At 56.0% G+C, this 57,671-nt stretch carries 49 protein-coding genes; 21 read left to right on the plus strand and 28 right to left on the minus strand.

Annotation, left to right across the window (positions count from 1 at the left end; all coding sequences use genetic code 11):
- The 3 genes from GSQ94_RS18475 to GSQ94_RS18485 all read right to left on the minus strand — a co-directional run.
- On the minus strand, positions 1-2,302 hold a 2,302-nt coding region (locus GSQ94_RS18475), incomplete at its 3' end, for an exodeoxyribonuclease V subunit beta (protein WP_158945332.1).
- Positions 2,299-4,995: a PD-(D/E)XK nuclease family protein gene (locus tag GSQ94_RS18480; protein ID WP_216843139.1), complete on the minus strand. Its 2,697-nt coding sequence runs from the start codon at positions 4,993-4,995 to the stop codon at positions 2,299-2,301. The genes GSQ94_RS18475 and GSQ94_RS18480, both read right to left, overlap by 4 nt.
- A gap of 862 nt (positions 4,996-5,857) precedes the next feature.
- Positions 5,858-9,274: a vitamin B12-dependent ribonucleotide reductase gene (locus GSQ94_RS18485; protein WP_158945334.1), complete on the minus strand. Its 3,417-nt coding sequence runs from the start codon at positions 9,272-9,274 to the stop codon at positions 5,858-5,860.
- 722 nt (positions 9,275-9,996) lie between these two features.
- On the opposite strand from GSQ94_RS18485, the gene GSQ94_RS18490 reads away from it, so the two are divergent.
- Positions 9,997-10,872: a CPBP family intramembrane glutamic endopeptidase gene (locus GSQ94_RS18490; protein ID WP_158945335.1), complete on the plus strand. Its 876-nt coding sequence runs from the start codon at positions 9,997-9,999 to the stop codon at positions 10,870-10,872.
- Positions 10,873-11,290: 418 nt separating this feature from the next.
- Here GSQ94_RS18490 and GSQ94_RS18495 read toward each other — a convergent pair whose 3' ends face one another.
- From GSQ94_RS18495 to GSQ94_RS18510, 4 genes are all read right to left on the minus strand, one after another.
- Positions 11,291-12,376, minus strand: a complete 1,086-nt coding sequence (locus GSQ94_RS18495) for an IS110 family transposase (protein ID WP_158945336.1) — start codon at positions 12,374-12,376, stop codon at positions 11,291-11,293.
- Between the two features lie 85 nt (positions 12,377-12,461).
- Complete coding sequence (locus GSQ94_RS18500; protein WP_158945337.1) at positions 12,462-12,878, minus strand: SgcJ/EcaC family oxidoreductase; 417 nt, start codon at positions 12,876-12,878, stop codon at positions 12,462-12,464.
- Between the two features lie 113 nt (positions 12,879-12,991).
- Positions 12,992-13,582: an NADPH-dependent F420 reductase gene (locus tag GSQ94_RS18505; RefSeq protein WP_216843140.1), complete on the minus strand. Its 591-nt coding sequence runs from the start codon at positions 13,580-13,582 to the stop codon at positions 12,992-12,994.
- Between the two features lie 121 nt (positions 13,583-13,703).
- Positions 13,704-14,171 carry an Rrf2 family transcriptional regulator gene (locus tag GSQ94_RS18510; RefSeq protein ID WP_158945338.1) on the minus strand — a complete coding sequence of 156 codons (468 nt, stop codon included), beginning with the start codon at positions 14,169-14,171 and terminating at the stop codon, positions 13,704-13,706.
- 228 nt (positions 14,172-14,399) lie between these two features.
- On the opposite strand from GSQ94_RS18510, the gene GSQ94_RS18515 reads away from it, so the two are divergent.
- Positions 14,400-15,299, plus strand: a complete 900-nt coding sequence (locus GSQ94_RS18515) for an alpha/beta fold hydrolase (protein ID WP_158945339.1) — start codon at positions 14,400-14,402, stop codon at positions 15,297-15,299.
- A gap of 78 nt (positions 15,300-15,377) precedes the next feature.
- Here the strand turns inward: GSQ94_RS18515 and GSQ94_RS18520 are convergent, their stop codons facing one another.
- The 4 genes from GSQ94_RS18520 to GSQ94_RS18535 all read right to left on the minus strand — a co-directional run bounded on the left by GSQ94_RS18520 (position 15,378) and on the right by GSQ94_RS18535 (position 18,557).
- Positions 15,378-16,298, minus strand: a complete 921-nt coding sequence (locus tag GSQ94_RS18520) for an alpha/beta fold hydrolase (RefSeq protein WP_158945340.1) — start codon at positions 16,296-16,298, stop codon at positions 15,378-15,380.
- A 138-nt stretch (positions 16,299-16,436) separates the two neighbouring features.
- On the minus strand, positions 16,437-17,384 hold the full coding sequence (locus GSQ94_RS18525) for a zinc-binding dehydrogenase (RefSeq protein ID WP_254063979.1): 948 nt from the start codon (positions 17,382-17,384) through the stop codon (positions 16,437-16,439).
- Between the two features lie 108 nt (positions 17,385-17,492).
- Entirely contained in the window at positions 17,493-18,005 is a 513-nt protein-coding gene (locus GSQ94_RS18530) for a DUF302 domain-containing protein (protein WP_216843141.1), read from the minus strand.
- 54 nt (positions 18,006-18,059) lie between these two features.
- Entirely contained in the window at positions 18,060-18,557 is a 498-nt protein-coding gene (locus GSQ94_RS18535) for a DUF302 domain-containing protein (RefSeq protein ID WP_158945342.1), read from the minus strand.
- 203 nt (positions 18,558-18,760) lie between these two features.
- Between GSQ94_RS18535 and GSQ94_RS18540 the strand changes: the two genes are divergently transcribed.
- Entirely contained in the window at positions 18,761-19,132 is a 372-nt protein-coding gene (locus tag GSQ94_RS18540; protein ID WP_158945343.1) for a MarR family winged helix-turn-helix transcriptional regulator, read from the plus strand.
- A gap of 63 nt (positions 19,133-19,195) precedes the next feature.
- On the opposite strand, the gene GSQ94_RS18545 is transcribed toward GSQ94_RS18540, so the two are convergent.
- The 8 genes from GSQ94_RS18545 to GSQ94_RS21950 all read right to left on the minus strand — a co-directional run bounded on the left by GSQ94_RS18545 (position 19,196) and on the right by GSQ94_RS21950 (position 27,971).
- Positions 19,196-19,489, minus strand: coding sequence for a YciI family protein (locus GSQ94_RS18545; RefSeq protein ID WP_158945344.1), 294 nt, complete (start codon positions 19,487-19,489; stop codon positions 19,196-19,198).
- An 89-nt stretch (positions 19,490-19,578) separates the two neighbouring features.
- On the minus strand, positions 19,579-20,199 hold the full coding sequence (locus GSQ94_RS18550; RefSeq protein ID WP_158945345.1) for an SDR family oxidoreductase: 621 nt from the start codon (positions 20,197-20,199) through the stop codon (positions 19,579-19,581).
- 60 nt (positions 20,200-20,259) lie between these two features.
- On the minus strand, positions 20,260-21,888 hold the full coding sequence (locus GSQ94_RS18555) for a S41 family peptidase (RefSeq protein WP_158945346.1): 1,629 nt from the start codon (positions 21,886-21,888) through the stop codon (positions 20,260-20,262).
- Between the two features lie 375 nt (positions 21,889-22,263).
- Positions 22,264-22,707 carry a hypothetical protein gene (locus tag GSQ94_RS18560; protein ID WP_158945347.1) on the minus strand — a complete coding sequence of 148 codons (444 nt, stop codon included), beginning with the start codon at positions 22,705-22,707 and terminating at the stop codon, positions 22,264-22,266.
- A gap of 95 nt (positions 22,708-22,802) precedes the next feature.
- Positions 22,803-24,632 carry a DUF885 family protein gene (locus tag GSQ94_RS18565; RefSeq protein ID WP_158945348.1) on the minus strand — a complete coding sequence of 610 codons (1,830 nt, stop codon included), beginning with the start codon at positions 24,630-24,632 and terminating at the stop codon, positions 22,803-22,805.
- A 59-nt stretch (positions 24,633-24,691) separates the two neighbouring features.
- Complete coding sequence (locus GSQ94_RS18570) at positions 24,692-26,332, minus strand: amidohydrolase family protein (protein ID WP_254063980.1); 1,641 nt, start codon at positions 26,330-26,332, stop codon at positions 24,692-24,694.
- Between the two features lie 440 nt (positions 26,333-26,772).
- A complete protein-coding gene (locus tag GSQ94_RS18575) occupies positions 26,773-27,552 on the minus strand; it encodes an SDR family oxidoreductase (protein WP_158945349.1) in 780 nt (259 codons plus the stop codon).
- The gene (locus GSQ94_RS21950; protein WP_158945350.1) at positions 27,549-27,971 is read right to left on the minus strand and encodes a helix-turn-helix domain-containing protein; all 423 of its coding nucleotides are present in this window, start codon (positions 27,969-27,971) and stop codon (positions 27,549-27,551) included. Before GSQ94_RS21950 ends, GSQ94_RS18575 begins: the two co-directional genes overlap by 4 nt.
- A 525-nt stretch (positions 27,972-28,496) precedes the next feature.
- Between GSQ94_RS21950 and GSQ94_RS18585 the strand changes: the two genes are divergently transcribed.
- From GSQ94_RS18585 to GSQ94_RS18600, 4 genes are all read left to right on the plus strand, one after another.
- Complete coding sequence (locus tag GSQ94_RS18585; RefSeq protein ID WP_158945351.1) at positions 28,497-29,591, plus strand: hypothetical protein; 1,095 nt, start codon at positions 28,497-28,499, stop codon at positions 29,589-29,591.
- A gap of 331 nt (positions 29,592-29,922) precedes the next feature.
- Positions 29,923-31,758, plus strand: coding sequence for a hypothetical protein (locus GSQ94_RS18590; protein WP_254063990.1), 1,836 nt, complete (start codon positions 29,923-29,925; stop codon positions 31,756-31,758).
- 826 nt (positions 31,759-32,584) lie between these two features.
- On the plus strand, positions 32,585-33,112 hold the full coding sequence (locus GSQ94_RS18595) for a nuclear transport factor 2 family protein (RefSeq protein ID WP_158945353.1): 528 nt from the start codon (positions 32,585-32,587) through the stop codon (positions 33,110-33,112).
- Between the two features lie 334 nt (positions 33,113-33,446).
- Positions 33,447-33,890 carry a heme-binding protein gene (locus GSQ94_RS18600; protein WP_158945354.1) on the plus strand — a complete coding sequence of 148 codons (444 nt, stop codon included), beginning with the start codon at positions 33,447-33,449 and terminating at the stop codon, positions 33,888-33,890.
- 136 nt (positions 33,891-34,026) lie between these two features.
- Here GSQ94_RS18600 and GSQ94_RS18605 read toward each other — a convergent pair whose 3' ends face one another.
- Entirely contained in the window at positions 34,027-34,917 is an 891-nt protein-coding gene (locus GSQ94_RS18605) for an SDR family oxidoreductase (protein ID WP_158945355.1), read from the minus strand.
- A 155-nt stretch (positions 34,918-35,072) separates the two neighbouring features.
- Here GSQ94_RS18605 and GSQ94_RS18610 point away from each other — a divergent pair, with 155 nt between their 5' ends.
- The gene (locus tag GSQ94_RS18610) at positions 35,073-35,699 is read left to right on the plus strand and encodes a TetR/AcrR family transcriptional regulator (RefSeq protein ID WP_158945356.1); all 627 of its coding nucleotides are present in this window, start codon (positions 35,073-35,075) and stop codon (positions 35,697-35,699) included.
- Between the two features lie 295 nt (positions 35,700-35,994).
- Here the strand turns inward: GSQ94_RS18610 and GSQ94_RS18615 are convergent, their stop codons facing one another.
- Positions 35,995-36,675 (minus strand): TetR/AcrR family transcriptional regulator, encoded by a 681-nt coding sequence (locus tag GSQ94_RS18615; RefSeq protein WP_256369985.1) that lies wholly within the window; start codon positions 36,673-36,675, stop codon positions 35,995-35,997.
- Between the two features lie 165 nt (positions 36,676-36,840).
- On the opposite strand from GSQ94_RS18615, the gene GSQ94_RS18620 reads away from it, so the two are divergent.
- The 7 genes from GSQ94_RS18620 (at position 36,841) to GSQ94_RS18650 (ending at position 42,878) form a co-directional block, all read left to right on the plus strand.
- Positions 36,841-37,302, plus strand: a complete 462-nt coding sequence (locus GSQ94_RS18620) for a DUF2141 domain-containing protein (RefSeq protein ID WP_158945358.1) — start codon at positions 36,841-36,843, stop codon at positions 37,300-37,302.
- Between the two features lie 375 nt (positions 37,303-37,677).
- Positions 37,678-38,304, plus strand: a complete 627-nt coding sequence (locus GSQ94_RS18625; RefSeq protein WP_158945359.1) for an NAD(P)-dependent oxidoreductase — start codon at positions 37,678-37,680, stop codon at positions 38,302-38,304.
- 157 nt (positions 38,305-38,461) lie between these two features.
- A complete protein-coding gene (locus GSQ94_RS18630; protein ID WP_158945360.1) occupies positions 38,462-38,983 on the plus strand; it encodes a cupin domain-containing protein in 522 nt (173 codons plus the stop codon).
- 110 nt (positions 38,984-39,093) lie between these two features.
- Positions 39,094-39,966: an NmrA family NAD(P)-binding protein gene (locus tag GSQ94_RS18635; RefSeq protein ID WP_158945361.1), complete on the plus strand. Its 873-nt coding sequence runs from the start codon at positions 39,094-39,096 to the stop codon at positions 39,964-39,966.
- Positions 39,967-40,170: 204 nt separating this feature from the next.
- Positions 40,171-40,527: a DoxX family protein gene (locus tag GSQ94_RS18640; RefSeq protein WP_158945362.1), complete on the plus strand. Its 357-nt coding sequence runs from the start codon at positions 40,171-40,173 to the stop codon at positions 40,525-40,527.
- A gap of 355 nt (positions 40,528-40,882) precedes the next feature.
- The gene (locus tag GSQ94_RS18645; RefSeq protein ID WP_158945363.1) at positions 40,883-41,599 is read left to right on the plus strand and encodes a nuclear transport factor 2 family protein; all 717 of its coding nucleotides are present in this window, start codon (positions 40,883-40,885) and stop codon (positions 41,597-41,599) included.
- Positions 41,600-42,326: 727 nt separating this feature from the next.
- Positions 42,327-42,878: a TetR/AcrR family transcriptional regulator gene (locus tag GSQ94_RS18650; protein WP_158945364.1), complete on the plus strand. Its 552-nt coding sequence runs from the start codon at positions 42,327-42,329 to the stop codon at positions 42,876-42,878.
- Between the two features lie 124 nt (positions 42,879-43,002).
- On the opposite strand, the gene GSQ94_RS18655 is transcribed toward GSQ94_RS18650, so the two are convergent.
- The 6 genes from GSQ94_RS18655 to GSQ94_RS18680 form a co-directional block, all read right to left on the minus strand.
- Positions 43,003-44,880, minus strand: coding sequence for a M61 family peptidase (locus GSQ94_RS18655; protein ID WP_158945365.1), 1,878 nt, complete (start codon positions 44,878-44,880; stop codon positions 43,003-43,005).
- A gap of 201 nt (positions 44,881-45,081) precedes the next feature.
- Complete coding sequence (locus GSQ94_RS18660) at positions 45,082-46,299, minus strand: MBL fold metallo-hydrolase (RefSeq protein ID WP_158945366.1); 1,218 nt, start codon at positions 46,297-46,299, stop codon at positions 45,082-45,084.
- A gap of 1,020 nt (positions 46,300-47,319) precedes the next feature.
- Positions 47,320-48,231, minus strand: coding sequence for a nucleotidyl transferase AbiEii/AbiGii toxin family protein (locus GSQ94_RS18665; RefSeq protein ID WP_158945367.1), 912 nt, complete (start codon positions 48,229-48,231; stop codon positions 47,320-47,322).
- Complete coding sequence (locus tag GSQ94_RS18670) at positions 48,221-49,084, minus strand: type IV toxin-antitoxin system AbiEi family antitoxin domain-containing protein (protein WP_371417565.1); 864 nt, start codon at positions 49,082-49,084, stop codon at positions 48,221-48,223. Before GSQ94_RS18670 ends, GSQ94_RS18665 begins: the two co-directional genes overlap by 11 nt.
- A 473-nt stretch (positions 49,085-49,557) precedes the next feature.
- Positions 49,558-49,695, minus strand: coding sequence for a hypothetical protein (locus GSQ94_RS21545; RefSeq protein WP_371417571.1), 138 nt, complete (start codon positions 49,693-49,695; stop codon positions 49,558-49,560).
- Between the two features lie 559 nt (positions 49,696-50,254).
- Positions 50,255-51,250: an AraC family transcriptional regulator gene (locus tag GSQ94_RS18680; RefSeq protein WP_216843143.1), complete on the minus strand. Its 996-nt coding sequence runs from the start codon at positions 51,248-51,250 to the stop codon at positions 50,255-50,257.
- Between the two features lie 319 nt (positions 51,251-51,569).
- Between GSQ94_RS18680 and GSQ94_RS18685 the strand changes: the two genes are divergently transcribed.
- The 4 genes from GSQ94_RS18685 to GSQ94_RS18700 all read left to right on the plus strand — a co-directional run bounded on the left by GSQ94_RS18685 (position 51,570) and on the right by GSQ94_RS18700 (position 54,335).
- Positions 51,570-52,301, plus strand: coding sequence for an SDR family NAD(P)-dependent oxidoreductase (locus GSQ94_RS18685; protein ID WP_158945370.1), 732 nt, complete (start codon positions 51,570-51,572; stop codon positions 52,299-52,301).
- 112 nt (positions 52,302-52,413) lie between these two features.
- The gene (locus GSQ94_RS18690; RefSeq protein WP_158945371.1) at positions 52,414-53,148 is read left to right on the plus strand and encodes an SDR family NAD(P)-dependent oxidoreductase; all 735 of its coding nucleotides are present in this window, start codon (positions 52,414-52,416) and stop codon (positions 53,146-53,148) included.
- Between the two features lie 71 nt (positions 53,149-53,219).
- Positions 53,220-53,822, plus strand: a complete 603-nt coding sequence (locus GSQ94_RS18695; protein WP_158945372.1) for an NADPH-dependent F420 reductase — start codon at positions 53,220-53,222, stop codon at positions 53,820-53,822.
- 96 nt (positions 53,823-53,918) lie between these two features.
- A complete protein-coding gene (locus GSQ94_RS18700) occupies positions 53,919-54,335 on the plus strand; it encodes a nuclear transport factor 2 family protein (protein WP_158945373.1) in 417 nt (138 codons plus the stop codon).
- A gap of 184 nt (positions 54,336-54,519) precedes the next feature.
- On the opposite strand, the gene GSQ94_RS18705 is transcribed toward GSQ94_RS18700, so the two are convergent.
- Positions 54,520-55,476, minus strand: a complete 957-nt coding sequence (locus GSQ94_RS18705; protein ID WP_158945374.1) for a LysR family transcriptional regulator — start codon at positions 55,474-55,476, stop codon at positions 54,520-54,522.
- Between the two features lie 305 nt (positions 55,477-55,781).
- On the opposite strand from GSQ94_RS18705, the gene GSQ94_RS18710 reads away from it, so the two are divergent.
- Positions 55,782-56,645 carry an SDR family oxidoreductase gene (locus GSQ94_RS18710; protein ID WP_158945375.1) on the plus strand — a complete coding sequence of 288 codons (864 nt, stop codon included), beginning with the start codon at positions 55,782-55,784 and terminating at the stop codon, positions 56,643-56,645.
- 26 nt (positions 56,646-56,671) lie between these two features.
- A complete protein-coding gene (locus tag GSQ94_RS18715; protein WP_158945376.1) occupies positions 56,672-57,589 on the plus strand; it encodes an alpha/beta fold hydrolase in 918 nt (305 codons plus the stop codon).
- The last annotated feature ends 82 nt before the right edge of the window (positions 57,590-57,671 follow it).

A 57,671-nucleotide genomic window follows, 5' to 3' on the forward strand; every position in this document is an offset into this window, starting at 1 on the left:
CCCACGTACATAGCTTCTGGGCACAAAGGAGGCGCGTGGGATCGACGTAGCGGTCGCAGCCTCCGCGCTGTGTGGCGTGGGTCGTCATGTCAGCGAGGATCACAACGGGAAACTCGAGGCCTTTCGCTTTGTGCACCGTCATCAATTGCACGCCGCCGGCCTGTTGCTCAAGCACTGCGGCTTCTGACTGCTCTCCCAGTTCGTATTCATTCTCCAGAAATTCGACGAAGGACCGGAAGGACCCTGGGCGCGACGCTTCGAAACTGCGGGCAAGATCGCAGAGACGATAGACGTTCGCGAGCCGTCGTTCGCCGCCAGTGTGAAAGGCAAGGCCGATGTGCGCGCGGGCCGCGTCGAGGAGCCGACGGATAATTTCGGCGGGAGGCTTGTAGTTGCGGCAGCGATGGAGATCCTTGAGAAGGGCGAGAACCTCCGCTATGGGTGCGAAGTTGACATGTAGATCGTCGGGAATTTTGAAGAATGGGGTGAAGTGCCCATGCTGTTGCCGAAATCTGAACAGGTCGCTATCGGAAATGAAGAAGAGCGCACCTCGCAGGACGGCGTAAACGCTGAGTTCGTCGTCTGGCCACTCAATGGCTCGCAAAGCGGCCCGAATAGTGCCGATTTCTTCGCGACGGTGGAAGGATTTTGACCCAACGAGCACATGCTCGATGCCTCGGGATTCAAGAGCTCGAACGTACGCCTGCGTGAGGTCTTCGCCATAGCTGACAGTTTTGCGAAAAAGGATGCAAATGTCTTCCGCGCGTATGGGACGGCGCGTGTTGTTATGTTCGTCCCGAACAGTCCACTTGCTGGTGTGGAGTAGCCAATCCACGAAAGCGGCGGTGGTGTCGGGTGCGTGTTGGGCCGCTACCTTCGGTGATTTGTTGCGTTTGCCATGCAAATAAGGAACGGGTAGAGCGACTACGGCGGGTTGAGTTTCGGGAGACGGGGCACCCCCGGTGAGAGGTAGTGCGTCGGGCATATCCGCAAACGCCTCATTGACAAAAGCGTGCAGAGGTTCTGTCGAACGATGTCCCTCCTGAAGGTGGCGGTTGCCGAGGCCGCCCAGTAGCAGTTCTTCGCGGATGCGGCGGTACTGGCGGGCGTCTGCTCGACGAAATCGGTAGATGGATTGCTTGGGATCGCCGACAACGAACAGTTTGCCCGTCTCAGCGGCGTTGTAGCCCTCTTTGTTACCGCAGAGCGAGAGCAGGATTTCAGCCTGCAACGGGTCAGTGTCTTGGAACTCGTCGATGAAGATGCGATCGTAGCGGGCCTGCAAATCGCGGCGGGCTTCAGGGTGACGCAGGAGGTCGCGAGCGCAGATGAGTAGATCCTGAAAATCAAGGCTGCCGGAGCGGCGTTTGGCATCCTGATAGCGCTCGACCACTTGCCATAGTTCGTCGCGCAAACGGCAGGCTAGATCGGCATCGGCGTCTACGCGAAAGGTTTCAATGGCATCGTTTAGATCGCGCCAAGCGGCAATGACATGACTTCGTGGAACACCGCCGCCCCAATCACCCGACCCTTGGTTCGTGTCGAAATACTTGACTCGAAACTTGAGGGAGAGGAGTTCATTCTCTACTTCGTCGGGGTTGGCCGCTTCGGCTTCCTTCGCGATGCGAATCCGGTGACGAGATTCCTGCACCGGTTTCAGGCAGCGAGCCAACGGGTCTGTATCGCGCCTTGCAACACGCAGCATGGCTTCGAGCTTTTTAACGCGCTCGAATAGGGCAAATATACTTGCGCGGCGGTCGAACGCGCGGATTTCCCACGCGGAATCGTGATCACGCCACTCGGCCAGCCGCCACGCAGCATCGCGGAGTTTCTCCACCGGACCTTCGGCGGAACGTTCTTCGCTCCAGGCGAGCCGCGAGAGCGCTCGCCACAATACGGGGCTTGGATCGTTGAGTTTCTCCGCCAGCCATGTGCGGAACTCACCATCGAAGAGTGCACGGGCATTAAGCTCATCGAGTTCGCTGAAGTCCGGGTCGACACAAGCTTCGACGGGGCGCTGACGGAGCAGATGTGCACAGAAGGAGTGAATGGTGCCGATGAACGCCCGGTCCAGCGACCGGAGTGCTTCGCCCTGGTTCTTCCGGCGCTCCAGTTCCTGGCGGACCCGCACCTTCATCGATCCGGCGGCGGCGTGGGTGAAGGTGACAGCGGCAATGCGGTCTACCGAGACTCCGCTCTCGATCGCCCCTGCGATCTCGGAGACCAGCATGTGGGTCTTGCCGGTTCCCGCCGACGCTTCCACGAAGCATCCGCGCGAGGTCGTTTGGATCGGAGGCGTCATGGTTGCTCCCGGAGTTCCGTCAGGTTCCGGAGCTTAACCTGGTTCTTGCGGACGGCGCGTTCCTCTTCGTACGGCCCGCAGATTGGCAGGAAGTCGCAGTATGCGCAGCCATCCTTGCGTGGTGCCGCTGGGAGATCCCCGCTGCGCAGAGCTTTGTCGATTTGGTGCAGAACGCTCTCGGCGCCCTTGCGCGCTTCGGGGGTAAGCCGGATAGGGAACTCAACGAAATTGCCCCGCAGCGTGGAGTAGAAGAGGCGTGCTTCTTGGACGGGCCGCTGTAGCGATCGAGAAGCGGCTATCGCGTAGAGAACAGGCTGCAGGAATTCACCTCCGCCGATCTCGGAAGGAACGCGCTCGGGCACCTTCCCGGTCTTGTGGTCAGTAACGCGGAGCAGACCGCTGATGTGTTGCTCGATCAGGTCGATGCGGCCTTGCAAAAGCAGATCGCGATCTATGGCTATGTTCTCAAAGCCATACTCAAAGTGAATCGGCGTCCATTCGGTTTCGTTCGCGGCAACATGCCGGAGCCACGCGCGAAGATCACCGCGGATGCGCTCCATGTCAGTCTTCCAGACGATGGGGATAGCAGGCATGTAACGCTCGGCAAACTCGGCTTCGACATCATGCAAAATGACTTCGAGTCGCATCAAAGCGGACTCGACGTCCCGGACGGGCAGTAGATCTCCCACCTGCATCGCCAAGTAAAACCGCGATTGTACCGCATGATAGAACTCCCCTCGGATGCCGGGGTCCATGCGTTGGATCGCGGCGGGGCGTTCAGCGGTACGCAGGCCGAGGATGGACTCCAGGTGGAATCGATATGGGCAGCGAGCGTACTGTTCCAGACGGGTCGGCGAGTAGGAGCGCATGGAAAGTCCGAAGTGTTTCTCCATTTCGAGACCGGCGTGACCAGGGGGACTAGCAAGACCGTCGGCCCATGTCCACGCGGCCCCCCAGCGAAGACGGCGAGCGTCAAGAGCCCGGTGGACGTGCGCGTTTACAAGTTCTAGCCAAGCCGCATTCCCCGACTGTGGCTGATCCCAGCCAGGGCGAAGGGTGGAGAGGTCGTACTCAGCGGCGTCAATTGCGTCACGTGAGTTGGTGGGTGCCGGCCAGCCCAGATGTGCCTCACTGCGGTCGCGCGCTTCTTTCTCAAAAGCCCGGACGTCAAGTTCGCCGGAGCCTGCCGACTCGGCCACTTCGAAGGCGTAAAAGGAAGGAACGCGCTCGCGGCCAGTAGCCAGATCTATGCGCGACCAAGAGCAAACGAAATGTTGCTTGGCGGTGGCGGCGGCAGTCCGCAGGAGTAGGGTGTCATCTTTACTGCCTTCGATTCCGAGGACGGTACGCTGGGAATCGAGGAGTAGCGGGTCCTCACGCACCGGCTTTGGGAAGACACCTTCATTCAAACCTGGCACAAAGACGGCTTCGAAGCACATGCCCGCGGACTCGGCAAGCGAACCGACAAATACCGCGCCATATCGGGTTCCGTCCTCCTCAATGCGGTGGCTGGACAGTTCGGATTCCAGCGTCGCAACAACATCCGCGAGCGTCACAGGGCCGGTGGCTCTCATCGGCTGAAGTTCTTCCAGCACGGCGTACACGGAAGCAGGCTGATCGAGGGTGCGCTGCGCCATGTCACTTATAAGGTCGAGCCATCGGTCCCAGTAGGCTTCCGTCGGCAGGGTCGCGAGTTCGCGAACGATTGGAAGGGCGAAATCTCGCAGGCTCTTAAGGGCTTCGAGTTCGCCGGCCTGATCATCTTTCAGTTCGTTGCCATAGGCATGCAAACGGCGATCCCACCGTTGCAGTCCGCTGATAACGCTGGCCCTCGACAGGATTCGTTCCCACCGGGACGCCGGACGGGGCGCTCCTTCTTTGGTGGGCATTTGACCGAGAGAAAGGTACTCAGCAAATCGCGCTGCACTCAAATCTTCGGCAGCGCAGCGGAGAAGCGCGAGAAAAGCTCGCCCGCTAACGTCAGGACGGTGGATCCCCCGGCTGTACCAAGCAGGTATGGCAGCTCGGGCGAACGCTTCTTCCAAGAGAGGCTGATGGCGCGCAGCACTGCGGACGAAGACTGCAATTTGGTCGAAGCGCATTCCACCTTCAGCTAGGCGTAGGATACGGCGCGCGATTTCGACGCACTCCAACGCCTCTCCTGAAGCAGAGAAGATCTGGACTGAGTCGTCGGCATCGCAGCGAGGCACGGGTTCGCCGGTGAGTACGTATCGCTGCAGCGACTCGAGCTGTGAGAATGCTTCTCCTGGCTCAGGTGTAAGAGTCAGTTCTAGCCAGGCGGGTGCGGCGGATTTTAGCGCGTCCACAAGCTTCTGCTCACGGCGGGTGCGCAAACGCAGGTCAACGAGCAGGAGAGAGCGCGCTCCAATGCATTCCAGCGCGAGGTCACACCGCTCGGCATGGTCAGCGAATTTGCGCTCTTTTAGGGCTCTGTCGTAAGCATTCATCAGCAGAGCGAGATCGGGACCGGACCGTCCTGTGGAGCGCAGCTCGTCCGCTGTGATGCCGTTGAGACGAAGGTCCTCAAGAGTGCGTGCGAGCGCTCGGGCGAAGCCAGGAAATCCCGCAACTGGGGCGAGATAGCTGAGCTTCGCACGTGACCGGGCGGTGATCTCGGCCGCTATGGCCTCGCGAGCGAGACGGCGCACGGGGGAGAGTCCCCGCTCCATCATAGGCTCCATGCTGATGGTGAGCACGAAATCTCGCAAAGTATGCCGGTACACGCCAGTAAGGGCGCCCCCCTCCGATAAGCAGCAAGACCTTACCAAATCGTTAGCGGCTTCGCGTGTCCCGGCCAGTATGAGCACTGGCGAGCGGCCACGGAGAAACTTCGTACCGCGCTTCAGAAGAGCGTCGTTAGAATGCGCTGCGAATAGCAACGGGCAGGCCTTCGGGAAATATTCGATAAGCGGTTAGAGGGCGACGTTGGACAACGAATAACTTGGTGATTGGTATCAAAGAGCTTTTATAGCGTACTACTGAGAAGCCGGCAGCGGTGAAGTAATACATGTGGGACATGATCTCGATAGCTGATGAATGGAAGACAGAGAACTCCAAAGAGGAGAGGCCCATTCGATCAGTGGGACTCGAATGGGCCTTGGGGTTTGGATGACAGCTTATGGTGACACCGATGACAGCTTATGGGTACAAATGACAACTTATGGTGCACAACGCACAACAACTCCTATGGGCATTCCATCGCATGATTTAGCTACAACCGGACGTACCGCCGCAACAAGGACAGGAAAAGCAAGAACCAGCGTTTTTCGTCAGCGATCGACAAGACCAATCGGACATTCCGCACAGCTGCCGGATTCATCAGACTAGAACGAGCGCGGGAACATTAACACAGTGTTACATTTCAGGCATTTCGTTCAAATGCAAGGGCCACGACGTGAACGTCGCGGCCCTATGTGGTTTATAAAGAATCGGTTAGTCGATTTCATTTTGACGCTTCGGACTTTCATTGAAACGGCTTCTACTTTCATTTTTGCTGGCAACGCACACCCCTATCCGTTTGCTCTGATTTGATTACTAGCTGCAGCCGCTTGTGCTGCCGCAGGACATGCAGCGGTAGCAGGATCCGCTGCGGGTCATGATGGCTCCGCAGGTGGCGCAGGAGGGTGAGTCGCCCATCTCGTACATGGACTTCATGGCGTCGGAGGCGTGGTAGATGCCGCGGTCTTCGAGGGACATGGGGTCGGGGGATTCGAGTCCGCTGCGGGCGCTGAGGTCGGGTGCGATGCCTTGCTGGGGCGGGGTGGTGGTGTGGGTGTGCTCGTGGCTGTCGTAGGGGCTAAAAGCAACCGCAGATCCCTCCGCTTCGCTGCGGGATGACAACAAAGGAGATGCGGATGCGCTTGGGTCAGCCGAGGCGTTGAGGTTGGGGAGGAGCGACGACTCGATACGGTTGACGGGTACCGAGGTGCTGGAGGGTCCGCTCAAGTTGGCTGATTCGACGCGGTTGCCGGGGGCGTTGACGGTGCCTTCTACCGGGATGCTGGCCTGTCCCTGGTTCTGGGGGCTGAGGCCGGCGAAGAGGTCGAACTGGTGTCCGGAGAGGAAGCGGATCTGGATCCAGCGGAAGATGTAGTCCATGATCGACTTGGCGTAGCCGATCTGCTCGTTGCCGGTCCAGCCGGAGGGCTCGAAGCGGGTGTGGGCGAACTTCTCGCAGAGGACACGGAGAGGAACGCCGTGCTGGAGGGCGAGGGAGACGGCGGTGGCGAAGGAGTCCATGAGTCCGGAGACGGTGGAGCCTTCCTTGGCCATGCGGATGAAGATTTCGCCGGGCTGGCCGTTGGGGTAGAGGCCGACGGTGATGTAGCCTTCGTGTCCGGCGAGGCCGAACTTGTGGGTGACGGAGGCGCGCTCGGCAGGGAGACGGTGGCGGACGGCGCGGGGCGGAGCCTGCGAGTCTGCGGCGTCGGAGTTCTGGAGAGCGGCTTCGGTGATCTGCTTGAGCTGGGTTTCGAGGTTGTGGATGCGGTTGTGGGCGGCGGTGGCGTTCTCCATGGCCTCGACGAGCTGCTGGCGGGTGTTGGTTTCGTCGGGAGAAGCAGATGCCTCCGCTTCGCTGCGGGATGACAACAGAGGAGCAGCTACGGCGTTGGTGCCGCGGGTGCCCTTCTTGTCGGCGTCAGTCTGGGCGGTGACGTTGAGGGGCTGGGTGCCCTTGGAGTTGTCGCGGTAGATGGCTACGGCCTTGAGGCCCTGGCGCCAGCTCTCCATGTAGGCCTCGGCGATGTCGTCGACGGAGCAGTCCTGGGGGAGGTTGACGGTCTTGGAGATGGCTCCGGAGAGGAAGGGCTGGGTGGCGCCCATCATCTTGATGTGGCCGAGGTAGTGGATGCTGCGGGTGCCCTTGGAGGGCTTGAAGGAGCAATCGAAGACGGCGAGGTGCTCGGGCTTGATGGCGGGCGCGCCTTCGATGGTGCCGGTGGCGTCGATGTAGCTGACGATGGCGTTGACCTCGGACTCGGAGTAGCCGAGCTTGATGAGGGCCGAGGGGACGGTGTTGTTGACGATCTTGATCATGCCGCCGCCGACGAGCTTTTTGTATTTCACGAGGGCGAGGTCAGGCTCGATGCCGGTGGTGTCGCAGTCCATCATGAAGCCGATGGTGCCGGTGGGGGCGAGGACGGTGACCTGGGAGTTGCGGTAGCCGTGCTTTTCGCCGTGGGCGAGGGCTCCGTCCCAGGCGTGGCGGGAGGCTTCGATGAGTTGGTCGAGCTGAGGGACGAAGAAGGGCTCGGCGGAGGTCTTCGACTTGCCGATGTTGTTGACTTCGGCGCGGTGCATGCGGACGACGTCGAGGAAGGGCTCGCGGTTGACGTAGAAGCCGGGGCAGGCTCCGCCAGCGATTTCGGCCTGCTGGGTGAGCGGGGTGGCTGCGCCGAGGGGCGGGCAGGTTTCGGCGATGCGGGAGGACTGCCAGTAGGCGTCGCCGCAGAGGATGGAGGTGAGGGTGGCGGCGAAGTCGCGGCCGGCGTCGGAGTCGTAGGGGAGACCGAAGGCCATGAGGAGCGCGCCGAGGTTCGCGTAACCGAGGCCGAGAGGGCGGTAGTCGTGCGAGTTCTTCGAGATCATCTCGGTGGGGTAGCCGGCGGAGTCAACGATGATCTCCATGGCGGTGGTGACGATCTCGATGGCGTGACGGTAGGCGGGGATGTCGAACTGGCCGCCGGGGGTGAGGAACTTCAGGAGATTGAAGGAGGCAAGGTTGCAGGCGGAGTCATCGAGAAACATGTACTCCGAGCAGGGGTTGGAGGCGTTGATGCGGCCGGTGTTCTTGCTGGTGTGCCAGCGGTTGATGGTGGTGTCGAACTGCATGCCGGGGTCGCCGCACTGCCAGGTGGCTTCGGCGAGGGTGTGCATGAGATCGCGGGCGCGATACTCCTTGACTGGAGTGCGCTCCTTGACGGTGCGGGTGACGAAGGTTCCGTCGGACTCGACTGCACGCATGAACTCGTCGTTGACGCGGACGGAGTTGTTGGCGTTCTGGAAGAAGATGGAGCTGTAGGCCTCGGAGTCGGGACCGCTGCCATCGTAGCCAGCCTGCATGAGGTGCCAGGCCTTCTGCTCTTCCTTCACCTTGCACTGGATGAAGTCTTCGATGTCGGGATGGTCGGCGTTGAGGATGACCATCTTGGCGGCGCGACGGGTCTTGCCGCCGGACTTGATGACGCCGGCGAAGGCGTCGAAGCCGCGCATGAAGGAGAGTGGGCCGGAGGCGGTGCCGCCACCAGAGAGGGTCTCCATGGAGCCACGGATGTTCGAGAGGTTGGAGCCAGCGCCTGAACCCCACTTGAAGAGCATGCCCTCGGTCTTGGCGAGGGTGAGGATCGAGTCGAGCGAGTCCTGCACGGAGTTAATGAAGCAGGCGGAGCACTGGGGCTTGGTGTAGCCAGTGACGGAGAACTCGACCTTGCCGGTGGTGGCGTTCCAGTGCCAGTTCTGGGCGTCAGAGTTGGGCTCGAGACGGTCGCAACCGACGTTGAACCAGACGGGCGAGTTGAAGGCGACCTTCTGGTTGAGGAGGAGGTGAGCGAGCTCGGCGTAGAAGGTGTCGGCGTCGGCCTGAGAGGCGAAGTAGCCGCCTGCGATGCCCCAGTCGCGGATGGACTCGGCGACGCGGGTGATGAGGGCGCGGACGCCGGATTCGCGCTCGTCGGTGCCGTTGAGGCCGTGGAGGTATTTGCTGGCGACGATGTTGGTCGCGGTCATGGACCAGTCGGCGGGAACCTCGACGTTCTTCTGCTCGAAGATGGTCTTGCCCTTGAAGTCCTGGATGATGGCATCGCGGAGCTCCCAGACGATCTCATCGTAGGGGGAGATGCCTGGCTTGGTGAAGTGGCGATCGAACTTGAGGCCCGGAGTGCGCGGGTTGTTCTGGTAGGGGGCCGCGGTGCTCTGGGTGCTGTTCTGAGTCTGGTTGGGGATGGTCGCCATGGGGAAGTACTCCTTCTAATTTGATGAAAAAACTGAGAGACCGATGCTTCCGGAAGGCGTTCGTTCCGGGGTAAATCCGAGGTAAAAATGACGACGAGAGCGCTGGATATGTATCCGGCTAAAGGAGCCGGCGGCGTTCTGGTCGAAAGATGTAAGGAACTTTGGCCGTGTTTTGCGTGGCTGCAGTCGTGAAAGTAACGCCCCTTATGGGGTGTGTCAAGTATAAAGCACAACATGTTGTGTTAGCTGTGCGAATACCCCTGTTTACGCGGGGTTAATGTTTCAAAACCGTTAAAAACCGGGGTTTTGCTGTGGATTTTGTCGAATCGTCGCGCCGGGGGCGGGTTTACTGCTCGGTAACGGGACAGGTTTGAGAGTAGGCGCGAAAGGGCTACGAAGCAAGGGCAGAGGCAGTGCTTTTGGTGTGGATGGGGGTGGAAATGTGGGAAAGTGAGTAACTCTGTATCTGCGGCTCGACGTGACCACTGCTCCGCGGCCAGCAAGATGGCGTAAACTCCATCGAACATAGGACGTATCTCGCTAATGCAGGCACTGTGGAGCACAAAGGAAAGCTGGGATTGAAAGGACGATGCCCAGCCATCCTCGCGAGGCGTCCATTCGTTCCAGATTGTGTATGTTAGCGGACGCTTCTGGATCTCCGGCCTTCTCTTTCTTTAGCCAAGGCTGACGCTGCCTGCGGAGTTCCTGACAAAGGACGGATTATGAGGAGAGCGTTTTCGAGAGTCTCGCAACAGCGACCGTTATCGATCTTCCTGTTTTTTCTTTGTGCGTTTAGCGGGTGCACCTATGCCCTTGATGTTTACACCCATCACCTATCCGAAGAACTCGTCCAGTTCATCGTGTGGTGTCCTGGTATCGCTGCGCTGTGCACCTGCCTGCTGCTCCGCATCCCACTTGGAACACTGGGCTGGTCTTGGCCGGCACGCCGCTTTCTCAGGCTCGCGTATTTCCTGCCGCTGATTTATGCTGCGCCGGTTTACCTGCTCACCTGGCTGGTCATTCGCGGCTCATTCTCCCTGAAAAGCTTCGAAGCCGCGATGGTAAAGCCTTATGGATTAGGACGCTGGCCGGCCTTCGGTACGTTTGGCGTGGCTCTACCGCTGTTGTTTACCGTCTCGGTTATCGGCGAAGCTGTATGGTCACTTGGCGAGGAACTTGGATGGCGAGGGTTCCTGTTTCCCAGGCTTCAGCAGCGGTTCGGCTTCCACGGAGCCTGTCTGATCTCAGGATCGATCTGGGCAGTGTGGCACGTTCCGGAGATTCTCTGGACCGACTTCAACCCAGGCACGAACGCCGTCTTTGCCGTCGCTTGCTTCACGGTAATGGTGATCGCGCTGGCCTACATCATGGGCTACCTTAGAGTGCGCTCGGGCAGCATATGGCCTTGTGTTCTCCTGCACGCCACCCACAACACGTTTGTTCAGGGCATATTTGATCCGCTGACTGCTCCTGTTGGTTGGGCAAAGTACATCACCACAGAATTTGGGGTCGGACTAGCAGTCGCCATGGTCGTAGCAGCAACAGTCATTGTTTCGAGTGGCCGTCCGCGTAAAGGCTTCCCTTACCTCGACAGCTGAGCCTCGATAGTGAAAGGGAAGTGCAGGAATCGTTTGGCTCCCAAGACCTCGGCTGTTAAGCCGCTAATAAATCCGATTCCGATCGGACTTTGGCATGGATCGGTCCTGATATACGCTTTCCGTCAGGCTGACTCGTTATTTCCGCTAAGCCGACTTTCTATGAGCAGGTCACTGGTGTCAAGATTTGTTCTTTGCTTTTTTCTTCATAGGGCTTTTGCTTTTGTTGTTGCTCGTGATTTGTTGCTCTCCACCGTGTTTCTATTCGCACTCTAGATGAGCTGTCTTGAAGCAAGCTCGGTGCCGGTTGGGGTTCGAAAGGAGAATCGATGCTGCCATTTATCGGTCGGCCTCGAAGGCCGAAGTCGGCTCGCAGTCATCGGAACACGGTGTCGTCGCAACGGGTAAACATGTGGATCTCTCAGGCTGCTTGTTCGTAGAACGGCATGTACGGCTCTTGAGTGCTCCAGAGGTGATGAAGTAACACGGCTAACTTGCGTGCCACGGCAACGACGGCCTTACTCTTGGCCTGCTTTCCACCTCGAGCGGCTAAGTGCAGACCCCACTGTCGCAGCGCCGAGTCTCGTCCATGCGGTCGAAGGATATGGTTGGAGCATTCGATCAGCAGACTTCGGAGATAGGCGTTACCGGCATGGGTGATGCCGAGCTGAGGATCGTGGTCTCCAGACTGACTTCGCCGTGGTCGTAAGCCAAGATAGCAACCGACATCACGACTTCGTCCGAACCGTTCCTTGCTGCCGAGGGTCAGTACAAAGGTCAAGGCGGTGAGGTGGCCGACGCCATGAACCTTCAGCAGCGCCTGCGTCTCCGGATAGTCGGTCTGGCCGAGTTGCTGGATCTGCCGGTCGTACTGCTTGATCTTGATGGTCATCTCCGCGATCTGCTGGAGCACCGGACAGAGTGCCTGCGCCAGTCCAGGCGGCATAACAGCCAGGCTGCGCTGAGCGAAGCACGTTGTGGCGGAGGCAGGCATACGGTAGCCGCACGACTTCGTCAGACCACGCACGGCGTTCACTGCAGCGGTTCGCAGTCGTACCAGCAGAGCTCGCGCACGGACCAAGGTGAGGGCTTGCTGTTGCTCGACAGTGCGATGGGCGATCGGCCGGAGGATGTTCGGATCAAGCCGGGCATATCGCGCCAGCTTCTCAGCATCGACCTGATCGCTCTTCCGATCACTGTGCGAGATCGCACGCAACTCGCGAACGTTCGCCACGATGACCTCGTGGCCTAGTTCCTGCAGCTGTGCGCTGATCCAGATCGAGTGTGTCCCGGCCTCCATCGCAACTCGTGCTGGAGGTACATCGGTGAACCACTTCTCGATCGCCTTCGGCGTCGTTCGAAACCGGCCCCGATCGACGACCAATCCGTCCTGGTTGAGGGTGCAGTAATGACTCCAGACATCGCCAAGGTCGATCCCTATCGTGATCTCAACCTTGGCCTGTCTGCGTGGGACTTCAGCGATGAGGTGCTGCGGTGGCTTCTTCATGGGAACAGTCTGCTCCTCCTGCGGAGGGCCTGCTCATCCCATTTCTCGTTACTGATAAGGACTAAGCGCGTTGAGAACTGAGCGATCATTGCGCTGGCAACTCGGCGGTTGGGGAAAAGCTATATCGCGCAATAAGCCATTCTCCTCCGTTCATTTTGCGAAGCAGGAAAAGCTCATGGAAGGTGGCGGGAGAGCTCTTTCGAGTGCTGGCGGGGGTGAACAGTCCCGCGGACTCCGTACGTACGTAGGCCCACTCTAGAGACATCTCCACCAACTCCTCTATCTTCGTCTCCATCCGGAATTGAATGTGCTGGAAGGTGTTCTCGTAATTTTCGGCAACGGCTTTCCGTCCGACGACTGTGGGTTGAAGAAACGGCAACATCACGGGATCGTCTGTATAAAGCTTGAGCGCTGCGTCGACATCGCTGCGATTCAGAGCGTCGAAGTATCGCGCGATTGTGTTCCTGATCGCGGCGTCGTTGGTCTTAGCATAGAGGGTCATCGAGAAGCCTTTCTGGAGTGTGAGTTCGACGGAATCGTTCGCGGATATGTGCTGTCGAGAACCATCCTCTCCCCCGAAGCGGGCTTTGACCGCTTCGGGGAGAGGAACAGATGTCAGGACTGAAGGAGGAGATTGCGCATCACCAGCGGCTCGCCAAATTGTTGCGAGCGTCCCGCCGCTAGGTTGCCGAGGTCAATGGGAGCGAATCCGAGGCTCTTGATGACCGCGCTCACCGCAATACGCGCTTCGGCATCATTACCCGACAGGAAGATGACACGCCGGCCAGCGCCCTCTTCCGGGGTCGCAGCGAGAACTGCTGCAGGAAGTGTGTTGAACGCCTTCACCACGCGTGCACCGAGTAGGTACTCAGCCACCACTTCAGACGAGAGCTTTCCGCCCAGATCTGTGGGTGTAAAAGCGGGAAAGTCGATGGCGTTAGTGGCGTCGATGACGATTCGTGCAGCCCAGTCTGTCTTATCGCCAAGCTGCGCGACCGCCGAAAAAGGAAGCGCCAAAATTACGATGTCAGCCTCGAGCGCCCCTGCCAGTTCTACAGCCGTGATACTTGATCCAAGCTTCTTGCAAAGAGGCTCCAGCGATGCCGGACCGCGATTGTTTGCAATCGAAACGGGAATATTCTTTTGAGCAAAGTGACCAGCGAGCGCGGAGCCGATGTTTCCAGATCCAAGGATGGAGAGTGTCATGATGTGCCTTTCCGATACGTTCTCCTGGATCTCTATCAGAGTTCCAGACCGTTCGAGACCGTAGGGACTCGCACCGGTTAGGCAATCATATCTCAGAATCGCTTGTGTGTATGCAACACAACTACACTAGTTTGGTGAAGGACAATGCACGTGGAGGCGTCTTGAAGTTCCCTCGCTTGCGAACATCCTTCATCACATCGGCGATGCTCACGCCGGCAAGCTCGTCTTCCATTGCTTTACGCGCTCTGTCCAGGCTCGGGCTTAGCACAGCTTGGATGTTCTTCCCGACCATGCAAACCTTGCTCGGCGTCGACCTGTGCAGCGCGAACAGGTCGCCCTGCTCCATGATGTTGTAGACCTCGAGCAGGGTGATCTTTTCTGGCGGTTTGGCGAGCAGCGCTCCTCCGCCCGCGCCCAGTTGCGAGGTCGTCAAGCGAGCAGCCGCGAGACGGCCAAGAAGAGCTCGTATCACTGTAGGATTGGTGTTCGCGCTGAAGGCCAACTCTTCTGACCGAACAGGTGTTCCCTCATTCACAGCCAAGGAGGTAAGTACATGAACCGCAACGACGAATCTGGAGCTTGTAGCCAAAGTTAATCTCCGTATGTGTGTTCAGCATACACATACAGATAGATCAGAGATGATTCGTCCTGGTGAACGCTCTTCCCATAAGTTAGGATCGTCAACTATTGGCCGATACTTCGGTACTGAAAACCCAGAACATTTCTGGCAAACGCACCCTCCGAGGAGATTCGGGCCACAATCGTAAGTCTCGCCTCGCCATTTCCGAGCATCTGACCAAGGAAGGTGAGACGAGCCATGTATTTCGAACAAACAGAACTCTTGAATATCGCATTTGAGGCGCAAGGGGTTTCATCCGGAGAGCCGGTGGTCCTACTTCACGGGTGGCCGGACTCGCCGGCAAGCTGGATGCCTATCGCGTCTAAACTGCAAGACCGTGGCTTCAGAACGATCGCGCCCTATTTGCGAGGATCGCATCCGACAAAGTTTTTGTCGCCAGCTACGCCCAGATTTGCCGGAGCTGTAGCGATGGCGCAGGATGTGGTCGATCTTGCAGACAAGTTGGGAATCAGCGAGTTCGCTGTTGTCGGGCATGACTGGGGAGCCCGCATTGCCTACACGCTGGCGGCGCTCTATCCCAAACGCATTCGCGCGCTAGCCACACTTGCATTGGCTTACCAACCACGTGGTGAGTTCCATCTAGGAAGCTTCCAACAGTCCAAGCAGTTCTGGTACCAGTTCTTTCAATGCACCGATGCGGGAGCAGAGGCGGTGCGCCGAGACCCCATCGGCTTCGCTCGCATTCAATGGGACACCTGGAGCCCCGAGGGCTGGTTTGCGGAAGAAGACTTTGAGCTTGCGAGCAGGCACTTTGATCGCCCGGACTGGGCGGAAATCACTTTGAATGCCTACCGATCCAGATATCTCAAAGGCGAGGCTTTTGATTCTCGTTATGACGAACTTCAGGCACGTCTGAAGGACAACGTGCTCCTGGACGTCCCTACCGTGATGATCCAGGGCGCTTCAGACTTTTGCGATCTTCCGTCAGCTTCAGAAGGCCAGGAGAAGCATTTTCGAAATGGCTATAAACGAATTCTACTTAGCGGCGTAGGACATTTCCCGCACCGAGAGAATCCATCAGCAGTCGCTGATGCAGTGCTGCACCTCTTGATGGAAAACGGTTCACACTCAAAATGATTGAACAGCCCTTACGGCTGTGTTTGATGCACAAGGATTGCCTTGATCCAAAATATTGTTCGGACTTTTTGAATGCACTTAGGCTGTTCGCGCAAGGCCCAGCGAAGCTTGAATCTGCTCAAAGAGCTCTTGGGGGTGCTCTTCTGGGACAAAGTGTCCGCAATTCGGAATGACAACCCCAGAAACAGTCGTTGCGACCATCGAGATCATCTCGCGGATTTGATCGCCCCGGGAGTTTGACCCACCGATAGCGATCACGGGCACCTGCACTTTTGCAGTCTTCAGGGCTGCCGTCTGTTCCATCGTCGTAAAGGCCGCTCGGTAGACGCCCATCGAGCCAAGAACGCCCTCGCGTCCGGAAAATGTGCGCAAGAACTCATCGACGGACGCTGGAGAAACTGCTCCCTGGATTGCACTCTTGTTGTCGTAGAACCAGGTAAGAAACTCTCGTTCCTTACCAACGATCAAACGCTCCGGCACATCAGGAGCGAGTGGTAAGATCCACCACCAGAGGGAGCCCTTAGTCATCGCTTCCGGTGTGTACGCGATCACTTTTGTGAGGATCTCAGAAAGCATCACAGGGACGTCGATATAGAGGAGTGCCTGCACCTCATCGGGATAATCCGCGGCCCATAGCAATGCAGGTGGGCCTCCCATGTCATATCCGACAAGGACAAGAGGCTTTCCAGAACCAAAGTCAAGGTGCTTCACCAGCGAACGGAATTCTTCTGCAAGCGCGCGTGCATCGTAACCGTCTTTGCCAGCTGGCTTGTGAGAATCACCGTAGCCCCGCATATCTGGCGCGAGTACGGCGAAGCCAGCCTCTGCCAGCAGCGGCATCATCTTGTGCCACGTATAACTTGTGCCCAAGAATCCATGCCAAAGTAAGATGGGCTGTCCGTTCGGATTACCCCCAACCCAGTAGTGGATGCGGACATTGTTCAACGTCGCATAGGCGCTCCTGAAACCAGGCATATCGGCTTTTTCGTGATTTTTCATAGAGTTGATCTCGAACTTGTTTTGGACCGCGCACAGATCTGGCGTGGTGGCCGCAAGCGCGGCCGTGGTACCGAGTTGGGCGATAAAACTTCTACGGCTGAACATGAGATCTCATCCTTTACGTCGCACCTTCGAAACTCAGAGTGCCGTTGTATCCAGGAGGATGGTTCCCTGAACCTCACGATCCTCCAACAAGCGATGCCCCTCCGCCGTCTGACTTAGAGGCAGCACTTGCGCAATAGACGGCTTCAGCTTCTTATCTGCCGTTGCCTTTACGAGGAATTCCATTCCCTGATGAATGAGATCAGGCCTTGTAAGATAGACGGGCAGGTAAAACCCAGTCAGGCTTTGCGATTTTTGCATCAGCCGACGCGGAGCAAATGGCTCGCCCGGGCCACGCGTGGATCCAAAAAGAATGTAGCGGCCGAATGGCGCAAGGCACTCGAAGTTCTTCTCGAAGATCTCTCCTCCGATTGACTCAAGTAAGATGTCGACCCCTTTGCCGCCTGACTTCTCCAGCACCGTCTGAGGCCAGTTATCTTCCGTGTAGTCGATGGCGTCGTCAGCTCCGAGACTGCGAATGAAGTCCAGCTTCTTGCTGGTGCTGGCTGTCCCTAACACTGTGCCGGCGCCGAGGATTTTCGCGATCTGTATTGCCAAACTGCCGACACCTCCGGATGCACCTTGCACAAGTACCGACTCACCCGACACCAGCTTCGTTGAAGCAGTGAGCAACAGGTATGCCGTCAATCCTTGGTTGGGTAGAGCCGCAAACAGATCTGCATCCTCGGATTCTGGTATCTCGACGCAGAAATTGGTCTCTGCCGTAACGAATTGAGCATAGCCACCGCCCTTAGGTGTGTACGCGAGAACCTTCTTGCCAACCCAGGACTGATCCGCAGAGGAACCGGCAGCTTTCACTCTTCCGACTGCCTGCAGGCCCGGGATATGCGGCAATTTGATCTCGCCACCATGTGTCTCTGGGCGGTTATAGGTTCCCTGGCGCTCGCGGATATCGACGTAGTTGATGCTTGAACGCTCCACCTGAATCAGCAACTGCTTCTCCCCGGCAATCGGTTCTGGCATTTCTCCGAATTCCAAAACGTCCCGCTCTCCGAATTTGCGATAAAAGATTGCTTTCATGTGTCCTCCATGTCGATATCAGATGAGACCTTCAGCCTAGTTCAGCGTTTCCTAATCAAGGCCCGTAATTCTTGCGACGAGTTCTCCAAATTTGGCATCCAGTGCCAAAGCTGCTTTCAGAAGAGGTTCGTTCTCGACGGTAACCATCAGCGAGGAAGGCTGCACATAGTAAAGTGTTGAGCCTTCGCCCTCCTCTACAAGCAGCATCTCCACAGGCGCAAAGAGGCCTGCCGAGATGTCTTCCTGCAACATCGTGATCGCGAACTGTGGATTTCCCAGGATGATCCGCAAAACCCGTCGATGAATTCCATAGAGTGCGATCCAACCACTGTGCTCTATCTCGGCAAAGAGCATAAAACCGCTTGGTCCGACAAAGCGCCTTGTAACTTCAGCGTCAAACTCTTCCGGCGAGCGACTCTGCGAGGCGACCTCGTTCACTAGAGGAACGGTTGATTTACCTGTCTGCTCTCGCAAACGGTTCATCACCTCATCAAACGGCAGAGCACTCGTCACTTCGATACGCTTTCCTGCAAAGTCATGAACCGACCGTGTCGTATCCTTCATCTGTCCCTCACTTTCGTCTGTTCCCTCGTCCACGTTGAAACCGTTCGATGCAATTTATGCGGGAGCTCCAGCAAGCTCTGTCACAAATGCAACAACCTTCGGGTCGATCCTGCGTGCTGCCTCATTCACCTCGTCGTTATGCAAACGATCCATGAGAGTTGATGGCAGATCGTATGCGATCCGAACTTCGCCTTTTGCGGCCTCGTAGATAAGGATGTGGAACGGCACCTGAAAGCAGACCCCGATGTCATGTTTTACCATCGTGTGCGCCAGGAGAGGATTGCCGTAGGTGTACTGCTTTGCTTTACCTCCGATCCCGTAGAATTTTAGCCAATGGCCATGATCGAAGGTCAACACATGCAGGAAGCCACTGGGACCAAAGCTCGACTTACACAAGTTCTCCCAGTCCTGGACGTTCGACAGAGCTTTCATGCCGTTCAAGAACTTGCCGTCATCTCCATCACCGACAGCAGCTTCGAACGCATTGACGACTTCCTCGAACGATTTGGTGCTCACATGCTCATAGTGCTTCACGACATACTCATCAATCATTGAAAACTCCTTATACCGTGGCTCGTCTGAGGGTGATCCGGACGGCACCGTTCCCCCAACACAATCTCTGATGATGGGCAGACCTTACAAGATGCATATACATCACACTTTGCCGATTCTGCTATATTGATGATGTGTACACATCTCTACCATCGGGAATAGACCCTTGCGCCTGCACCACAGTAAAGAAGTTGTCACGGGTGTTGGGCCGCTATTATGACTCGGACATCTCCCCTGCCGGCGTAAACATTACCCAATTGGCCGTGCTTCGCTGTATCGCCAGACGCAGTGGCGAGCCTTTGGTTCGCGTCGCAGAGGAGATGGAAATGGATCGAACATCCCTCTATCGGGCAATCGCACCGATGATTCGTGACGGTTGGCTTGTTTCCGCCGACGGCAGTCACACTCGCTTTCGCACTGCGAAGGTCACGCCCAAAGGGCGCAAACTTTTGACTGACGCGAACAAGCGTTGGGAAGGTGTACAGCAGAATGTCATCGGTAAATTCGGGCGAGAGAAATATGAGGTACTGCTTGCCGAGCTCGATCGACTGGCGGCCTGTGCGACTGCGGAATAGTCAAGAGCCTTAATGCCGGTTCAGGCGATGGCGATCCGAATCACGTGAAAATATTTAAGCAGGTTATGGTGACGCGTCAATAACACTGGCGTTATACAGTGCCGGACTCCAGGCGGCCAATTCCGAACTGGCGAGTACATCCCCTGTGAAGTAAGGGTCCGCCTGGCGTATCTCTTCCGCTGCCTCAAGATCTACCGCTTCGTAAATGAACAACGCTCCCGTTCCGTCCTCATAAGGACCAGCTGCCCATAACTTATTCTCTGAATCGAGTCGCGCCATGTACTGTCGGTGAGCCGGCCTAAGCTCTGCGACTCGATTAAGGTCGTCGATGTAGCGGCACAAATTGACGAATTTCATGATGCTCCTCCGAATGATGTGAAAACCTTAGAGCATCAGAGATGACAGTGACCGGTATCGCCACAGCAACGAGACGATGCATACACATCTTACTGCACAATGCCACAGCTGGGCGGGTCGATCAACCTATTCTCGGTTCTCACTGAAGTTCTTTGAAGGCAGCCACATAAGTTTCCGGCGTTAGTGCCCGCTACCTGCTGCTGAAGTATCTGCGTGAACTGAAGTACGTATGACTTTGTTGGACCGTATACGGGGATCCAGGTGATGGGAGCTATTCCAGCGCCGGAGCCGATATTGATGATCGTGCCATTCCCGCGTAGCGTGAAGCGTTCCAGGGCCGCCTTCGAGAGTGCCGTGACATTGAGGGCGATCATGTTGGCCATGACTTCAGGCGCTATTTCCGTTAGAGGTTTCGCCAACGAGTAGCCCGCGTTATTGACCAGCACAGAGATCAATTCATTGCTGGCGATCTTCTCAATCGTCTCAGAGAGGCCGGCGGGTTGGCTGAAATCTGCGACGAGCACTTCCGCCCGGATGGAGAAACGCTCCTTGAGGTCGGCCGCGATCTGCTGGAGACGGTCGGTGCGACGTGCTATGAGAATAAGATTGTAACCACGCGCCGCCAAACGGTCGACATAAACCTTCCCGATTCCTGAAGATGCGCCGGTGACGATAGCAGCCCCAATGCTGCTGGAATTCGATTCGCTCAATGTTTTCTCCTTAATGGTGCACGTCCTGACAGAACGCCATGTTCCAATGCTAGGTTCGGACTAGCGATTGAGGCTTGCAACCTTGGTGCCCGTCTTCTTGCGGTCGGCCAGGATTTGGGCTTCCGGCAGGAAGGTGATGGCCCTGGCTACCTCGGGGTCCCAGGCAGCGGTGACCTTGAGGCCTTCGGTTTGGCCGAATTGGCTCTTGAAGAGCTCGCTCTTGATGCTGGCCTTGAGCCAATCGTTTACGCCGGCGATCTCTGCGTCCGTGTATTCGACGTCCTGGAACTTGAGGAAATCCTTGAAATGCTGCATCACGGGGTCGTCGACGGTGAAGTCGCGGGCGATGGTGTGGTTGGCGAGGTAGTGCTTGCTGAAGTCGAAGAAGGCATAGTGCTGGTAGAGCGTGCTCTGGAAGTGGTTCAGCTTGGTTGGGTCGATCTTCTCGTCCGGGGTAATGCCGCCGCCGCCGTAGACGGTGCGTCCGGAGTCGGTGAGCTTGACCTCAAGGTTCGACTTATCCTTGGACGTGGTTTCCTGGTCGCGGCCGTAGTAGTAGTCGTAGAGCGAGACGCCATCGTAGTTCCGCTGGATGAGTCGGCCGGACGGCGTGTAGTAATGGTAGGTGGTGAGCGTGAGACCAGTGTTATCGGAGATATGGAATTCGGTCTGGACGAGGCCCTTGCCGAAAGTGGTTTCTCCGGCGATCAAGGCGCGGTCGTGATCCTGTAATGCACCGGTGACGATCTCGGCGGCGGAGGCGGTGCCGCGATTGACCAGGACAACGATGGGGTACTTGGTGCCCTGCTCGCCGTGGGAGGCGCGGTAGACCTGGTCCGGAAACGCGCGACCGCGTTGGCTGACGACGATCTGGCCCTTCTGGAGGAACTTGTCGGACATGTTGACGGCTTCGATCAACAGCCCGCCGGGGTTGCCACGGAGGTCAACGATGAGGCCCTTCATGTCGTTGTCCTTGTTCAACGTATCGATGGCGTCGCCGACTTCCCGGCCGGTAGTCTCGATGAAGCTGGTGACGCGGATGTAGCCGATGCCGGGACGAACGTTGAAGGCGAGGTCGACGGACGGGCGGGTGATGTCGTCGCGGACGAGATCGAAGGTGAGGAGTTTGGCTGTGCCTTCGCGTTCCATACCTATGGCGACGTGGGTGCCCTTGGGGCCTTTGAGCCGGGAGGAGACGGTGGAGGAGTCCATGCCGGCGGTGGGTTTGTCGTCGATGGTGCGAATGACGTCGCCGGGGCGGATGCCCGCTTTATAGGAGGGCGACCCTTCGAACGGTGTCACGACGACGACCTTGGTGCTGTTGCCGGCCTTATCGGGCTGGGGCTGGATGGACATGCCGACGCCGTAGTATTTGCCGTGCTGGTCTTCGCGCATCTGGGCCCAGGCCTTGGGATCGAAGAAGTTGGAGTGGGGATCAAGGGTGTGGAGCATACCTGGAATCGCGCCGCCGTAAACGGCCTTATCAATCTTGTCGGTATCGAGGTGTTCGGCGTAGTTCTGCTCGACGATGGAATAGACGTTGGTGAAGGAGTGCAGGGAGTCGCGCAGGGTGGACTCGTCGGATGCCGACTGAGCAGCCACTTTATGGCTGATAGCAGACCCGAGCACGGCGCAGGTCGCCAGAAAGAGAGTGACAGAGAAGAGAGCGCGGCGTGTGTGTGGGGCCATTTGCTGATTTACCTCGAAATAAGGCGGCGCGTGGCCGCGGGACAGGTTAAGGGCGCAGAAACCACGAAGAAAGCGGCTTAGCTATTCATCCACAGAGGGGCGGTATTGCATCTTCCCTCGGCTCTTAAAGTTCAACAATCGCGCGGGGAGAAACCGTGCTGGTTTCTCCCTACGCCCTCATTTCGCCTCACCCCGGCCCGCTCGCCGGGTTCGCGCTAGGAGTTTTGAGGAGCACTCGACGCAATCTATTCCCGCCTCTCAAGTCAACCGCTTTGGGCAAGCATCTTGAGGCCGCAGTCCCCGTGCATGCTGTGATGACGGCGCTTGTTGAAGATGCGACGGGAACGGGCGTTGACAAATCCGGAGCGGTCAGCCTCATCGCTTCACATACACAACTTCGCCTGCGTATTGCGGCTGACCTGCGGGCCACGAGATATCGACCCACGCCTTGCCATTCTCGACCAACGTCATTCGACCTTCCCCTTCGGGCTTTCCATTGCGAGCAACCTTGTAGATGAGCACCTCTGGACCCTCCGCAATGACACTTAGCGTTAGTCCAGGCGCAGGCTTCGTCCTATGGATCTCCATCGGCACACCGTCAGTTTTCCCCGTAACCACTTCTCCAAGGGATGGAATCTCCCACTTGATCTGCCCATCGGGCTGCAATGTAAACCGATAACCATCCGCAGCCTGATCTTTGGCTCCGGGAGTGCTTCTGCTGGCATCGAGAACCCAGGTACCGTTCCACGGATTTTCTGCCGGCGTCGCCGCAGGGGCTAAAGAAGCAAGGAGGAGAGCAGTAGCCAAGGTAAATCCCATATTTGATCTTCACTTTCCGTTGGTTACACCAACATTGGTTGTGGTTAAGGAGCGCCGATTTTGCTTGGATGTAGCCTTCCATCAGCAACGGGCAGTCAAGAGCCGGTCTGCCGTTGCCCTGGCTTCTCGCCTGCCGCTTGTACGCTCCTGATCCATCCATCGATCCGAGCGTCCAACATGTCCATGGGTAAGTTACCGGCGCTCAGTATCTCGTCATGGAACTTGCGGATATCGAAGCGCGGGCCAAGCTGCTGCTGTGCTCGGGCGCGCAATTCGCGAATCTTCAGTTGACCAATCTTGTAACTAAGGCTCTGGGCGGGAAGGGCAATGTATCGGTCGATCTCAGCCTGAATAGTCGGTTCGTCGGCGGCCCCGCTCTCGCGAAAATAAGAAACCGCCTGGTCGCGGGTCCATCCATCGGCGTGGATGCCAGTATCCACAACGAAGCGAACAGCCCTCATGAGTTCGAGATTCAATCTGCCGTAGTCCGAGGCGGTGTCCTGAAAGAAGCCAATCTCTTTGCCCAGCGCTTCCGCGTAAACGGCCCAACCCTCGGCATACGCGTTATTCTGAAATTCTGATCGAAAGGCCGGCAGGCCTTTTAGATGCTGCTGAATAGTGACCTGCAGTGCATGCCCCGGTATGCCTTCGTGATAAGCCTGTGTTTCATCGCTTATCAGCCGTCTATGGGCATAGTTGGAAGTAGCCACGACCACGCGGCTCGGGGTGCTTCCGTCTGCGTTGCCACCGACATAATGCGTACCCATTTGCGGTTGTGATTCAGGGACTGCTTCGACGACCAGCTTAGCTTTAGGGTAGTCAAGAAATAGCTCAGGCAGTCGAGGTTCCATTTGGCTGACGTAATGCCTATAGTCTTCAACGATTTGTTCCGATGACGTTGGGATGTACTTGGGGTCACTGTTAATCGCGGCGCGAAAGCTTTTCAAATCCGTATATCCCGCTTTGTGAGCAAGGTCGGTGAGGAGCCCATTGATGCGAGCAATTTCTCGGAGCCCGAGCGCACGAATCTCAGCTGGGGTCATATTCGTCGTGGTCTCTTCGTGGATGGCGTTCTGGTAGCGCCGCGCTCCATCTGGAAGGCTGCTCATTCCGATTGCGGTGCGGCCATGCGGCGCGTAGTCGTCCGCAACATAGGCAGCAAAACGCTTGTATGCGGGCAAGACCTCATTGTTCGCCGCAGCGACAATCTCTTCGGTGAGACGCTTCTGATCTGCCGCAGAAACGGACGATGGGAACTTCGTCGTCGGCAAGACGAAAGGATCTTCAGCAACAAGCCCCTGGCACTGAGCGGGGATTTGCTCAAGCAGGAAGCGCACCGGCATCAACCCGTCCTTTTCTCCCTGTTTCAAAACTTCAATCGTCTGCTGGAATGCCAGCGGCATCTCATGCAGTCGCGTGATGTAATCCTCATAGTCCTTGACCGAATGGAATGGCAGGGATCGAGGAACGTCCGCGAGATCGGTGTGAATGCCTCTGAATTGCGTGAGCGGCATCTCATAGGTCTTCAGAGAATAGTCGGTCATCCGTTGATCCAACTCCCGCAGCATCAACTCGCGCGAGATCCGATCCTGTTCGGGAAATCCATCTGAAGAGATGGTGGCGAGCCGGGACCGGAACCCGCGGTCGATCGCGTTCTGACGTGCGCTTCCTGCGAGCGAAAAATCGCCGAGTAGGGACTTCTTCTTTCCTGAAGTAGGAGCTGCGTCCGAAGCAGCTTGCTCTTTGAACAGCAGATTCTGCCGATCAAGCCTGTTCTGCAGGGAAGATGCCTCAAGTTTCTTCCCCTTCTGACTCGCTCCGCCGGTCGGCGTCTGGTGCAGCACGATTGAAGCCGACTCATCTGTTCGGAGACTGAACGACGACGAGGGCGTGCCATAGAGCAGCATAGCCAACAACACAGACATAATTTACCTTTCGCGGTTGAGCTCAGAAATAAGGGGGCCTAGGTGCATGAGGGTCCGGCTTAGTAGAGGCCGTAACGTCCCTTTACAGATTCCAACAGTCTTGCGGAGTTGAAGCCAAGACCATCGCGGAAGACTAACTCGACGTTCTCTATATCGTTAACATGGCTGCTTGGATTCCCCTTGACCACAACGAGATCAGCATTCTTGCCAACGGCAATTGAACCGATATGATCCGCCTGGCCGAGATAAATGGCGCCGTTGAGTGTGGCAATCTTGATCGCCTCGACAGGTGTGAATCCGCTGTCCACAAGGAGTTCGATCTCACGCTGATCTCCGAAGCCGGGCAGAATATGTCCATCACCGGTGGGGTCCGACCCCGCGAGCAACAAGCCACCAGATGCCACGAAACGACGTTCTAACTGCTGTCCACGCTTGAAGCCAACTTCGTGATAACGCCGGTAGCCATCCCGGCTTTTGGTCGTATCGGCATTTCTTTCATAAAGGTAGGTTTCCCTTGCTTGAGGCGTCATCGCGTCGAGAGCACGTTGTTGCAAAGGCGGATTCATGTCTCCATCTTCTTCAAATACAGGAAGCGTACTCGTGACGGCGACATGCTTGGATACCAGCAAGGCGATCAGTGCTTTCGCCGCTGGCCCATCCGGGTCCATCGCCTTCAGCGTAGGGCCACCAGACGTGGAGGGGCATACGTCAGGCTCTTTACCGGGATCGAGTTGGGTATTGACGAAGAAGCCGTGCTCTAGATTGTCAATGCCCAACTCTGCGGCTTCCGGATAGGTAACCGAGCAAAGATGTCCTGTGATCTTGAGCCCTTTCGCATGGGCTGCTTCGGTGGCCGCCTTTAGCTCGGCGCGCGTGATATGGTCGTAGGCCTTGAAGCTCGTCGCGCCTTGCGCTGCCCAGTATTCGACCGTCGCCCGAGCATCCTCTGGACCGGTCAGCGTGTGCATCTGTAGGAAGAGATTGGGAGCTCCCTGAAGATAGGGTCCAGTGACATCCATGTGCGGACCGGGTGTGTGGTTTGCTTCGATCTCGCGTTTGAGATTCAGTTCAGCGTAGGGTTCAACCGATCCGGTGGTTCGGAGAGTGGTGACGCCGTTCGCCAGATAGAGACGTGGAGATGTGTAGGTCATCTGCGGCAACAGAGCGGGATAATTCGTCTGGTGCTCGGCATTGTCATCCGGCCGGGCTACATAGAACAAATGATCGTGCATCCCTACGATTCCAGGGAGCAGAGTACGGCCTGTCATATCAAAGACGGTCTTCCCATCTGCCACATCGGTACGTACGGTTGGAGCGAGTGCTGTGATCTTTCCATCTGTGATTTCGATTGTCTGATTCTCTAGCGGTGCTGCCCCCGTGCCATCAATCACTCCTGCATGAATCAGGCGAACCGAGCCTCTGTGTGCATCGATATCGACGAACTTGCTGACCTCAGGAGAGACCCGTGCAGGTTGACTTGCACCAGTTTGCAAGACGGCACTATTCACGGTTTCTGCGTGTGCTCTGCCATCAAAAGCTAACAAGAGCGAGAGGGCATAAGCAGAAAGCCGACTTCGATTCGCACGCTTGGACTTGATGATGCGATGCTTAGGCAAAGAAACGGAATCATGTTCAGCTAAGCGTTGTTGTGAGATGGTCTCTTTGAGAGGGTGGGGCCAAGTGGTATAGGGGTAAGGCAAGCGGTTCTCTCCAAGCTGTTCTGCTACTGTTTGTCACTTTCACTGTTCAAGAGGCAACTGACCAGATACAGAATGTGCTTCTGCGCTCGTAGCGAGAGCGGCAATGGCGAGAACTCCTGCCCTGTAAACGAAACGTCCTGAGACGAATTTCATCCCAGTCAAGTGTGGCGCGCAGGCGGGCACCTAAACCTTCATAAGTCGCCACTTTACGCTTGCCCTTGTGCTGCAGTGAATCGATCAAACTCATCCTCCTCATGCCACCGTCCCCGCTGACTCCCTCGTATCCCTCGAAGGGATTTATCAAATCAAGCGAAGCGGACGCTTGTGATGAACCAATCAATCCCTCGCGGTTTTTCTTGAACGTCCTCGGGTATAGGCGCTGTCCCTACGCAAAGACCTCTTCCTGCTCTCTTGAAAGGGACGTTATACCGCCTGATCACTTAGCCGCGGTAGCGGGACGCCGGCGTACCTGTCTGGGCGGAGCCCATCAGCGTTGTGCTGGCCTTGATGTAACTTGCGAGCAGAGCAAGGTTTTCCACGGAAGGAAGCGCAACCTCTTCGCCCATGTCCAAGCTCTTGAGCGATGCTGCTACGCAGTCTTCGGCAGACATGATGATTGATGAATCAACGTTCGAGCTGTCCCATCCCTCCGTTGCCGTTCCTGCGGGAGCGACAAGCTGAATCTTCACCGTGCTGTCCGCATGCTCGGTCTGAAGACCGCGCGTGAAAGAGAGAACGAATGCCTTCGTTGCGCTGTAGGCGCTCGTGCCGGGATAGCCCGCAAAGCCAAGCACCGATCCGATGTTGACAAGTGTCCCTCCACCTTTTGCTTTGAAACGAATGAGCGCGGCCAGGGAGATATGCACAAGCGCATCGATGTTAACTCGCAGAAGGGTGTCAATCTGATCGAGAGTCGCATCCGTAGCGGGTCCCATCAGCATGATGCCGGCATTGTTCACCACCATCGTGATCGCGGGTTCGGTGCGGATCACCTCAACTACCCGTTGCACATCTCCGGCCTTACTAAGGTCGGCAACAACCTTCGTGACTTTGTTCCCATAACGAGCCTGAAGCCGAGTCGCCAGTTCGGAGAGGCGGTCCGTTCTGCGCGCAACGAGAAAGAGATCGAAACCCCGTTTTGCCAGCTGCTCCGCGTATTGGAGTCCGATCCCTGACGACGCTCCTGTTACTACTGCAGTCCCTGTTGTCTGTTCTGTCATCTTCTAGTCCTGCCTTCTTTTGAAACTTCATGAGCAATTGTGAAGCTGCTATTGAGCGCCGACTCTAACCTGGCATCGGACGCCGGGGATGTGGCCTGTAAGAAGTTAGCTGCGAGATGGGATGCGCCCCATTCCGCGAGTTCGTCCAGCAAAGAGATGAGAGGCTCTCGTATGGAATCTGTGAGCGTGTATTCAACATGCAGTACGGAACCGCTGAGGTCTCGTCTTAGGATGATTTGAGAGGCTTCCAAGAAACGTAGCCTTGCTGTAAGAGCTTTCTTAGACGCCAGCGGTATCTCACGTCTAAGCTCGCTGAGACGCACCGGACGTTCACGCATGGCACAGAGAATCTCTACTGTCCATTTACCCTGCAACAGCTCAGCGACAATTGAAACTCTCTTTGTGTAGGCGATATCCAAGTTGCGACCAAGACCTGCTCATACTATTTCTCGTGAGTAATTAATTTCGCCTCATCCTTGAGAGCAAGCCCCTAGGATCATTTCGGCCGGAAACTGGGCCGTGGCTTTGCGCTGCAGCGTTCGTATGCGGACGTCCTATGCATCCACGACCACCAGGACCTTCATCGCGTCCTCCTTTCGCCTCACACTTTCGCCCATACATATGCACGATCTGACAATTAGAGGCGCATGAAAACCAATGGTTGCAAATTATTCAGCGGTTATTTACGATGTGCACATCGATCGATTTGCCATTGTAAGGAGGCGCCTTGCACCCCAAATCGTTCCTGTCTCGTGAGCGGGGAATGACCTTTTGCAGACAAAAAGCACGGGAGAGTTGTGAAAATACACGCGTTTAGAAAAAGTCTCCTATTAATCTCAGCAATATCCGTCGTGCTGGCTGCACCGGCGGATTGGGCACAAAATGCGTCCCCTACGCTCCTTGCTTCACGCAATAGCTTCGCTGAGAAAACGATCACAGTACCCATGAAGGCCGATCGTTGGCTTTCGAACGGCAATGCCACGTTCACGGCTGACGATCATGCCCCCGATGGAGTGCTTGCGATCAGTAAGGGACCTGTCGATGTGAAAGGTTTGACCTTTCGCGATGGCACAATCGAATTCGATATGTACATGCCGGATCACGGGATACTTGGAATTAGGCTGCGCGTGCAGAATCGAGATAGTGCCGAAGCTCTCTTCTTCCGCCCACAGAAGGACTGCAACGCCTCTCCTGATTGCATGCAGTACATGCCCCTTGAGCACGGCGCGTACGAATGGGATTTATTCCCGGAGTATCAAAGTTCCGCGCCCATTCGCACCCTGAGCTGGAATCATTTTCGAATCGTGGTCATGGGGAGGACGATGCGTATCTACGTAAATCGTTCCAGCAAGCCAACGCTCAGCGTGGATCACATGGAGGGCGGCGCGCTCTCTGGGGGACTCACCTTCGGAGGTCCGGCAAAATATGCGAATCTCGTGATCACGCCTGCGAAGCCATCATCCGCCGCAGCCCAAACAGTGCCGGAGCGGAAAGACGGATTCCTGCGACACTGGAAGATTTCAACGGCATCCGTACTCGCCTCCGTTCACGACCCAAAGCTCGATGCCCCGATGGGCGTTCAGCCGCCTTATGCGTTGATGCCCCCTGATGGTAAGGCTTGGAAAGCCATAACTGCTGAGACGAAGGGTCTGGTCAATTTCTCACACGAAGTCGGGTCTGCGAAAGACGGTTCGGTGATCTCTCTGGCGTGGGCAAAGACTACGCTCGTCTCCAACAAGGCACAATCGAAAAAAGTCCAGATCGGCTGGGTACGCGAGATCTGGGTTTACGTGAACGGAACCCTTGTATTCTCGGACAGAAACATCGAAGGTCTTCCAGCGGCGAAGGCCGCCGACGGACGAATCTCGTTGGAAAACGGAACGTTTCTGTTGCCGCTCGAAAAGGGCAAAAATGAGATCGCAATCGCGCTAGACGATAATCTGCCGGGCAACACGCAGCACTATGGATGGGGTATGGAATTAAAGCTTAAAGATTCGACCGGGATCTCGTTGGAGACGGAAAAATTGGGTGGCCAGTAATGATGCTTGGGTTGGAGTCTCTCTTGACGGAATACCGCGAAGAGTAGAGCCTATGGGAAGATCGTAAGAGTACACCTAGGAATTTTTACCAGTATCAATCGGACCGACGCTGCAGATTGCACCGGGCGATTGCGTTGCTAGAGAACCAACCGCCCATGCGGCTCTATTCTCCGAGCCGGGATGTCGTGAGTGAACTGTGCGGGTGTAGAGCATGTACGCGACACTAGGGTCTTCCGATCCGATTCAATCGAACATGCGTCTTGTAGTGTCGATTGTCTGCATTTTGTTTTGTATCTCTGCGGTCGCCCAAGTCGGCGTGGGCCCCTTCTCCATGCCTCTGCCCCTTCCAATACCTGAGCCGCGCGATCAGAAGTTTAAGGGTACGATCCAACTTCATGTCGATGCTACCGACACGTTTCATAGCCTTTTCCGCGTAAGCGAAACCGTGCCAATACAGAGCAGCGGCGAAATGGTGCTGCTTTACCCTGAGTGGGAAACGACCAGCCACAGCCCCACGGTATCCGCTATAGAGCTGGCAGGCCTCCGCGCAAAGATCGATGGACACGCTATCGAGTGGCGACGCGATACGATCGACATTCACGCCTTTCACTTGACCATCCCTGCGGGCTCACATTCGCTGACACTAGATTTTCAGTACCTTCCGTCGCGCTCCTCAGCCAAGTTGCGCCCAGAGATGGTCGATGTGGAGTGGCAACATCTTCTGCTCTATCCTGCTGGTTGGTTTGCTCGGGATATTCCGGTGGTTGCTCAATTGGAACTTCCCAAGGGGCTGCGTGCATTTACCGCGCTCACACGGCTCCCCATTCTTGATAGCTCAATCTACTTTTTGGCTTTCGCGCCTGAAACACTTGACCGCCTCGTTGATGCTCCGGTCTATGCCGCTCGATACACACGACAGCTGGACCTCACATCTTCATCCCATGTCCCCGTCCATCTTGATCTCCTCGCAGATGAACCTGCGGACCTCGAGGTATCGCCAACAGATCTTGGAGAGTTGCGGGCCCTGGTGGTGCAAGCCTCAAAGGTGTTCGGCCCCCCACCATTTCGCCACTACGAAGCTTTGGTTTCGCTCAGCGATCAGCTTTCGCCGGGTGGCGGCCTCGAACATCTTGATGAGGGCGAAAACAATCTGCCAGCTAACTACTTTACGGCAAGCGGGAAGCAGTTGAACAACCGGGACTTGATCGCGCACGAGTATATTCATGCCTGGAACGGCCGCTTCCGCCAGCCCGCTGGTCTGTGGTCGCCAAACTTCAATCGACCAACTGACCCCTCGATGCTGTGGGTCTACGAAGGACAGACTGAGTTTTGGGGACGCGTGCTCGCGGCCCGTGCCGGCCTGCGCACGACGCAACAGACTCTGGATAAACTTGCGTTCGACGCCTCACTGGCCGCCCCACGTGGGGGCCGCGCGTGGAAGACACTCGCCGACAGTACACTCGACGTTCTCTACATGCCCGGACATCCAGTCATTTGGCGCGACTGGCAACGCCGAGAGGACTACTACCCGGAAGGTGTTCTGCTATGGCTCGATGTTGACGCGCGCCTGCGCGAACTCAGTCAAAACAGGGTGAGCATCGACCAGTTTGCTCAGCGTTTCTTTGCCACGCACGACCGTGTAGAAAGCATTTCAACGTACAGCTTTCAGGATGTTTGCGATACGTTGAACACGCTCGCACCTGCGGATTGGAAGAGCTTCCTGAATCAGCACCTATTCACACACGCCGCTTCCGTCGCCATCGCCGGGCTAAAGCGCGCAGGTTGGCAGCTAACCTACACCTCCAGTCCGACCGAAACGTTTCTGCAGGATGAAGCCGATGCTGGCGTCATCAATCTCGACGATTCGATCGGTGCTGAATTCCGCCCCAACGGCAGCGTTCGCTCGGTTACGTGGAACGGCCCCTCTTTCCGTGCTGGACTCTCCCCCGGCGTCCACGTCGTCGCCGTGAATGGACACCCCTTCTCTTCGTCCGTCGTGCGTTCCGCCATCGTGGATTCTGCAACGGTCCCAATATCTCTTACGTTGCAGGATGACGAAATGCACCGCGATGTTATCGTCCCCTACGCCGGGCCGTTGCGCTATCCACATCTAGAGCGCATACCCGAGACGCCCGATCGCCTCACGGCGCTGCTTGCCCCTCATTAAGGATCGCTCGGCGTAGATGGCTTGAAAAGATTCGCTCGAAGCCTGTGCCAGAAGTGTCTAGCTTTACTGGTTTCTCGTGCTGCCAAGTATGGCCTTTGGAAAAGTGGATGAATTGTGGCGCTCCACAGCATACCTCCAACGGCTCCTAAGTAGACAGAAGTTCTTATTACTTCGAGGCATTAAATCGGCCGGACCGCTGTGACTGTGCTCTTCGTCAATAGCGAAAACAGCTGGACGCCTGCCCAAATCTTGCGATCGTCGGCTCGACCAAGACAGCACTGTTCATGCTTCAATCCTCGCTTCATTGTTGTCAATTGCGGTCTGCTTTGCGAAGCTTATTCTCCCGGCGTGCACGGGCATCTTGGGACCATGATCCCGACCGCACTATCGGTAGCGACAAACAGTTGTGGTTGATCGATGACATGGTGAACCACGAATCCCCGCAATCAGAGCGGGAAGAGTATCCCTACGAGAACAGACGAGAGATAGCGACCGTTTTGCGGTCCAAAGCGCCACCCGCTAATGGCAAAGTGGCCGGTATGTTCACAATGATAAACCAAAGAATTATTTGCAACCAATGGTTCGTATACGCCTCTAATCGACATATCGCTTGTCTGAAGTGGCGAAAATGCGGGGCAGAAGGGGTATGTAAGGGAGCTTCTAGTGATCGGGGCGCGTCGCAGGACGTTCGCGAGTGACACGCTGCACACGGTTCTACAACCCTAAATTCTGTTCCTGTTTACTTTAGTTTTGAATCGCCCTCGCGGCCCGGCTGTGATAACGCGGGTAGCGACGCCCGCAATGAGGGTTAGTTGAAGGAGAGATAATGAAACGACGAATCGGCAAGCTATTCCTTGTACTGCTAAGTTCAACCTTAGTTGTTCGTGGCCAGAGCCCACAGTCCCCGCAGATGGTTCCGGCTGCCACAAGCAACATCGTATCGGACACCACGGATGTGCAGCACGTACTTGATGCTTATCACGCAGCGGTTCTCGCTCACGATGGAGCGCGACTCGCCAGCTTGTTTCTTCCTCAGGGGAGCACCTGGATCAACGTGCTTTCTGAAGAAGCCTACGCGCGTGTCAAAGCCAAATCGCCGAGCGCGACAAGGGTTCGCGTCGGCAGTTATACAGACTTTGCTAAGTTGGTATCTTCCTCGAAGGCAAGTCTCGATCCGACCCACACAAACATGACGATTCACACTGACGGAACAGTGGCCTCTGTGTACTTCGACTTCATCTTCCTGGTTGATGGAAAGGAAACGAATCGCGGAAGTGAGACTTGGGTACTTGTGAAATCGGACGGTGGATGGAGGATCGCCGATATCACTTATTCATCAAATCCTCGTCTGTGATTGATTGTGATCGGTCGGAGAGAATGCGATAGGCGCAGCCAAAGCGGTTCACCTGAGTAATGATAAGTGGGTATCAACATCCAGCTTCGTCCACTCCAGGCTTATCACCTCGCTGAATCACTACAGTTGGCTTCAACAGCTAAACGCTCAACCCTAATAATTCCGATTGTGTTTTCCCACGACATATCAACTGGGGGGGCCAAGTCATTGAGAAGGTCTATGACTTCAACGAGGCACCGGCACCATTGCAGGCTTCGAATCGGCGCAGCACTTTGGGAAGCTCGTCTTGTGTGTGCTAAGCACCCGGAATTATCTGGTGAAGAAAGAGAAAACTATGAGCACTAAAATTGTAACGAGATCGACCCAAGCCCACACCATCACCGTCGAAGCAGCGAACGAGTTGATCAAGATAGCTCGCGCAGCCTCTCAGCAGATCGGATTTGAAGTGGCGATTGCGGTTACGGATTCGGCTGGAAATCTCAAAGCCTTTGAGCGCACCGACGCCTGCCCGTTCCTAGCGGCGGACGTTGCAATCGACAAGGCCTGGACTGCCGCAGCCTTTGGGCTGTCCACCCAGACATGGGCGTCGATTCTGACGAACCCACTTGTTTCCCAGCTTGCACATCGACCGCGTCTTGTAGCGGTTGGCGGTGGTTATCCCGTGATCGAAAGCGGTAGGGTGATCGGTGCGATCGGCGTCTCCGGTGGCACCGCCGAGCAGGACCAGCAGGCAGCCGAAGCGGCACTTCGCAGCCTCGGTTTTACGCTCCCCGCTTAATTCGTGCCGGGAAACATCAGACGACTTGCAAGGAGCAAAGCTTGTGCAACTGACATCAATTCGCCGCAGACGGGACGAGGCGCGGGACTACCGGGAGCTCTGCGTTCCGCGCCCCTTACAATTGTTCAGCAGATCGTCAGTACTTCACGTTTGCTAGATCCTCGATCATCCCTGGGCCGGTCGGCTCCCAGCCCAACGTCTTGCGCGTCCACTCGCTCGAGGCCGGCATGTCCATCGTCGCTGCGTGACCAAAGAACGGTCCAAAGTGTTCGCCCGCCTCTTCTGCGGGGATAGCAATGGCCGGCACGTCGAGGCCCCTCGCTATCGTCTCGGCAATATCGCGCAGGGACACGCCTTCTTCCTGTACCGCGTGATATGTCGTCACGCCCGATCCCGTGTTCTCGACCGCCAGATAGTACAGGTGTGCAACAGCGTGCAGCGGGGCTGCAGCCCAGCGGTTTGAGCCGTCGCCTACGTAGGCCGAAGCACCTTTCTCGCGTGCGAGCTGAATAACCCTCGTCACCAGTCCCTGCTTGCGCGTGTCGTGCACCTGCGGCAGACGCACAATCGCCACATGCACACCCCTTGCCGCAACCGCCTGCGCCGCCTGCTCCGGCCTACGCGGCATTGCAGCCGATTCTGCTGGAGGATCAGTCTCTTTGCGAGGCTGGCCCAGCGCGCCAGCCGTGATTCCGATGCCTGAGGTGACCACCAGCAGCTTGCCCGGCTCAAGCACCGATCCCATCGCTTCAATCGCCTTGATCTCATCCTGCGCACTCTGCGCGAACTTCGACATATCGTCGTGGTTGAACGCCAGGTTCACCACAGCGTCCATGCCGGTTGCGCCGGTGCGCAAACAGTCGAGATCGGTAAAGTCTCCGCGAAGCACCTCCGCGCCCACGGCCTTCAACTGCTCCTCGCCCGCGTCCCTGCGGGTAAGCCCACGTACTTGGTGCCCCGCTGCAATCAGCTCCTTTACCAGCTCCGTACCAATAAATCCCGTTGACCCCGTTATGAATATACGCATCGTCGCCTCTCCTGTTGTTGGTAGCCAGCCTGTGGTGGTTGCGTGAAAAAACGTTGACAGGCGAATCTCTGCCTTGTAAAACGGGGATAGTCCCCGGATATATAGGATATCCGGGGACTGTCCCCGGTTGCATTTAAATTTCTTGTCCGTTCGGCATGTCGAAAAAGAAGATCTCGCCACTTCCGCCTGCCCGCAAACCCCGCGCCGACGCGGAGCGCAACCGCGAGCGCATTCTTGAGGTAGCCAAGAAGGTCTTCACGCGCGACGGCACCGCCGCGAGCCTGGATGAAATCGCGCGCGAGTCCGGTATCGGCAACGCCACCCTCTATCGCCACTTTCCAACTCGCGATGATCTCATCGGAGCGGTCTATCGCAGCGAGGTCGAAAAACTTGCGTCAGCTGAACAGCGCTTCGCCGCCTCTATGCCGCCGCTTGAAGCGCTCCGCGCCTGGATGCTTCTCTTCATCGACCATGTCGCCGCAAAGAGCCTTATCATCCCAGCCATGAATACCGTCGCCGGCGGTGCCACGCGCCTCCTCGAAGGCTCCCGTTCGCTCATCCATACCGCCTTCGTATCCTCCGTGAGACGCGCCATCGCCAGCGGCGATCTCCGCTCGGACACAGACCCCGATGACTTCGTTCGGGCCCTCGTCGGCATCTTCCACACCGCCGCTCTCCCCGGTTGGGAGCCCAGCGCCCGACGCCTTGTCGATATCCTCATCGCAGGTTCCCGCGCTGCGAATAAGCACTCCGCCGCTTCGCCCCGTATACAGCACCAATAGCGAGGCTCTGGCACCATGCATCCCGGCGTCGAGTGGGCGAATAAAGGGAAGCACTGACCGGCGACTATACCTGGCAGGATGCAGAACGCCTTCGCAAAGGTGCCTTCAGGCCTCTACGGCCCTTCGCAGCCTCAAACGAGTAATCCAAATTCCTTTTCGTACGATTTTGACGTTCGGTGTAGTGGCCCCTACTGGCCTCTCGTGCGACCAGGAAGGGACTACTGCTCTGGTAACTGGAATGAGTCTTGATACGCCACGGGCATAAATTCAACGACTCCTAAGTGGACAGAAGCTGTTATTGCTTTATTGCACTGGAGCGGCTGTATCGCTTAGAGATTGCACTTTTCGGCAATCGCGGAACAGTCTGAAGGCCCGCCCAAAGCGTTGCGATTGTCTGCTCGGTCACGAGAGTCTGGTCAGACAATCCAGGCACAACTCCCTGAATAACAAAGAGTGTGGCGAGGCCAAAGATCGTAAACCACCAAGTGTGGGCTATCACGATGTCATCCCTATTTGGCAATTTTTCACTCTTGGCAACATCGAAAAAGAGCTGCACAAAGCGCGCGAACAACGGCGCACCAAGGTCGTCGATATATTGTCCAGCGCGGACGCCGTTTCTGTTCTCAGGCCCGAACCAGACGTTGCGGAACTGCTGTGGATGGTCAATGCAGAATTGAATCAAGCCGCGTGACGTTGCGAAAAGGCGTTCCTTCGGTGCGGGATGTTTAGCGGCAGTCGCGTCGAAGTTCTGAATCATCAGCTCGATCGTCTCGCGGCTCAACTCAGCAAGAACGTGCCATTTGTCGGGGAAGTGCTGATAAATCACAGCATGCGTATAGCCAATCTCTTTAGCGATCTCGCGAAGCGTCACGGCTTCGTAGCCGCGATCGGCAAACATCTTGCCTGCAGCCGCAAGGATCTCGCCTCGAAGTCTTTCCTTACGCTCTAGCCGGCGACTTGGTGATGTGGTTGTCATCTGAATAGCTTAACTCCTTCTGGTCGAAATTTCCGTCCAATCGTTGACTTATAACCATTGGTTACAGTATAACCGCGGGATAGATTGTTGGGGCTGAAAACGCTTCGGTTCAAACGACTGATTGCCGAACGAAATCGCAGAGCGAACACCGAGGGAGAATCATCGATGCGACTCAACCGAACTCACATAACTTCAACTGTTCTTCTTGCGATGTTGGTTTCGGCCGGGTTGACCCCGCGGCGACTTCGCGCGCAACAGACCTCAACGCTGACCATTCAAGTCACTGGGTTGAAAAACGCTAACGGACAGGTTTGTATCAGGCTGTGGAACAAGAAGGATGGATTTCCCACGGACGACAGAAAAGCATTGCGAGCCATAGAGGTGCCCATCATCAACGGCTCCGCAAGTGCGGTGTTCACCGCAATCCCGTTCGGCACATATGCGGTGAGCACTTGGCACGATGAGAACAAGAACGGAAAGTTCGACACACGATTTCCTGGTATACCGTTGGAAGGCTACGGCATATCGAATGGTACGCGTGGAAAGCTGGGACCTCCCCCGTTCGATCCGTCGATCTTCCCAGTTCACAACATAGCGACCACAGTTCCCGTCGCGATCCACTACTGATCAGAAGTAAGTCTCTTTCCAGTGGAGTCTTGACGAAGAATGTCGCTCCGCTGATGAATTGAAGTGAGCGTTTCGAAGCTTATCCTCCCTGAGTGCCCCCATCTATTGTCGTCGTTCCGACAGACCACTCGGAAGTCACACTGCTTTCGGCGGATGGTCAAGAGACTGAAGCACAAGGGTCAGCAGGCCGCCACAAAAGCGGCCCAGCGAGTTTTCTGGATGATCCCCCGGTTGTTCTGTGTATGAGTGTGCGGGCGGTGAGTCACAGCGATTTCATACCAACGATTATTTTGCAACCAATGGTTATATCGCGCTTCTAATTCCTAGGTCGCGTATTTGGATTGGCGGCCCAATACGAGACAAAGGGAGAATGCGATGAAAGTTCTAGTGATTGGAGCAGCGGGCAAGAGCGGGGAGGCGCTAGTAGATGAGGCGTTGGCCGCTGGGCATAAGGTGACGGTTTTCGTTCGCGGCGCTGCCCAGTACAAGAAGGCGAACGTCAGGGTTGTGGCAGGCGACGTGTTTGACGCGGCTGCCGTTGACCCTGCGGTATTTGGACAGGACGCGGTCATCGACGCGCTAGGCGGCAAGACACCGTGGAAAGTGACGACGATGGAGACGAAAGCCGCACACAACATTGTGGACGCGATGCGACGCCACGGCGTGCGGAGGTTGCTGAAGATTTCGGTTGTTGGAGCAGGCGATAGCGCCAGAAACGCCGGCTTCTTCAACAAGCACCTGCTGATGAAGACGTTTCTGCGCGGTTTGCTGGTAGACAAGGCGGGTATGGAGGCAGAGATCGAAGGCAGCAACTTGGATTGGACGCTCGTGCGGCCGCCGATGTTGACCGACCATGAGAAGACCGGCATTGCCAGGGTGCTTAGTACTGAGAGCGGCGAGAAGGCACACAAGATCGGGCGCGCGGATCTGGCTGCCTTCATGGTGCAGCAATTAGAAAGCAGCCGGTATGTACGTCAGGCAGTGACGGTAACCACCACATAGCTCGTCCGCCGCTCCGATCGATTGTGCTCGGTCGGCAATGTTTCACGCGACAGATAGCTGTAAAACTTCATGGGACTGGCGAAGTGGTAGCTGCGCAACTCACAAGCTCTTGCATTCACATCAGAGCCCTTAACTTGGCTCACGAAAGGATTGTCTTATGTCGAACTTCCCTAAACCGCTTGAAGAGGTCCTTCATCACAACGTCATTAAGAACAACAAAACTGGCGGCCCGACGCTGGATATCGGGCCTATGCAATTGCTGTGGAGGGCACTGGGAGAAAACACAGGCTACACCTTTTCCATTTTTGAAATGACGGTTGTGCCGGGTATGGGTATTCCACTACACAGGCACCCATTTGCAGAGTTTTTCTACGTGCTGGAAGGAACTTTGTCGATAGGATTTTGGAACAACCAGGGTGTCACTGAGTGGGACACGTGTGAAGCCGGAGAGAGTCTGATGGTGCAGCCCAATGCGCCTCACTCATTCTTCAATAAGAGTGAGCGTCCGTGTCGCGTGCTGAGTGTCTCGACGTATCACCACGAGCGAATGATGAAGGATGCGGTGCATCCGGATGGCAGGACAGACTTCTTGCCTGCTCAACTCACCCAGGCCGACTTTGAGAGGTTGACCAGGTCCATGGAAAAGAACCAGACATTTCTCGTCGCAGACCGCGCTTAGTACGGGGCGTCTCTTGAGTTCACGCCTGAACTTAAAGGGTGTGCCGCTACACAAACGGGGCTGCAAATACGACCCCATATCGCTGTAACAACACCAAGGAGAAAACGAATATGTATTTAGTCATGGGCATTACAGGAAACGTTGGAGGGGCCACGGCGCGGCATCTTCTGAAGCAAGGCAAACAAGTGCGAGCACTTGTACGCGATCGCCAGAAAGCGGCGAAGTGGGCTGAGCAAGGCGTGGAGTTGGTGGATGGAGACTGGAACGATGCGACAGCCATTGCGGCGGCCCTCAAAGGTGTTGAAGGAGCGTTTGTTATGTTGCCCTCCGTATGGGCACCATCGCCTGATTACAGAGAGGCAAAGGACGTTATTGCGAACTATGTCGAGGCGCTGACCATAGTAACGCCCTCGCGGGTGGTGGCACTCTCGTCGATGGGCGCAAATAAAACAAGCGGGCTGGGGATGATCACGGGCTTAGCACTTTTCGAGCAGGGTCTTCGCGACGTGACCTCTCCGGTTGCCTTTGTGCGCGCAGGCGGGTTCTTCGAAAACTTTCTTTTCGGCTTACAGGCCGCCCAGGGTGGAACACTACCGGTCTTCTACAATCCTACGGACCGAAGATCGACCATGGTCGCGACGGATGACATCGGCGCAGAGGTGGCAACGCTTCTCACCGGGCCGGCGTGGTCAGGGCATCGCGTCATCGAGTTGGGTTCGATGGTAAGCGCGGATGAAGTGGCCGCACAATTGGGTGAAGTCTTGAAGCTCGACGTAAAAGCCTTCGCACTCCCGCGTGCCGCCTGGGCCGATGCGTTCCAGCAGTTCGGCGTCCCGAAGGGTCACACTGGACCTGCCGAAGAAATGTACGAGAGCGTTAACGCGGGATGGATGGACCTCGGGGTCACGGGTACGGAGCACGTAGAGGGTACGACGTCCGCACGCGATGTATTTGCGGCTGCACAGAACGCCGTCAAGGCGTAAGTCCAGGCGATCGTGACGATCTCGGATCCGTTAACACTTGTTCGGGTGCAAGGGTTGGACCGGACAGCTGACCGTCCGGTTCCACGCTGTCGAGAGGCCATCGCGTCATGATCGAAAGAACAAGAAGGAGATCCTTTTACTATGAAAACTGAACGGACAATAGATAAATCCGTGCAAGCAGGTCGAGCGACTCAAAGAGCCGCAATGATAACTACCGTCGTGGTCGCCTTCATGTGGGTGTACTTCGGCAGGTTGTATCTAATTCACGATCCCGACGAATGGAGGATCGCCAATCAGCAGCTCGAATACCCGCTCTACATCATCCCTTTTATTGGCGTAACGCACATCCTTGGTAGCGTGGGCCTTCTGATTCCCAATATGCCTCGATTGACCGAGTGGGTCTATGCTGGTCTCAGCTTCACACTTTTACTTGCGTTCTATTCACAACTGAATGGTGGTGGCAGTACTTGGGACAAATTCGATCCGATTCTCGTCTTGGCGTTCGTCTTCGCTTCTTATGTATTGAGACGCCGCATGCGCGCAAACAGGTGGTCGATATGAACAACACGCTCGGCAGGTTTTCGTTTTTTCCCCGCACACCGCTAGCGACACCATCAGTCCTACTGAACGCGATCCCCTTCAGCAGCGATTACTGATAAGAAGCCGACTTGAACGAAGCCGCTGCGCGGCGGACGCATTCGTGTGCGCTGGGCGAGCTGTCGGAGCGACGATCTGAGGTTGTCGCAGAGAAGAGGACTATCTGTGACTCATCTACGTCGGGTCAGACTGGAAGAGTTGGAGCAGCGCAAAGAGGCTCCTGAAGTGGCAATTGGAAGACCAATGCCGTTCTCGACCCATAATCTGGTCTGCACCCGCTTACAGCCGTGACTACTGCGCTTAGGAGATGTTGCTCCATATGTCCCGTTCCCGCATCACCCTGCTTGTTGTTGCACTAACAACCTACATATTCGTTTCCGCAAACTCACATGCGCAGACAGTCGAATCTGATTCTGCTCTGGCTGCGCAGTTGCGTAGAAGCGACGAGCTTTTGCTCTCGGCGGTGCATACGGCAGATCGCTCCGTCTGGCAGAGATTTGCGGCGTCTGATTTCTTTTATCTCGACGAAGAAGGGGGCGTTACATATCTCAGCAACTTTCTTCAAGATCTAGCGCCAATGGCCACAAAGCCGCTGCAAATACGGACCTATAAGCTGACCCGAATCAACGAGACAGCAATCGTCCTTCACGAGGACATAGATGAGAACAAGGTTCGATATATCTTCACCGAGACATGGCAGCGTCTGGACGGCAGGTGGAAGCTACGCGCGCTCCACATCACAAATGTACTTTCTGATCCCCCCGCAATCAAGCTAAATACAGCCCAGATTGAAGAACTGGCGGGGACCTATCGTTTCGGTTCGGACACATTCACCGTTCGTGGAGATGGTGATCGAATCCTTGCCAATCGTGCGGGTGTCCCAGAGCGGGAACGAAAAGCCGAGACGCGCGATGTGCTGTTTACTCCGGGAGAGCCCCGTAGGCGCATAATCTTTCTTCGGGACTCGATGGGAAAGGTGACTGGTCTCGTCGTGCGCTATGAAAGCAGTGATACTTTCTGGACGAAGGTCCCCTGATTCGCTCCCGTTGCACGCGTCCTGATCTGCAAACTTCGTAGTGACAAGACGTTCGTGCTCCATTCCTTCGAGTCAACGTCGCAATAATGCCGATAGCCCCCGCGCACCGTTATTGTGTGACGTTCCAGCAAAAGATGTGATCTGTGACGTCATGAGATAGTGTCTCCTTCGCTTAACTATGACTCGAGGAGCAGAGCGCTGAAGCAGCACCAATGGAATTGAAAACCCATTTTCATATCTTGAAGATTTGAGCTAAATGCCGTGGAGGTCCGTAGAAGTCCATCGAGGGCGCGCCCAAAACCCTTGGGACTGCAAGCGATCCTGCTGTCTCTGAGTCGAGAAGCTCTAAGAGATCCAACCAAGTGGTCCGAATAAGATCGGGTGCGAATTCCTATCCCGCATGTGCGCAACAGCTGAACCTGGGAGTGTTCAGAATGCCAATACATGAGATTTGGAATTGATTGGCCGTCGCGCCGGAGCCCGCCTCGCTGAGCGCGTTGTCGATTCTGTGAAGAAATCCGCATCCATAGGCACGTCCGGATTTGTGCAAAGCGTCGGCGCGATTGAGCAGGTCCGCGAGCACCGGACGGCGGGATGGAATAATTACCGATAGCACGAATGGGGCCGCATTCCCGAGATTACGAGACGAGGGCTCGAAGCCGACCGCCGAGCTCTTCGCAATACACTTGCGAATCTGAAAATTTGTACGTACTAATTAGTACAAAGCATGAACTCTCGTCAAAGTTTAGTACGAAGCGCGCAGGAGCTCCTCTGGGAGCGGGGCTATGTAGGTATGAGTCCGAAAGCGATTCAGGAAAGGGCGGGAGCTGGCCAAGGGAGCATGTACCACCATTTCAAGGGGAAATCCCATCTGGCGGCAGAAGCAATCCAGCAGAGTGCCGCGTCCTTTCGTGATGGAGCTGACAAGTGGCTGAGTGCATCAGGTACGCCACTTGAACGGATTCGCGGCTACATGCTCCGTTCCCGTGAGGTTTTGAAGGGCTGCCAAATCGGTAAGTTGACCCAAGACCCCGATATCGCTGCGGATGTGGATTTGCGTCGCCCGATAGACGAGACATTCGAATGGCTTCAACTCAGAATTAAGTCCATCTTGGAGGAGGGGCAACAAAACGGCGAGATTTCCACGGAACTGAACGCCACCGAGGTCGCTGCGACGCTTATTTCCGTGATCCAGGGCGGCTACGTTCTCGCTAGCGCTGCTGCCTCTCCTAAGCCATTCCACCGCGCGATCCGAGGTGTTCTCAGCTTATTACGATGAAGCTTACCGCGTAGTCGGTCACGGACGCACTGGGTCTCTGTAGGAGCGCCGGAGTTCCGGGAACATGGAGACACGCTCTCGCTTGTTCCCTTCTTTGGTAAAGGATGAAGCGTTGTGTTGCTGACTACTTGCTCATTGGTTGCAGAATTTCAGCGATCCGATCCGGGGTATTCGGAACACGCTCCAGCACGGGATGCCTTTGCCCACCGTGATAGTCAAGATGCAGGTCAGAGATTTCGCCAGTGTTGTCGACCTTGAAGTCGACGGGCGTCGTCGTCGTTTTCGCGGCATCGATTGCCTGCCGCAGAGTCGGGCGCGTGAACGGTTGACCGTCTACCGCAAGTATCTTCATCCCAGGACCGAAACCTGCCTGATAGGCAATTCCGTCCATTATCACGTCGGAGATCACGCCGTCAGCTCCGATGCTCATGGCAAGGGAATACTGAAAGTCTTTGTCAGCACCTTCTTTGTAGACCAGCCTGTAGCCGGCTCCAGCGATGCCTTGAAGAGGTGCTTTTGACAGAGCGTGAAGGCGTTCGGTGAGGAAGCCTTCCCAGTCGTTGGGAACGATCTGATTCAAGCAAGCAACGATGTCGTGGAAGGAGTACGGAACAACTTTGGGACCGGTATCCCCACCGAGGCCATGGAAGAGAGCCACAAAGTCGTTAAGAGATTTCTTGCCGTTCGATTTGTCGCGGATCGTCACATCGACATCGAGCCAGATCAAGTTTCCTTCGCTATAGAAGTCAAAGCCGTTTAGACGCCAGTTATCGTAACTGGAATCCTCACTGCTCCAAAGCGGGTAGGCCATCGTGTCAACGTCGTCAAGATCTCTCCACTGCATACCTGGACGGCGATCATAGTAGGCAGCTTTCGATGCCAGAACATCCAAAAAGTCTTCCTTGGTCGCGTTGCCTATTCTCGTGGTCATCACAGTGGAAAGATAGTCTGTCAGCCCTTCGTATACCCACATTCCGTTCGTATTCACAGGGGTTTGAAAGTTGGGTGTGGCGAGTCCTTCAGGGCGCCGATACTTGCCGTTCCAGCTATGAAGAAAATCGTGGATCGTGTAATTCGCGTAAAGCTTCTGCCCTTTCTCATTACGGAAAAAATTGGCCGAACGACGATTGTCCAGGGACTGCAGGTGATCGATCGCCGCTTGCGAGATGTTGTTCGAAAGCGTGATGAGAAAGCGATAGTCGTCATAGTGATGGCTACGAAACAGTAACCCGGCCTGGCGAATCGCCTGGCTTAATTCATCAATTCGCGCTTGAGGGACTTCGAGATCTTCCGGCTGATCCGCTACTATGTCGAGGTAATGCCTGGGTGAAACTTCAGGGGCAAGTGCGACTTCTCGGAAGTAGCGTCCCGCAATCATCGGGGAATCGACGAGTTGTTCGAGCGAGATGGGCTGAAAGTTTACGATCGAGCTAGCAGTCGGCTCCATCACGCCCGCCACAGTCTTGAGCGACGTAGCCGTGTGCCAACCGTTTGGCAATGTGACCGTCGGGGTGACGGTGAGATCGGCGACTCGCGTATCGGGTCCGCTGTAGGGGTAAAGGACGACAGTGTTCCAGTCCAACACCGCGAGGTTTGCATCTGATGATCCGTGGGCGTCCCCATTCTTGTCCGCCGTAATGAAGTCGAATCTGACTTCGATGGAGCGGACTCCATTCGGAATGGTCAGATGATAGAGATACGGGTCGAAGGGATCACGCTTCCAGAAAAGAGGCTGGCCGACAACCCCGCTGCCATCACGGGCTCTAATGAATAGGCCTACCTGCTGAGTTAGAGGAGCGGGCTCATGTTCGTTCCGAATCCATTCTGGAAAGGCGAGGGTCAATGGACCGTCTTGTACGGGAACAATTTCGGTCGCATGAAGCAACTTGCGAGGAGCATCGCGCAGATCCACGGAAAGACTTAGCGGCAGTTGTGCCTGTAACTGGCAGGCGCTTGATAGGAGCAATGCTAGATATAACGGCTTGAGACGTGCAAGAAACATAAAACACCTCAACACGAGCGAATTGGTCTGCTGAATCTTTGTGAATATGCAACCATCGAGAATCTCGAAGGAGTGTGTTGCAGGGCTGAGGAGCCGATGCGTGGATCTACTCCCGACAACTCTTGGCTAAGGGGGAATTTATTCCGCTCATCTGCAGATACGCTGAACTATCCATATTGGCGAGGCGAAGGGCACCGCAGGTCATTTCAAAGGTTGCTGCGGTAGTTTCTTGAGGTGTCTAAGTTCCTCATCCGTTTGCTGAATGCTGGGGCCGGCGAAGTCAAAGAACGCCCACTTACCATAGCGTTCGCTCACTTGGGGCAATACCGCTTTCAAAACGTCGGCACTGCTTGCCCCATGTGTCTGTGCCTGGGAAACCGCCTGACGAAGAAACACGAGGTAATCGCGAAAAGCTCGAATGTCCGATTCATCCCCTACATTTTCGCCATGGCCCGGAACGAACTTTGCTGAAGGGTAGTCGCGGAGTAGCAAGTTCAACGTTTCAACCCACTCTTTGGTCGACGCATCAATCAAATTAGGCAGCGCGCGATTCCAGAAGAGATCGCCACAGAAAACGACATTCGCCTGAGCATCGTAGATGATCGTATCCCCTCCGGTATGACCAGGCATGACCCGCAGGACTTCACCACGATTTATTCCGATATATGCTGTAGCACCTTGTGTGTATGTCAGATCCGGAAGGTAGAGATCGTCCACCCACTCCCGCTGCTTTGGTGTGATCTTCTCACCAAAAAACTTCAGGTTTTCTGTTCGCATCCAAGAACGCACATTGTCTTGGGCCATAACGGTAGCGCCAGATTTTGCAAAGACTTCGTTCCCGGCCACATGGTCAAGGTGGTAGTGCGTGTTCACCACATATCGTACGGGTAACGTTGTTTTTTCCCTGATCGCTTCCATCATCTTCTGCGCAGCTGCCGAACTCTCAAATGTATCCACCACTAGAACCGCTTCTGGCCCAATCACAAAGCCTGTGTTTGAACCTGCCAAATCTGGCTTGGCGGCCGATTTATCGATCGCCGCCCAAGCTCCGGACCCCAGGTCCCGCAATGAAAAAGGCGTCGGGCTTTGGCACGCTGCACTCAAGCACATAGCAGCGCACATCGCATATGCAACAGGCACAATGGAATTCTTCATAGAAGTCACTAGTGGTGTACGAATCGAGCCGAGTCCCAATGATGTACTCAGTAGTCCTTCACCTAATCTCAAGAGGTAATTATACATACTAGTAGGTACAGGGATCGCGGAAAGAAAACCAAGGTGGCGGAGAGTGGTAGAAGACGTATAAGGTTCGCAATTCACCGTCATCCAATCAAGTGTGGCGTGAAGGCGGGCACCTAAACCTTGATAAGTTGCCACCTTGCGCTTGACCTTATGCTGCAGTGAACCAATCAAGCTCATCGTCCTCTTGCCACCGTCCCCACTGATTCTCTCGTTGCGATCAATGCGAGCTGCTGCCAAGGCTATTTGAGCTAAGACAAGCAAAATCCAGGGATGATGTGGTCATTTACTTGGGGGAAGATACTCGTACCGATAGAATCTGCTGACCTCCTGAAGACGTTCCATGCCATCCGGCAATCGAAGCGAAGAAATCTCGGCGAAGTACTCGTCCAAGCCTCCACCAGTTGTTGTGAACATCATTCTTCCCGCGGAATGACCGACGTTCCGGAAACCGTGATAGATACCGCGAAGGGAATACTTAACCTCGCCCCTGTGGAATGGTACCCACGATTCGCCATCAAAGAATTCGAATTCACCGTCGATCACCGTGAAGACTTCGTCCTATCCAAGATGACGATGTGGAGGTGGTCCCCCGCCTGGGGGCGAAGTTTGCAAGCCAATCACAAATGAATAATTCGTCGTGGCGCTCGAAGCAATGATTTCGATTGGCTCCCCAAATACGTTGATAACTGTTCCGTTTTTCACTCGTACTCCTGTTTAGCTTGCGTTTGCATGAAAGCCAAGGACCCGCTCTTATCGCAAGAGAGTCGCCGACCGCAACAACTCTGACGTTCGCCTTCTTATACTGCGTGGCACCGCGCAATAAAGGCGTCGCCTTATGCACGGCCCCCAGGGCAGGCCGCTCCAATCACTAGAACTTTCATCTCCTTTGCCTCGTATATGGCGCCCATCAAAATGCGCGGCCTGACAATTGGAGGCTCCTGCAAACCATCGGTTGCAAATTATTCATTGGTTGAAAAGGGTGGGCAGATCGAGGCTTACTCGCTTGTAGCTTTGCGAAATATTGGCGTAAATTTTCTGGGCTATCTGAACATTACGATCTCGCGCTATCCCGACCTGACTATCAACGGACATCAGACGACCAAAGCCCGGGCCGGAGTCCATCGCCGACGGTTCCGAGATCATTCTTCAAGCGGAAGAGATTGCAGACGGCGTCTGCAATCTCACGGGCGAGTCAGTTCAAGTCAATGCTGCGTCAAGCTCTTGAAGCATGACTTGATATTGCTCCGGATTCTCAGTTTGCAATCGCTCCAGATTCATAAGCTTCCATCGAATCGCCGGGAGATTACGAATGGCCGGTGAACTTACGAGGTTCCAGTCTGGACTGAGTGCATGAAAAGACCTCAGAAAGAGCTTAGATGTTTCATCTAGGCGGGAGCGAATCTCCGCAACCAATTGTTCTCGGGTCGCGAGTAGCATGTCCAACGAGGTTTCTCTTACAGTCATCCCGACAAATTCTCTCTCGAAGGCTTGCCGTATCTCCTTCGAGCGGGGTTGCAGGAGCTCATGCGCGGGACGATTGTGGCTCAGGATGTATGCCAGAAATGTCTGATAGAGAGTGTTGTCGATCCCTTCATTGGCAAGCAGGTGTTGAGCGTCAAACAGATCTCGAGGATGCTGTCGGTCAAGTGCAGCAACCAGTTTCCCCGCGTATAGGTCGGCGAACGAAACCACTTGGATTTCAGCGAAGCCGAATCGCTCTTCTACGAGGGACCGGACTGTTTTCAACTCCGTGGGATGGACAGTGCCACGAAGCACGGGAGTGACTTCGATCTTGATTTGAGCGTTTCCTTGACGAACGAGGACGAGGGTTCCGCCCGCGTTAGCGCTGTCTGTGACGAAGCTGTCTGGGATCGCTTTACGAATCTTCTGGGCAATACGGCCCAGCGCAGATCGTATCCCGATAAGCGATGTCTCTCGGTCCTCAATCGGCAGATAGACCAGGTCGATGTCCACCGAAAGGCGAGGCAGGTCGCGTACGAAAAGATTGATTGCTGTTCCGCCCTTGAGAGCAAAGCAAGTCTCGGTCGCCACATAGGGCAATACACGGACGAGTAGGGCTACCTGTCCCTCGAAAACTTCACTGGCCATCGTTCCTACCTCCAGTATTGAATAGTTCCATTGGAAGCGTGATCTGATAGCGCGAGTCAAAACGACCTTGGGGAACCAGTTGACGCTTTCCTTTCCCGAGATCGACGGCAGACAGATCCAGATGTTTGAACCAGGCATGTCCATGTCTGTCCGCGTACCAGAGGAAGAGCCGCTTTACCTTCACACTCCTGCATTCCCGCAGAAGCTTCCCCAGCAGTTGAGGACGGAGATTGGCCAAACCTTCCATGACGACATCGACTTGATGAAAGCTCTCGTGATGCGGGAGTTCATCGATCATCTCCAGGATTGCTCGTTCGGGAGCTGACATGGTCAGCGACCATTCCCAGGGGCTCGTGGATTCCGCATCCTTTAGCGATCCTGATGCTTCGCTAGAACGCAGATCGTAACGCTTCGCTTCAACGCCGCTAATCGAGTTTGCAAACAGTCCCGAAGAGCGGGTCTCAAACTGAGCGGATATCGGCAGCTTTGCAAGCCAGGACGGGAGGCCCGAGCCGTACAAGTAGACTCGCGAAGTGTCGCCAGCTTCGACGTAATGAGCATACCCAGACAGTTCGACCGCTGTTCGTCCGCCGACGTGAAGGGGCGTGTGCATGATCTGCTGGAGAGAGAGTACAACAACATCCCATCGCAGCGAGGCCTTGGTAAGTTGGCTTGGCCGCCGGTAAACGCGGGGACCTATTCGTTCGAGCCACCCCCGGTCCACATAGTCTCGTATCGATGAACGGGAGATCCCCTGGGTTTGGAGCCAAGTGCTATCCGCCAAGAAGCCCTCCGGCAGACTTAGGAGAAGATGGTTTAGCCGAGATGATCTTTGTGCGTCCATGACGCACATATTCACATTTGCATAAACCCGATGTCAAGTTCACAAAATCCCCTCATTGTGCGCCATGAACGCACACAAGCGCCATACAGCAAACCCAACCGCCCAAAGCCATCTAGCTGGAATGGGGGATCTACAGTCCTAAGCCAACTACCTCGGCAAGACGGTTCACACAATCAATCGGGCTGTCCGCCCACGGATCAGCCCGATTACCCGATGATGAATTTGGCAGCATTTTGGCAGCAAATGCTGCCAAGTATGCCGGTTTTACCGGTTTAGCCGACTCATAACCACCGTATCGTCAATAACTTAGGTTCCGACCCACATCATGGCATGGAAGAGGTCATCGGTTCGATCCCGATCAGGTCCACCAACAAACTTCCCATAATGTGTAGCTTGCCGAGGTTGCCCAGCTAGTTCTTGAACCTCCGAGGGTCCGGAAGGGTCCTGAAATTTCCTTGCCTCCAGCGGCAACATCATCTCCACTACTTTTGCATTTGCGTCCGCTTCTGCTGCGACACAGCTTGGGTATAGATATCGAGCGTCGTCCGGCAGCTCGCATGCCGCATCAACTCTTGAGCTACCTTGATGTCGACTCCGAGGGCTCTCAGGTTCGTCGCCAGTGAGTGACGGAAGCTATCGTGGTGTCAATATCTTTCTAATATGGAATGATATTGACACTATGCGGGACGTCAAAACGTCTGCCGTGACAGTTACGCTAACTGGTTGCATCTAAATGATTTCATGAGCGTTGATGGCTAACTACAGCACCCTTGGGCACTCAAAAACACTGGGAAAAACGCAGATTAGGAATTCAGCACCCTCACCAGCACCGTCGCAGAAACCAAGGTGCTGGGAGTCTGACCTCTGCCGTGCATAGGCAGAGAGGTCGACCTGGGCAGAGGTCTGTCGCATATGCGGGGTAATCGAATTTCGAGGGTGCGGAAGGGTGCTCAAGCACCCTCCCTTAGCTTCAACTGAAACCAGTCAGAGCACTTATGGAATTGATTGTTTCCCATTCCTAGACACCACGAAGCTGATGACGACAAGCGCATTTACGGGGAGTAAACCTGAAGGTTGCGCGCAAACCGCTCTCAAAGAGTGCCTTGGCCTGATATCGCTCTTCGACCTTCCCACGATATGCGACAGACGCCATAGTAGGCTCAAGTAGAATCCTCGGCTTCAAAAAGCTTCCGCTGTTCCGGCATCGCTGCGGTCCTCAAATCCACGTTTGAGGTATTCACCAGGGTTGGCCCCGACAACTCGCTTGAACGCCTTACTGAACGCAGCGTCGGACTCGTAACCGACCGAGCGAGCGACGTCTATGAGCTTTTTGTCGCGCTGTTGTAGAAACTGAATCGCCTTCTGCATCCGCCACTCGGTTACATATTCCAGCGGTGTTTGTCCGAGCAGCTCTTTGAAGCGTGCTGCGAATGCGGAGCGAGACATGCCCGCCGCTTCGGCCAGGGATTCGACCGTCCAAGGTGTCTTCACACGATCGTGAATGCCACTCAGGGCAGCGCCGATTTGAGGGTCGAAGATGGCACGAAGCCATCCTTTGTTGCGTGCTGGTCCCGACGCGATATGCGCGCGGAGAACCTGGATAAACAGGACCTCGGCTAGCCTCGTCGCGACGACTTCAGATCCCGGCGCTTGTTCTGCCATTTCCGAAGCAAGCGCCTGCACTGTGTTGTGAAGAGCAAGCGTACGTGCCTCATCGGCCTTCATCAGAATGAAGCTCGGCAATAACTGAGTGATCGGCTTCAGGCTGGCGCGATCGAAACTCAAGGAACCACAGACGATTGTCGTCGGTGCGCCACCACCTCCATAAAGAGCGACATTGCCGTTGGCCTTGGCCCCAATCTCGCGGAAGGTTGACCCTGGACGTGTTCGCGGGCTGTCGCGCAGAACAATCGAAGTCCCTTTAGCCACCAAAAAGCAATCACCGCCGGTGAGGGGAATCTGTTCCGCAATCCCTTCCACACTCAGCCAGCAGTTGCCGCGCGAGAGCATGGCGAAGTGCGCCAGATCTGTGGGTGGCATCTTCTTACCGGAAAGAGTGGCTTTTTCTTCGGTCTGATTTTCCTGCTTCACGCCCCACGGGGCTGTGGCTTCGAGCCTGTGCAGACCGAAAGCGGTTACGTGCAGCGTTCTGAAGATGTCTGTTATCGGGTCCAACTGAGCCTCCATCTGCTCTCGAAAGCCATAGTGTTCTGTGACCTCTACGAAACTGCGCAGCTTCGCTCGCCGGACAAGTGCAGCATCAGGTCGAAGAGGCCTCTACCATGACGGACATTCTCCTTCCTTCCAGCATCACAACTCCTACACTCCTTTTCCCCGCGCGTCCCAGTTCTATCAATAATGAGCAAAACAGCTCGGTTTAGCCATCTTTCTGGACGAATAGACAAAAATCTTGGACTCCCGAGCAGTTTTCGTCCGCCGCCAAAGAATCTACCTTAGTGTACGGAATGCTTCACACATTCCGAAGGGAGCAATTATGGGAAAGCTTGAAGGTAAGGTTGCAGTCATCACGGGTGGATCGAGCGGCTTGGCGCTGCAGAGCGCCAAGCGGTTCGTTGAAGAAGGCGCCTACGTTTTCATCACGGGCCGGAGGCAGGAGGCGCTCGATGAGGCGGTCAAGCTGATTGGCCGGAACGTGACCGGCGTGCGCGGCGACGCGTCCAATCTCGACGACCTCGACCGTCTGTTCGGCACAGTCAAGCGAGAAAAGGGCAAGATCGACGTTCTGTTTGCGAGCGCAGGCAAGGGCGAAGCCGCCAAGCTGGGTGAGATTACTGAGCAGCACTTCGATGCGGGCTTCGACCTGATTGTGCGTGGAACGCTGTTTACGGTTCAGAAGGCGTTGCCGCTGCTCAACGATGGCGGATCGATCATCATGATCGGGTCCGTTGCTTCGGTAAAAGGATTTCCTGGTTTCGGCGTGTATGCGGCGAGCAAGGCGGCATTGCGTTCATTCGCACGCACATGGGTCAACGAACTGAAGGGCAGGCATATCCGCGTGAACGTGCTGAGCCCGGGGCAGGTCGATACCCCGGATTCCCAGCGACTCGACAAGGAGACGAGGGAGATGTTCGAATCCCTGATCCCGCGCGGCAAGATGGGTCGTCCTGAGGAAATTGCGGCGGTCGCGCTGTTTCTTGCTTCAGACGAGTCGAGCTACGTGAATGGGGTGGATTTGGCTGTCGACGGCGGCTTCTCAGCCATCTGAATTCGCGTTGACGAATCGACAAAAGATTAGGACTCGCGAGCAGTTCTTGTCCACCGCCAAAAAGATCTGCTCTTCAGCACTGAATTCTACAGATCGACCAAAGGGAGTCATTATGGGAAAGCTTGAAGGAAAAGTTGCAGTCATCACGGGTGGGGCTACCGGCATCGGCCGCGCCGCAGCAAAACGCTTCATCGAGGAGGGCGCCATCGTCTTCATCTTCGGCCGTCGGCAGGCAGAACTCGACGCCGCTGTGGCCGATCTCGGGTCCAACGCCCGCGGGGTGAAGGGCTCGATCTCCGATCTGGCCGATCTCGACCGACTCTACGCGGCGGTGAAGGCCGAGCGCGGAACCCTCGACATCGTCTTTGCCAATGCCGGGGCGGGAAGCCCGCTTCCGCTTGGCAAGATCACCGCCGAGCACATTGACGAGACCTTCGACACCAATGTGAAGGGTACGATCTTCACGATCCAGAAGGCGCTTCCGCTGATGGGCAAGGGCGGTTCGATCATTCTGACGGGCTCGAGCGCCGGCACCACGGGCGCCCCGACAATGAGCGTCTACAGCGCGAGCAAGGCGGCAGTGCGCAACCTCGCGCGGACCTGGGCGGAGGACCTGAAGGGCACCGGCATCCGGGTAAACGTGCTGTCGCCCGGAGCGACGGCGACAGAACTCGCAAAGGCAGCGTTAGGCGAGGAGGGCCAGAAGGTCTACGCGGCGATGACTCCGCTCCAGCGCATGGCCGATCCGGCGGAGATCGGGGCGGCTGCTGCCTTTCTCGCGTCGGACGACAGCAGCTTCATGACCGCTAGCGAGCTCGCCGTCGACGGCGGCTTAGCGCAAATCTGACGCATTCGCCCAACGGCGCTCCAGTCGATGATTCGGAGCGCCGCAGGATTCGGTAAATCAAAGGAGAACATATGAGCTACGCAATTGTAGGATTCGGAAAGATAGGTCAGGCTCTCGCCCAAGCCTTTGCCCGTAAGAATATCAACGTGGCCGTTGCGAGTCGCCGGCCCCCCGAGGCGTTGGCACCGCAGGCTCGGGCGATTGGACCCACAGTCGTCGCCAAGTCGCTGCGGGATGCACTCGAGGCTGACACAATCATCTTGGCGGTTCCGTTCGGGGAACATCGCGAGATTGCGAAGGCCCTGCCGAGTTGGAAAGGCAAGACAGTCATCGACGCGATGAACTCGTTTCCAGTCCCACCTGAGGAACTGGACGGTCTCCCATCCTCCGCATTCGTTGCGAAGTCGTTCACCGGCGCCAAGTTGGTGAAGGGTTTTAATCACCTGGTTGCGGCCACACTGGCTACCGACCCGATCGTCGAGGGCGGCCACCGGGTCGTCTTTCTGTCGAGCGATGACGAGGACGCTATCGCTCCCGTGGCGGATTTGGCCAAACAACTTGGGTTCGCACCCGTCAAGCTTGGAAAGTTCAACGAGGGTGGCGCGTTAGTCCACGCACGCGGCAAGACTTGGGGTCTGCTCATCTTTCAGGATTTGTTCAAGAAGCAGCAGTAATCGATCTATGACCGTGTGATTTGGCCCGAGAAGGATGGTTCCGAAACGTCCGCTTAGATCGGACACACTTGATGTAAGGGAAAAGGAGAGATTTTGATGAGCATCGAAAAGAATGTCCAAATTGTGAAGGATTTCTTTGCAGCAATGGGCAGCCGCGATAAGCAAGTTCTGCTGGCGTTGGTTGCAGAAGATATTGAGTGGATCGTTCCGGGCGAGGACTGGCCGCTGGCCGGCACGCACCGTGGGCACAAGGGATTGGAGAATTTACTTCAGAAGGCTAACGAAACGGTGGAAACTTCGTACCCAAAGCCCCCCGAATTCGTGGCGCAGGGAGACCGGGTTTTGGTCGTCGGCGTCGCTACGGGGAAAATCAAAGCCACGAATAGGGCGTTCACGGACGACTGGGTCTTCGCCATTACCGTTCGAAACGGCAAGGTGACGAAGATTCGGGAGTACATCGACACGCAAGCACTGGCGCGGGCCTCCGAGGCAGACGCGAGCCCCAAGCTTTAACCCATCTGAAATTGGCGGATCTCGGTGAGTGCATTTTCGCCAATGCACTCACTGAGACACGATAACTACTGAAAAGTCAGCTTGCGTTGACCGGTTCGGAGTTGCGGATGGTTATGCTCCTACGAGACCGAATCAGAAGGAATCGATCTTTCAACCGTTAGCTGAGAGGCTTGGGCCCAATTGCTCAAGGTCCAGACGTTGGAGAGAGCGTCAGGTCTGTGAAATATTCCTTTGCGCGACCATGTTTCAATCGTGGATCGCGGTCTGTTCCGATGTATTCAGCAAGGAAGTCAAGAAGCCCTTCTACTTTTGGCGTGAGTCGAGACGAACCGGAAAACAGCGCACACAATGTGATCGGTTCCGGTTTCCACAGCGGAAGAATCGGAACAAGCCTACTCCGGTTGTCCGGGTGCTTTGCCATCCACAGCGGCAGGACAGTGATGCCAAGACCATCCAGAGCAAACGGCAGATTGATGCCGGGATCACTCGTCACGACGTGAAATGCAATGTTTGGACTGACCTCTTTCGATCCGCGGGACAGCTTCCAAACACCGGAGCCCGCACACCGATGGGCGGCGAGTTCGTCGGGATTAGCCGGACTGCCAAATGCGTCCTCGTATGCCGGACTCGCGAAGAGCCCCCGTGCAGTCCCAGGGTAGGACCGGACCCGTCGTACCGAGTCCTTTGGCGCTTTGAGTTTGAAGAACACGTCCACATCTTCACGGGGTTCCTGATCCCAGCCAAAAGAGTACGGCTCAATTTCCATTTTCAAAGACGGAAAGCGAGTGATGAATTCTTTAAGCAGGGGCGCCAGTATCTCGCGGGCCATAGTCAGCGGGCACGCGATCTTGATCGTGCCACTTGGGTCAGAGCGGCGAACCTCTAGGGATTCCTCCCCATCTGTGAGCGTACGCAGCGCGCGTCTGCAGGCGAGAAGATACTCCCTGCCCGCGTCTGTCAAAATCAATCCTTTCGGACCCCTATGCGCCAGAAGTACCCCAAGGTGCTTTTCAAGACGGGTGAGAGATCTGCTTACCGTCGACGCTGGTTGATGCAGCGTCTTCCCGGCAGCGCTCATTGTTCCCGCCTGCGCGGCGATCACAAAAGTCCGGACGTCATTTAAATCAATGTGGTGCGGCATGATGTGTTCCGGCAGTCACTGGTAATAACAGTGCTTCTTTCCTGGGAAGTCTCAGGTGTCCAAATGTCCCCCAACAAAGGACACCAGATTCCTATTCGCGAACATGCTGCACTCATTGTCATTCATTCGTTGCTCTAGCGCAAAGCAGCTTTGCGTGTATCAGGGCTCCATAAACTCCGGGTCCCGCATCTGTTCTATAGACGACATAGGACGAGCTGCCTTCACCTGATCTCTAGTGAACGACTCGCGCGGAGAACTTAGAGGCAACTACCAGATGTAAACCATTGAGAAAGAGCGAAGAAGATATGAAAGTTTTGGTCACTGGTGCAACGGGAAATGTAGGCTCTTTGGTGGTCGGGGAACTCTTGAAGCGCGGCGCAGAAGTCCGTGCGTTGATTCGTACACCAGACGCCGATCATAAGCTGCCAGCAAGCGTTGAGGTGGCCATCGGCGATTTACTTGATCCCGTTTCCATAGAGGAAGCGATGAAAGGAGTCGACAAGCTGTTCCTGATCAATGCAGTCGTTGCGGATGAGTTGACGCAGGCGCTGATCGCATATGGCATCGCAAAGCGGATCGGTTTGAAGCACGTGACCTATCTGTCTGTCTTCAAAGTGCAGGAGTTCCGCGATGTCCCTCATTTCGCTTCTAAGCTTGCCGTCGAGGGTGCATTGCGTGAGTTCGGTGTGCCGTACACCATTCTGCGTCCCGGTTACTACATGCAGAACGATATCGGCTTGAAGGATGCTCTGACCGGACCTGGACTCTACCCAATGCCTCTGGGCATCGCCGGGATCGCCGCAGCAGACATGAGGGACATCGCGGAAGCGGCAGCGATCTCGCTCACAGAAGGCGGTCATGAAGCACAGACCTACGACATTGTGGCTCCCTCGCTTATCAGTGGCCCGGGAAACGCGGCACTGTGGAGCAAACTGCTCGGCAAGGAGATCAAATACACCGGACACGATTTCGACCAGTGGGAAAAGGGCATGCGCGAACGAATGCCAAGTTGGAGCGCCTTCGATCTCCGCATGATGCTCCAAGGCTACTTCGACCGAGAGTTCGCCTCAACCGAGACGGAAGTTGCACGTCTGACGAAACTACTTGGTCATACGCCTCGCAGCTATGAGGATTTTGCCGCAGAGACGACAAAACTCTGGAACGCATAACAACCTCTGCAGAAACTGGGATCTACATGACGACCACGAAACAACAAATTGCGGGCTTTCGCAGTGAATCGGCCAGCGTGAATGGCGTAAGCCTTCACTACTGGATCGGCGGCGATCCGAACGGTCGTCCTGTGTTGCTCTGGCATGGGTTTCTTGGAACTGCTTATTCGTGGCACAAGTTAATGCCGCTGCTCGCAGATGCAGGCTACCCGGTTCTCGTCCCTGACATGCGCGGCTACGGAGACTCAGATAAGCCCGCAGGAGATGCCGGTTACGACGGCGCGGCACTCGCAGAAGAGTTTCGGTCGCTCGTAGGACAAATAAGGTTTGGTGCAGGGCGTCCCCTAACGCTTCTTGCGCACGATATGGGAGCACCATCGGCGCTTCTCTGGGCCGCAAAGTACCCAGACGAGATCGCGGCGCTTCTCTACATCGAAGCGCCGGTGATGCTGCAGTCGATCCTTGAAAAGATCATCACCTTCACGCCCGAGGCAATGGTAAAGGGCAGCATGTGGTGGTGGATTCTTCCTCTCGCACCAGGTGTTCCTGAAGCTCTCCTCGTCGGCAAGGAGAGAGAATTCCTTAACTGGTTTTATCTCGGAGATGCGGTCGTACGACATGAAACGATCCTCCCTGAAACAGTGGACGAATATCTGCGCACATTCGCTGGTGTTGGAGGCGTCTTGGGAGCGCTCGGCGTCTACCGCACGGCCTTTGCGACCATGGCGCAGACGTTGCCGCTCACACAAAACAAAGTTCGACTGCCCGTCGTCGCCATCGGCGGAGAAAAAGGATTGGGAGCGCGCGTTGGTCAGTCTGTGGCGATGGTGGCGGCCAATCTCAAGAGCGTTGTTCTGCCAGACTGCGGGCACTTTGTTCCGGAAGAGCGTCCTGAAGCTGTTCTGGAACAGCTTGAAGGACTCAACCTGCAGCAGAAGCCATGAAATGAATCTAAAACTCAACTGCCGTCAGATGACGGAATTCGCAATAGCTGCCGGTGTCTTATCGGCGTCACAGTCGGCCCGG

The sequence above is a fragment of the Granulicella sp. S190 genome (assembly GCF_009766095.1).
GTDB lineage: Bacteria > Acidobacteriota > Terriglobia > Terriglobales > Acidobacteriaceae > Edaphobacter.

Excerpts from the sequence above, each read along its gene's own strand:
- GSQ94_RS18565 (WP_158945348.1), bottom strand. The coding sequence starts at position 24,632 with ATGTCTGTGTTGTTGGCTATGCTGCTCTATGGCACGCCCTCGTCGTCG.
- GSQ94_RS18575 (WP_158945349.1), bottom strand. The coding sequence starts at position 27,552 with ATGACAGAACAGACAACAGGGACTGCAGTAGTAACAGGAGCGTCGTCA.
- GSQ94_RS18670 (WP_371417565.1), bottom strand. The coding sequence starts at position 49,084 with ATGTGCGTCATGGACGCACAAAGATCATCTCGGCTAAACCATCTTCTC.
- GSQ94_RS18560 (WP_158945347.1), bottom strand. The coding sequence starts at position 22,707 with ATGGGATTTACCTTGGCTACTGCTCTCCTCCTTGCTTCTTTAGCCCCT.
- GSQ94_RS18715 (WP_158945376.1), top strand. The coding sequence starts at position 56,672 with ATGACGACCACGAAACAACAAATTGCGGGCTTTCGCAGTGAATCGGCC.
- GSQ94_RS18545 (WP_158945344.1), bottom strand. The coding sequence starts at position 19,489 with ATGAAATTCGTCAATTTGTGCCGCTACATCGACGACCTTAATCGAGTC.
- GSQ94_RS18690 (WP_158945371.1), top strand. The coding sequence starts at position 52,414 with ATGGGAAAGCTTGAAGGAAAAGTTGCAGTCATCACGGGTGGGGCTACC.
- GSQ94_RS18535 (WP_158945342.1), bottom strand. The coding sequence starts at position 18,557 with ATGATTGATGAGTATGTCGTGAAGCACTATGAGCATGTGAGCACCAAA.
- GSQ94_RS18620 (WP_158945358.1), top strand. The coding sequence starts at position 36,841 with ATGCGACTCAACCGAACTCACATAACTTCAACTGTTCTTCTTGCGATG.
- GSQ94_RS18660 (WP_158945366.1), bottom strand. The coding sequence starts at position 46,299 with ATGAGCTTGATTGGTTCACTGCAGCATAAGGTCAAGCGCAAGGTGGCA.
- GSQ94_RS18590 (WP_254063990.1), top strand. The coding sequence starts at position 29,923 with ATGCCTCTGCCCCTTCCAATACCTGAGCCGCGCGATCAGAAGTTTAAG.
- GSQ94_RS18520 (WP_158945340.1), bottom strand. The coding sequence starts at position 16,298 with ATGAAAAATCACGAAAAAGCCGATATGCCTGGTTTCAGGAGCGCCTAT.
- GSQ94_RS18515 (WP_158945339.1), top strand. The coding sequence starts at position 14,400 with ATGTATTTCGAACAAACAGAACTCTTGAATATCGCATTTGAGGCGCAA.
- GSQ94_RS18500 (WP_158945337.1), bottom strand. The coding sequence starts at position 12,878 with ATGACCCTCTATGCTAAGACCAACGACGCCGCGATCAGGAACACAATC.
- GSQ94_RS18640 (WP_158945362.1), top strand. The coding sequence starts at position 40,171 with ATGATAACTACCGTCGTGGTCGCCTTCATGTGGGTGTACTTCGGCAGG.
- GSQ94_RS18600 (WP_158945354.1), top strand. The coding sequence starts at position 33,447 with ATGAGCACTAAAATTGTAACGAGATCGACCCAAGCCCACACCATCACC.
- GSQ94_RS18630 (WP_158945360.1), top strand. The coding sequence starts at position 38,462 with ATGTCGAACTTCCCTAAACCGCTTGAAGAGGTCCTTCATCACAACGTC.
- GSQ94_RS18710 (WP_158945375.1), top strand. The coding sequence starts at position 55,782 with ATGAAAGTTTTGGTCACTGGTGCAACGGGAAATGTAGGCTCTTTGGTG.
- GSQ94_RS18615 (WP_256369985.1), bottom strand. The coding sequence starts at position 36,675 with ATGACAACCACATCACCAAGTCGCCGGCTAGAGCGTAAGGAAAGACTT.
- GSQ94_RS18505 (WP_216843140.1), bottom strand. The coding sequence starts at position 13,582 with ATGACACTCTCCATCCTTGGATCTGGAAACATCGGCTCCGCGCTCGCT.
- GSQ94_RS18685 (WP_158945370.1), top strand. The coding sequence starts at position 51,570 with ATGGGAAAGCTTGAAGGTAAGGTTGCAGTCATCACGGGTGGATCGAGC.
- GSQ94_RS18480 (WP_216843139.1), bottom strand. The coding sequence starts at position 4,995 with ATGATGGAGCGGGGACTCTCCCCCGTGCGCCGTCTCGCTCGCGAGGCC.
- GSQ94_RS18695 (WP_158945372.1), top strand. The coding sequence starts at position 53,220 with ATGAGCTACGCAATTGTAGGATTCGGAAAGATAGGTCAGGCTCTCGCC.
- GSQ94_RS18635 (WP_158945361.1), top strand. The coding sequence starts at position 39,094 with ATGTATTTAGTCATGGGCATTACAGGAAACGTTGGAGGGGCCACGGCG.
- GSQ94_RS18525 (WP_254063979.1), bottom strand. The coding sequence starts at position 17,384 with ATGCCAGAACCGATTGCCGGGGAGAAGCAGTTGCTGATTCAGGTGGAG.
- GSQ94_RS18495 (WP_158945336.1), bottom strand. The coding sequence starts at position 12,376 with ATGAAGAAGCCACCGCAGCACCTCATCGCTGAAGTCCCACGCAGACAG.
- GSQ94_RS18490 (WP_158945335.1), top strand. The coding sequence starts at position 9,997 with ATGAGGAGAGCGTTTTCGAGAGTCTCGCAACAGCGACCGTTATCGATC.
- GSQ94_RS18595 (WP_158945353.1), top strand. The coding sequence starts at position 32,585 with ATGAAACGACGAATCGGCAAGCTATTCCTTGTACTGCTAAGTTCAACC.
- GSQ94_RS18650 (WP_158945364.1), top strand. The coding sequence starts at position 42,327 with ATGAACTCTCGTCAAAGTTTAGTACGAAGCGCGCAGGAGCTCCTCTGG.
- GSQ94_RS18485 (WP_158945334.1), bottom strand. The coding sequence starts at position 9,274 with ATGGCGACCATCCCCAACCAGACTCAGAACAGCACCCAGAGCACCGCG.
- GSQ94_RS18530 (WP_216843141.1), bottom strand. The coding sequence starts at position 18,005 with ATGAAGGATACGACACGGTCGGTTCATGACTTTGCAGGAAAGCGTATC.
- GSQ94_RS18555 (WP_158945346.1), bottom strand. The coding sequence starts at position 21,888 with ATGGCCCCACACACACGCCGCGCTCTCTTCTCTGTCACTCTCTTTCTG.
- GSQ94_RS18585 (WP_158945351.1), top strand. The coding sequence starts at position 28,497 with ATGAAGGCCGATCGTTGGCTTTCGAACGGCAATGCCACGTTCACGGCT.
- GSQ94_RS18705 (WP_158945374.1), bottom strand. The coding sequence starts at position 55,476 with ATGCCGCACCACATTGATTTAAATGACGTCCGGACTTTTGTGATCGCC.
- GSQ94_RS18625 (WP_158945359.1), top strand. The coding sequence starts at position 37,678 with ATGAAAGTTCTAGTGATTGGAGCAGCGGGCAAGAGCGGGGAGGCGCTA.
- GSQ94_RS18610 (WP_158945356.1), top strand. The coding sequence starts at position 35,073 with ATGTCGAAAAAGAAGATCTCGCCACTTCCGCCTGCCCGCAAACCCCGC.
- GSQ94_RS18645 (WP_158945363.1), top strand. The coding sequence starts at position 40,883 with ATGTCCCGTTCCCGCATCACCCTGCTTGTTGTTGCACTAACAACCTAC.
- GSQ94_RS18665 (WP_158945367.1), bottom strand. The coding sequence starts at position 48,231 with ATGGCCAGTGAAGTTTTCGAGGGACAGGTAGCCCTACTCGTCCGTGTA.
- GSQ94_RS18605 (WP_158945355.1), bottom strand. The coding sequence starts at position 34,917 with ATGCGTATATTCATAACGGGGTCAACGGGATTTATTGGTACGGAGCTG.
- GSQ94_RS18655 (WP_158945365.1), bottom strand. The coding sequence starts at position 44,880 with ATGTTTCTTGCACGTCTCAAGCCGTTATATCTAGCATTGCTCCTATCA.
- GSQ94_RS18700 (WP_158945373.1), top strand. The coding sequence starts at position 53,919 with ATGAGCATCGAAAAGAATGTCCAAATTGTGAAGGATTTCTTTGCAGCA.